Source organism: Actinoplanes sp. NPDC048967 (assembly GCF_040649415.1).
Classification (GTDB): domain Bacteria; phylum Actinomycetota; class Actinomycetes; order Mycobacteriales; family Micromonosporaceae; genus Actinoplanes.
The window spans coordinates 207,894-263,266 of sequence record NZ_JBEZFL010000007.1 but is presented as its reverse complement, the minus strand read 5'-3'; the positions used below and the strand labels follow the sequence as shown (position 1 = coordinate 263,266).

The window sequence follows — 55,373 nt, the reverse complement described above, 5'->3', positions numbered from 1 at the left end:
ATGCCGCTCTGCGGCTGGGCCAGGAGGTCCAAGCGCGAGGCCACTCCGCGACTGACCCCAGACCCAGGTGCCATACCGCTCGGCGGCTGGCCGCAGGTGCAGACGAGGCGCCGCTCTGCGGCTGCCCGTAGGCAAGGGCCCGATCCGGCTCCGCCGGTGGGCCACCGCGCCGCGGGTGGGCCACAGGCACGGGCGCGATGCCGCGTAGCGGCTGACCTGAGCCCGACGTTCCACACCGCGCTGCCACGGACCCGCAGCCGGCCCGGGCCACGCCCCCGCTACATCGGCGCGTTTTCCGCGATCCAGCTGGCCAGCTCGCTGGGCCCGCGCCCGTCAGTCAACTGATCGCCGCCCGCAGCAGCCCAGCCCCGAACCAGCAACCCCAAGATCCGGCCGTTCGCCGGCCCGACGGGCAACGGCCGCGGAGCGGCGGGCTGAGCACAGCCCGCCGCAACCCCGGTCTCAGTGCATCAGCACCGGCGTGTCGATGTGGCCGTCGCCGTCCACGGCCGCGCCGCCCAGCCGTGCCGGTTGACGCTTGCGGGGCAGGAAGGCGATCGGGATGAACGTCAGCAGCACCAGCCCGAAGCCCACCCAGAACGTCGTGGCGAACGAGTCGGCCACGAACTCCAGGCCGCGCTGGATGACCGACGGTTCCACCGGCATCGGCTGGCCGTGCTGGCTGGCGATCGCCGCCCCCGCCTCGGTGATCGGCTCGCCGGTGCGCGGGTTGTTCAGGCCGGGGATCGGCTCCGAGCCGTTGAGCCGGCTGGTCAGGATCACCGACATGATCGCGGAGCCGATCGAGCCGCCGATCTGCTGGAGGATGTTCACCAGGGTGGAGCCGCGCGCCACTTCCTGGCTGGTCAGCGTGCGCAACGCCGACGTCATGATCGGCATCATCGTGCCGCCCATGCCGAGGCCCATCACGAACAGGGAGCCGCACAGCAGCCAGTACGACGTGTCCGTGCCGACCTGGGTGAAGGTGAAGAAACCGGCGGCGATCAGGGCCATCGCGAACGGCACCGTACGGCCCACCGGGATCTTGTCGGCCAGAGTGCCGGCGATCGGCATCGTGAGCATCGCGCCGATGCCCTGCGGCGCCATCAGCAGGCCCGCGTGCAGCGTGGACTCGCCCCGCACCTGCAGGAAGTAGCTCGGGAACAGCAGGCCGGCGCCCATGAACGCGATGATGAACACGAACAGCGAGATCGACGAGACGGTCAGGTTGCGGTTGCGGAACAGCCGCAGGTCGAGCAGCGGGTGCTTCGGCTTGAACGAGTACAGCACGAAGCCGATCACCAGCAGGGCGCCGACCAGCATCGTGGTCCAGACCTTGGTGGCCGTGATCGTGCCGGTCTCCGGCAGCGACGAGACGCCGTACAGGAAAAGAGCCAGACCCGGCGACAGCATCAGCATGCCGACGAAGTCGAACGACTCCGACGACTCGGCATTGTCCTTGGGCAGCGCGAAGAAGGCGTAGACGAGCGCGATCGCGCCGATCGGCAGGTTGATCAGGAAGACCCAGTGCCAGCTCGCCGCCTCGATCAGCCAGCCGCCCAGGATCGGGCCGCCGATCGGGCCGAGCAGCATCGGGATGCCGAGGACGGCCATCAGCCGGCCGATACGCTCCGGGCCGGCGGCCCGGGTCATGATCGTCATGCCGAGCGGCATGAGCATGCCGCCGCCGAGGCCCTGGAGCACCCGGTACGCGACGAGCTGCTCGATCGAGTCGGCGGTGGCACAGAGCACCGAGCCGAGCGTGAACAGCAGCAGCGCGAGCATGTACAGCCGTTTGGTGCCGAACCGGTCGGCCGCCCAGCCACTGAGCGGGATCACCGTGGCCAGCGCCAGGGTGTAGCCGGTCATGGTCCAGGCGACCTGGGCGTACGTGGCGTCGAACTCGGTCTGGAAGGTCGGCAGCGCCACACTGACGACGGTGATGTCGAGGATCGACATGATGGCACCGAGGACCACCACGCCGGCGATCTTCAGCACGGCAGCGTCCAGCCTGTTGGGCGGCGCGGCGGCTTGACCAGTCACGGAGAGCTCCAGGTTGTGTCGGGCAGTGCGGCCGGCGTCAACGTGCGGCACGTCGGGGCGCGGGCCGTGCGCAAAGCGACGATGGTGCCACTGTCCCCGGCGGCCGGCATCCGCTTTTCCGGAGCCGGGGCCGAGCTACGGGGGTTATTCTGCCCTGTGGCGCCCCGGCGGGCGGGTAAGTCGTGCTACTTGAATACGTGAAGCCCGCCACGTCTTCACGTTTGCCGGCCGGGTCTACCGTCGGGCTGGTGAGCGGCTACATCGCGGGCGGAATCGCCATCGGTACGGCTCTGCTGCTCGCGGCGTTCGTGATCCGGCGCCGCCGGGCCCGTCGCGGGCGCGATCAGCTCCTGCGCCGCGCGGCCCGCGCCACCGGGCAGATCCACCGCGACGCCCGGCGCGCGCGGCGGGAGACCATCCGTGGCACGGGCACCGGGGTGAACAGCCGGCCGAACAGCGCAGCCATGCTGGGGAACGACGGACCTGCCGGTCTCCCCTGAGCCCGGGCACCACTACGGTCAGCGTGGCGTCGGCGGCCATCGGGGCCGGCGACCGACATCGGGGTGGCGTGCAATGGCGACCGAGTTCGCACTCGACAACGAGATCATGGTCCTGGACGGCCGGGTGCTGGAGATCTTCCACAGCGGCACGGAGGAGAGCCTGCGGCTGCACGTGGCGCACCTGCGGATCAGCGCCACCCCGAACGGTGACGGCTTCAAGGTGCGCCTGGGGCGGGCGTACGGCGAGGACGACATCATGGGCGGGCGCCGGTGGAAGATGACCGCTGAGCAGTTCGCCGGTTTCCGCGCTTTCATCGCGGACGCCATCGCGGCCCGCGACCGCGGGCCCGGGTTCTAACCCGACCGCGACCGACCGGTACGGCGGGAGCGAACCATCGCGAGCCCACCGAGGACAACGGCGATCAGCCCCACCGCCACTGCCACGATGGCCCCGCCGAGTCCATTGCCGGTGCCGACACCCCCGTCTGATGTGGCCATGACGAGCCCGCCGAGCGCGGCACCGAGCAGTCCGGACACCATGGCGACAACAGCTCTGGTGCGACCGGCGGAACGGCTGAGAGCCAGCCAGCCGATGACCACTCCCACCAGTCCGAGCACGACGCCCGCACTCGCCCCGAGGCGCCCTGAGCTCATGGTGGTGACGTCAGCGGCGATCGGGTGCGCCGCGGCCGGGGCGGCCGGGACGAGAGCCACCACCAGGAACAGCCCGGCCCCGGCGATCGATTTCAGCAGCTTCACGACAGTGTCCTTCCGATGTGTCCCGCCCCGGATACCGGGTCACGCCCGATCATGTCGCCGGGAACACCGCCGGTCATCCCGCGGAAAGACGCACTTCAGGCTGCTGTCACCGGCGTACCCGGCTGCTGCGGGCGCCGCAGATGGCAGCGATCTACTGCCGGCGTGGTAGCCGCCGGCCCATGACGATGTGGACACAGCTCGAAGGCCTGGCGGCGACCCGCGCGTCGATAGGGGGTCCCGGATCGACGCGCTCGAGTCCGGCATCTCCGGCCGGACCAGCCGGCGGGCTCAGGTATCAGCCGGCGTCAGGCGCTGTCTCGTCGACCGCTGTCTCGGGCGGCGTGCCGTCGTCCGCGGCCGCCAGCTCGATCCGCTCGGTGTGGCCGGCCCCGATGACTTCGATGCCTCGCGTTCCGATGGAGCCGGCCAGGTTGAGCTCGACGACGTACGGGACGATCGCCGGCTGACCGATCGGGGGCATGCAACCGACGACCTCGATGCCCCAGTACTCGGGCTTCTGCACATAGCGCAGCGGATTGAGCGAGACCACCATGTTCGCGAACGGCTTCTGCCCGGAGACGACGAGCCTGGGCGGCGGCGGTGGATAGATCATGAGGGAGACGGTGTCCGCCCGCTCGAAGTCGATGACGCGGCACGACTGGGCCGGAGGCAGGCTCTCTGATCCGGGCATGCTAATCACCCACCACGTACTGAAGGCCCACCACGAATTCGAGCGCCAGCGGCACGGCCGTCCAGGTCCGCCGGCCGACGACGCCGTCCGCCGAGATGCTCGCCCAGCCCTGGCGCAGCGCCGGCATCGCGTTGCCGTCCGGAAGCGCCTTCCACGTCGCCGCGTCGACGACTGTGTCACCGGTAGCGCCCGGCCCCTCGTTGGTCATGATGCTCCTCGCCTGGCGGAGATGTGGTCCCTGCAGGTCGATGCCCAATGGAGAATCGGCGACGCGGAGCGCGAGAAGAGTGGCCTCGAGTGCCGACGAAGGCCGTCCCATCATCGACGTCCATGGATACCTGGTCAATCACCCGACGCACAAACAGCGCCCACCGCACGGCGCAGCGAAGCGAACGCAAACCCCGGCAACCACCCCGCCGCACCCGAGGCACAAAGGGCGCCCACCGCACCGCGGGGGGGGGCGTCCGGGGGCTCGGCCCCCGGAGCAGAAATGACGAGTGCCCCCGGTCCGCGCTTTCCGCGGACAGGAGGCACCTGGAACTCGTGGGCGATACTGGGATCGAACCAGTGACCTCTCCGGTGTGAACGGAGCGCTCTCCCGCTGAGCTAATCGCCCTCAACGGAGTCAGACTGTACCGGAACCCGGGCCGCGTGCGCGAACCAGGGTCCCGGCGCGTCAGCCTCCGGTGACGAACTTCCAGATCACCGCGGCCAGGTCGATGCCCATGGTGAGCTTGACCGACAGCCAGACCACGGCCGAGATGAAGATGAAGCCGGCCAGGCCGATCAGGGCGCGCATCGGCAGGGACTGTCTCAGCACCCAGTGGGTCCAGGCCTGGACGTGCTTCTTGGTGAAGTGCAGGAGTCGGCGCGCCCAGGCGAACTCGACGGCCAGGATCGCCAGGCCGAGGATCACGATGGCCCAGCCGGGTCCGGGGAACGGGATCAGCACGATGCCGACCGCCACCACGACGGTGCCCAGGACGCCGACGCCGATCTTCAGGGCCAGCCGGCCGGTGGGGTTGGCGCGGATCCGGTCCAGGACCCCCGGAGGTGAGTGTTCCTCGGGTGGGGATTCGGTCAGGGGTTCCGATTGGGACATCTCGTTCACTTTCGCGGCAAAGATCGCGGGCTCCCGGTCATTTCATCCCCCAGTGTTCCCCGCCCCCGTCACTACCCGGGAGGAATGGACGTTACCGGAGTGAGTCAACTGCTGGGCCACCCGACGCCGGGCGAAACCGAGTACATGGGCAGAACAGGTCAAGATACCGTTTAACGCTCCCTCCGGAGAGCTTATCGGAAGCGCCTTCCCACTACTGGGTGAGATCAGCGTATGGCGGAGCGTAATGACAGGGATCACCTGAGTATGGGAAACGCGGGGTTCACCAGCCTCGCAGCGGTGCCGGGGGGAGTTCGTCCATGAGTACCATTCGTCCAACGACCGTCGAGGTCGAAACCTCGCTGCGGCTCGTAGCGCCAGATGCCACGGCTCTGCCCGTGCGCGCCAGTCTGCGGTACGACCCAGCCGACCCGTATGCCGTGCACGTGTTGTTCCACGCGGAATCAGCCGGTGGGGAAGCCGTTAGCTGGTCCTTCGCGCGGGAACTGCTCGTGACCGGGCTCGATGAGCCGGCGGGTATCGGGGACGTCCGGGTGTGGCCGTGGGCCACGCCGCGGGGCGACTTCGTGGCTCTCGCGCTGTCGTCGCCAGACGGCAACGCATTGTTCGAAGTGCCGCGCAGTGTCCTGGTCCGGTTCCTGCGGCGCACCTATGTGGTGGTGCCGCGGGGCCGGGAGTCCGATCACCTGGACGTGGACGCCGCGGTCAACCGGCTGCTCGCCGGTCGATAGCGACAGGAATTACCGGGGCGACCCGCGCGGACACTGCCGGTCCGCGCGGGTCGCCTTTTTGCCGCCCGGGTCCGGGAAACGGACAGTCGGCGGATTGTCGCCGAATCCCGGGCACAAAGCGAATAGCACGACCGACCGTACTTAATGTCCGATTTGGCCCTTGATTTCTGCCCCGGGAGACCGATATCAGGCTCGGTCGGCACTCTCACGTGCATCCCTGGTCACGGCCCGATACGGTCGGCTCGATGGTCACCTCCACCGCGCGTCCGAGCAGGTCGGCACCCGCCCCGAACTGGGCGGGCGTGGGCACGTGCACGCTGCCCGAGACCGACCTGGCGACGCCGCGCCCGGCACCGCGCCGGTTGCCGTACCACCTGCTCGCGCTGACCACCGCCGGGCACGGCACCGTGGAGATCGACTTCGTCCTGCAGCGCTGCCGGCCCGGCACCCTGCTCTGGATCCGGCCCGGCCAGGCGCTGCGCTTCGGTATCGAGCCGGGACTGGACGCCTCCCTGGTCTCCTGGGACCGGGAACTGCTCTCGGCCGCCGACGTCACCGGCGTACCGGTGGATGATCTGCCCGGGCCGAACCGCTGGCAGCTGGCCGGCGAGGACGAGGACGCGGTGATCACCGAGGTCGCGCAGCTGGGCGTCGACTGCGCCCGGCACACCTCCGGGCCGGTCGCGGCCGCGCTGTTGCGTCATCAGCTCGCCGTCCTGCTGCTGCGTATCGCCCTGCTGACCAGTGGCGACGACCGGCGCGCGGGGACCACGAGCGCCGAGAGCCGTACGTTCGCGAGGTTCCGCCGCGAGCTGGAGGACGGCCATCCGCACAGCCGGCGGGTCGAGGACTACGCCGCTTCGCTCGGCTGCTCGGTGCGTACGCTGACCCGGGCCTGCCTGGCGGTCACCGGCCGCACCGCGAAGCAGGTCGTCGACGACCGGGTCGCGCTGGAGGCGCGCCGGCTGCTGGCCTGCACCGAGCTGTCGGTGGCGGAGATCGGCCGCCGGCTCGGCTTCGGCGAGCCGACCAATTTCGGGCGGTTCTTCCACCGCGAGGCGGGCCTGAGCCCGGGCGCCTTCCGGGCCGGCGCGGCAGCGGCGATGCCGACCCAGGTGGCCGACGACGTGGCCGACATCGGGGCCCGGGTCCCGGCCCAGCGACTGGCCGCTGACTGAGTGTGATGCCCGAATTCCCATTATTCCCGGGGTGCGCGAGGGTCGCGGGCTTCGACGCGGCATGATGGAGAGGTGCAGATCTCCGCGCGCGGCGACTACGCGGTACGGGCGGCGCTGAGCTTGGCCCACGCCTACCCGGCCCTGATGTCCGCCCAGGCCATTGCCCAGGACCAGAACATGCCCCGGAAGTTCCTCGAGGCAGTGCTGGCCGACCTGCGCCGCGCCGGGGTGGTCAGAGCTCAGCGCGGTGCCGAAGGTGGCTACACCCTGTCACAGAGTCCCCGGGACGTGACGATCGGTCAGATTCTGCGGGCTGTGGACGGTCCACTCGCGGGGGTCCGGGGCTTGCGCCCGGAGGAGACCCAGTATTCGGGGGCGGCGGAGAACCTGCCCAACCTCTGGGTCGCCGTACGCTCCGCGGTCCGCGAGGTGGTCGACGAGGTGAGCCTGGCCGAGCTGATCAGCGGCCGGATGCCGGCGCACGTCCGCAAGCTGACCACCAGGCCCGACGCCTGGCAGCCCCGCTGAGGGGTTTGCGAAAATCCACGATCGGGAATCTTCCGGCCACCTGGCTCTCCACGGAAGGACTCCCCCGATGGGCATTCAATACCGCAGTCGCAAGAAGTTCGGGCCGTTCATCCTGAACTTCACGCAGCGGGGATTCTCGTCCTGGTCCATCAAGATCGGCCGCTGGTCCTGGAACTCCAAGGCCAAGGCGCACCGCGTGGACCTGCCCGGCCCGCTGTCGTGGAAGCAGGACAAGTCCTAGTCCGTCACTGACAGCTCACGCCGCGGCGATCACCACGTCGCCGCCGAGCCTGCCGTGCTCCGGCCGCCGGGTCACCGACCCGGCGGTCAGCAGCGCCTGCAGCACCCGGGTCGCGTCCGCGGCCCGGTAGACGGTCTCGGTGAGCGCGAAGGTCCGCAGGTCGGTCACCGTCGCCTCGCCCTCCGCGGCGAGATGCGCCAGCAGCTCACGGCGCAGCGGCCCGGGATGCGGGCTGAGCGAGATGTCGATGAGGTGGCGCTCCGGATCGCCGGGGTCGCGGTAACGCACCCCGGCATACTCGTCGACCGCCCAGAGCGCGTCCTTGAAGCCCTCGAGGTTCTTGCCCGACTGGGTGGCGAACACCAGCACCTGCCCGGGCTCGTCCCCGGTCGCCAGCTCCACCGCCGCCACCAGCGGGAAACCGGCCGCCCGCAGCTCGGCGCGGTAGTCGTCGGCCACGAACCCCGGCGCCGGGACCACGATCACCGCCTCCGCGGGCTTGCCCGCGGTCAGGGCCGCGACGGTCGCCGGCAGCGGCGGCCCGCCCGCGGCGGTCGCATCCAGAAAAGCCAGCAGCGGTACGCGACCAGCCCCGACCGCCTTCAACGCCACCGCCAGCCGCGCGTCCGTGCCGCCGGACACAGCCTGCACGGTCAGCCCCGCACCCGCGCCGGCCTCCTGCTGGATCGCGGAGAGCCGCGCACCCACCTGGCCGACCTCCTCGCCCAGCGCGAGCATCGTCAGCTCCCGCCCCCGGACCAGGTCGGACTGGTCCACGAAGACCCGCAGCGCGGCCTGCGCCAGCTCGGGCCCGGCATCGGCGTACCCGTGCACATAGGTGGCGCGGCGGGCCCGGTGCAACGCGGCGGGCGCCCACGCCTCGAGGTGGCGGACGAGGATCTCACGCTTGACGTCGGCGACGCTGTCGGCGGTCATGACCTCGTTATACGGCGTCGCGTCCGAGCGCGGCGGGCCGGGTCACCGCAAGCCGGGTCTTGTACCGAGGGTGTCCGAGCAGACACTATGAGGCACGTGGCCCCTCCGCTCGCCGACCTCACCGCCCAGGCCCAGATCCTCACCTCCGCGGGCGACCTCGCCGGGGCCAGGGACGTGCTCGCCGACGCGCTGGACCCGGCCGACGCCGACCCGCAGCGCGCTTCCCCCGACCTGGCGCTAGCCGCGGCCCTGCAGGCCCGGATCCTGATCGCCCTCGGCGACCCGCACGCCGCCCGCACCTGGGCCGGCTTCGCCCACGCCGCCGAGGAACGCCTGCACGGCCCGCACGACGAGCGCACGATCGCGGCGGCGGCGACCCACGCGGCGGTGCTGCACCGGGTGGGCAACCACGGCCGGGCGGCCCAGCTCTACCACGACCTGGTCGCCGAACTGGCCGCTGTGGACGGCCACCTGTCCGCGCGGGTGCTCGCCGCCGAGGCCGACCTGGCCACCGCCGAGCACGCCGCCGGGCAGTGCACGGCCGCGCGGAACAGGCTCGCCGACGCCTGGGCCCGGCACAACCAGACCCACGGCGAGGACGCCCCGGCCGGCATCAAGATGCTGGCCCGGCTGGCGGCGATGGAACGCGAGTGCGGCCACGAACGCGACGCGCAACAGCACTTCAGCCGGGCCCAGGAGCTGTGCGCCCGCTACCTGCCGCCGGACCATCCGCTGGGCCGGCAGGTCGCCCGCCTGGCCGGGGCGCAGCCCTCGGGCCGGCACACCTGCGGCCAGGTGCAGCGCTCGACGGGCCCGGCGCCGGACGGCCCGGCTGCGGGCGTCACCCGCGTGCCGGCGAAAACCTCAGAGGTCCATCCGGTACGCCAGGAGCCCCCGGCACCGGGCGACCCGACCGGCCGCCACGCCCGCCCCGAGCCATCGGTCCCCCTCCCCCTGCTTTCCCCGACCCCACCACCGGAGCCGACCCCACCGCCTCAGCCCGCCCCGCCGGTCGACACCGCCCCACCGCCCCAGACCGCCACACCGCCCCAGACCGCCCCACCGCCCCAGACCGCCACACCGCCCCAGACCGCCACACCGCCCCAGACCGCCACACCGCCCCAGACCGCCACACCGCCCCAGACCGCCCCACCGGCCGAGGCCATCCCGCCGGCCGACGCTGCTCTGCCGCCCGCGAGCGTTCTGGCAGGCGAAAGCGCTTTGCGGGCCGAGAGCGCCCATCAGGCCGACAACGCCCCACCGGCCGAGACCACCCACCAGGCCGACAACGCCCCACCGGCCGAGACCACCCACCAGGCCGACAACGCCCCGCCGACCGAGACCACCCACCAGGCCGACAACGCCCCGCCGACCGAGACCACCCACCAGGCCGACAACGTCCACCCCGACGAGACCGTCGTGCTGTCCGAGAGCGTCCACCCCGATGAGCCGGCCCCCTCAGCCGCGGCCGTGCCGCCGATTGACACAGCGACGCCGGCGGAGGCGGGCGACCCGGCCCCCTGGGCGGGACGCACCCCTTGGGCTGAGACCGCGGCCGAGGCCGATCCGCCGCGGCTCGAAGTGACACCGCCGCCGCAGGCGCACGGTTTCACCCCTCGGCGCCCCGACGCCGCCCAGCCTCAGGACGAAGCGCCCGCCGCGGCCGCACCGGGCGCCTGGGTGACGCCGCCCCCGCCGATCCCGGCCCAGGCGCAGCAGTCCTGGCCCGAAGCGGCACCCCGGCCGCACATGGCCATGGCCGCACCGGCCCCGCCGACCCACCGGCCGGTCGAAAGGCCGGCCGGGACGCCGGTCGACCAGCCGATCGAGCAGCCGCCGCAGGGCTGGGCCGGGGAGCCGCCCGGACCCTGGCCACCCGACTCGTTCCCACCGTCGGCGTACCCGCCCGACACCTACCCGCCCGGCCCGCGGCTCCCGGTGGACGAGCCCTCCGCGCCGGGGACCGACCGTCGTCTGCCCGTACCGGTGGAGAAGCGGAACCGGCAGCCCCTCGTCCTCGCCGTCGTGCTCGTGGCCGGCATCGCGGCCGCGGCCGCGGTCGTCGTCGCGACCTGGCCCCGCGAGGACGCCCGGCCGGCAGCCGGCCCGACCGCCTCGGCACCGGTCTCCGCGGCCCCACCGGCCGCTTCCGCCTCGGCCCGGCCGAGCAACGCCGCCGTCGCCCCCACCCGGGTGACGTTGCAGGACAACCGGGACAGCGTCGCGCTGACCTGGCGGTATCCGAAGGGTTCCGAGGGGCCGGTGCTGATCTCCGGCGGCCGGACCGGGCAGGAGCAGCGGGCGTTCCAGCAGCTGCCCGCCGGCACCACCGACTACGTCGTGTACGGGCTCAACCGGCAGAACAACTACTGCTTCTCCGTGGCCGTCGTCTATACCGTCGACCAGGTCGCGGCCTCCGAGGCGGTGTGCACGAAGCGGTAGTGACCGACTTGCAACCCGGCAACACCTCAGCAATCACCGCGCGCGTCCGATCGCAACGGTTGCCGAGGACCCACCGGGGACTCAACGGGGAAAGCGGGAACGCGGGTGACGACGGAGGCGGCAGAGACAGCCGGCGCCGTGGCCGTGGACGAGCGGACGACGCTCGAGGCCACCCTGGCGGAGCTCGAGGACCGTCCGCCGTCCCAGTTCCGTTCGCTGGCGACGCCGGCGGCGCTGATCGAGCGCCGGGCCGACGAGCTCGGTGCCGGGGATCTCGCCATGCGGGCGCGGCTGCTGCGCGCCATGTCGCTGGTCCGGGAGGGCCGGTCCGAGCAGGGTGGCCGGCGCGCGCACCAGGTGCTGGCCTGGGCCCAGCAGCACGACCACCCCTTCCTGCTGGCCCGCGCGCACCGGGTGCTGTCGCTGTTCTACCGGCAGATCGGTGACCTGTCCGAGGGGCTCAGCCACGCGGTGCAGTGCGTCGCCAACCTCACCGACGACGAGCCGCAGAACGTCCGGGCGCTGCACCTGATGCGGCTGGCCGTGGCGCTGGACGAGAGCGGCTCGACCGAGGAGGGTGACCGCCGGTTCCGCGAGGCGCTCGCCATCGCCACGGAGATCGGCGACCTCGACCTGACGATGAACATCCTCAACAACATGGCCTACACGGCCTTCGAGAACGGCGACGAGCCCGGGGCCCGTGAGCTCATCCGGCACATGCACGAGGTCCGGGAACGCAGCGGCCGGGACTTCGGGGCGCTGGAGATCGACACGATCGCCCGGATCGAGATGATGAGCGGCAACTACGACGCGGCCGAGGAGGCTCTGCACGTCATCCTCGACGGCGCGACCTCCGCGCTGCTCAGCCATGAGGGCGACGCCCCGGCGGTCTGCATGCTCACCCTGGCCGAGGCGCGCCGGCTCAGCCGACGCTACTCGGCCGCCCAGGAGGCCCTGGACGCGGCGGTGGCGCTGGCCGAGGAGCGCGGCCTGGACCGGGTACGGGCCCAGATCCGCGAGGAGCAGGCGGCCCTGTTCGCCGCCACCGGCCGGTATCAGGAGGCCTACGACGAGCACCGCGCCTTCTACGCCGCGGCCAACGCCCTGAACTCGAGGCAGCGGGACGCGCAGGCGCGGGCTCTGCAGGCGGTCTTCGAGGCCACCGAGGCGCGCCGGGCCAGCGAGCACTTCCGGGAGATGGCCCACCGAGACGCGCTGACCGGCCTGTGGAACCGCCGGTACGTCAACGAGCGGCTGCCCGCCCTGCTCAGCGAGGCCGTCGCGCGGCGTACGCCGTTGTCGCTGGCGATCCTCGACCTGGACCACTTCAAGCGGATCAACGACACGCTGTCGCACAGCACCGGCGACACCGTGCTGCAGGAGGTGTCCCGGCTGCTGACCGACACGGTCACCGGCCCGATGATCGCGGCGCGGATCGGTGGTGAGGAGTTCCTGCTGGTGCTGCCGGGCCTGGACGCCGAGGAGGCGGCCGACTGCTGCGAGCGGCTGCGGCTGCGGATCCGGGCGCACGCCTGGGAGCCGGTCACCGGGACGATGCCGGTGACCACGAGCATCGGTGTCACGACCGCGCCGGAGGGCCGGGCGACGCCGTCGACGCTGCTGTCGCTGGCCGACCGCAACCTGTACGTGGCCAAGCGCGAGGGCCGCGACCGCGTGGTGGCGGACCTATAGCTCCAGGTCGACGGCGAGCGGGTAGTGGTCGGAGGCGTACTCGGTCTCGGCGCCGCGCAGCACCCGCGCGTTCGTGGCCCGGGCGGCGATCGGCGGAGCGGCCATCAGGTAGTCCAGCCGCATCCCGGTGGCCGAGAACTCGTGGCCGCCACCGCGGGTGGTGGGCACCGTGTGGCCGTCGCCCGTCCCGGCCCTGGGCCAGAGGTCCACGAAACCGGCGGCGGTGAAGGCCGCGATGGCCCGGGTGTCCGCCGTACCGTCCGGGGTCGTGTGCCGGCGGCGGTACGGCCCGCTGAGGGCCGCCAGCCGCTCGGTGTGGTCGGTGTCCGGGTCCAGGGAGTTGAGATCGCCGGCGAGCAGCACAGGGCCCTTGCCGGGCCGGTGCCGCGCGGCCAGGAAGCGGGCCTCGCGCAGCCGCCGGTACGGCGAGAGCGCGTTGAGGTGCGTGCTGACCACCGTGAGCTGACCGGCGGTGGTCGGCACCCGGACCGCCGCGGCGGCGTGGTGCAGCCGCCACCGGACCCCGGACCAGTCGACGATCCGCAGCGGCGGCCGGACCAGCACCGCGACGCTCTGCCCGAACACCGAGCGGGCCAGGAACGGCGTCATGCCCAGCGCCCCGGCCACCTCCCGCATCCGCCGGCCCGGGAAGCCCCGCAGCTCCTGCAACGCCAGGATGTCGGGGCTCTCCCGCCGCAGCAGGCTCACCACGGCGTCCAGCCGGCCGCCGCTGCCCCCGGTCCGGATGTTCCAGGTCAGAAAGCGGACCGTCACCGCACCGCCTCGGGCGTGCCGGCGGGCACCGTCGTCTCGGTCAGGTCGCGGTGCGCGTCGCGTTCGGTGAGCTCACCGGCGTCGGCCCGGTTGCCCTCGGCCACGTCGGTGTTGGGCCGCACCACGAAGTAGAGCAGGGTCAGCCAGGAGGCGGCCAGCACGCCGGCGCCGAGGAAGTCGGTCGGGTGGTGCATGCCGCGGTACATCCGGGACAGCGCGACGCCGGCCGGCATGATCACCGCGAGAGCCACGAAGACCCAGCGCCACCAGGCCCGGATCCGGGGCACCAGCAGGATGGCGATGGCGGCGTAGAGGCACATGGTGGCGGCGATGTGCCCGGACGGGAAGGACGAGGTGGGCATCTGCCCGTCGAGCTGCTCGACCGGCGGGCGGGGGCGGCCCACCGCGGCGGCCGTGGTCAGGAACAGGCTCAGCTCGCCGAACATGGCCAGCACCACGAACAGCACCGGACGCCAGCGCCGCCACAGGGCCAGCACCAGCGGGCAGAACACCAGCGAGACCAGCAGAATCATGTGGGTGTCGCCGGCCTTGCTCCACAGGTAGCTGAGGTCGTCCAGCGCCGGGGTGCGGAAGGTCTGCAGCCAGCGGACGAAGCCCTCGTCGGCGGACCGGATCCAGGTGCCCTCGGTGTGGTTGGTGACGGCCCAGCCCAGCAGGTAGAGCACGCCGAAGACGAAGACCCAGCCGACGACCAGCTCGGCCGCCTTGGCCCAGGGGTGCGGCAGCAGCTTCTCCTCGTCGGGCGCCGGGGTGACGTCGTGGGCCGCCTCCGGCTCGAGTCCCTCCTCCAGCGGGCGGACGGGCTGGCCGACCTCGCGGCGCCAGAGCCGGAACGCGTACGCGGTCACGCCCAGCCAGGCCGCGCCGAGCAGCCAGCCGGCCAGCACGTCGGACAGGAAGTGCACGCCGAGCGCGATGCGGGTGACGCCGACGGTCACGATGATCAGCCCGACCAGCGCGATCACGGCCTTGCGCCAGCGCGGCGCCACAGCGGGCAGGAAGACCAGGAGCAGGGCGCCGTACGCGACGAACGAGCCCAGCGCGTGCCCGCTCGGGAAGCTGTTGCCCGGCGCCCCGGACACCGGCACGTCGACGACCGGGCGCAGCCGGCCGACCAGCGTCTTGAGGGACGGATCGAGCAGCAGCGCACCGACGCCGGTGACGACCAGGTACGCCGCCAGGCGGGTCCGGCGGCGGATCAGCAGCAGCACGACGGCCACCGACACCAGCCACATCATCACCGGCCGGCCGCCGAGGTCGGTCAGCGCCTTCAGCACGGTGACCACCGGCGGGTGCGGCGCGACCAGCCCGTTCAGGCCCTCGGCCACGCTCCGGTCGAGGCTCTGCAGGGGTCCCCAGTGCAGCCGGACCAGCAGCAGGAGCAGGCCGAAGCCGAGCCCGACCGCGATCACCGCGAGCAGGCCCAGGACGCTGCGCCCGGTGAAGTGCCGCAACGGCGCCCAGCCGACCCGTTTGTGGATCCTGCCTTCGTCGGTGGACATCGTTCGGCTCCTGCTCGTTCGGGGGTCACGCGGTGGTGCGGCGGGACTTACCCTTTCGGCTCGGCGCTCACACCGGGGTCGCGCTGACGGGGCAGATCCCCGTCCGCCGGGTCCCCGTCGGCCGCGTCCGGTGCCGGCGGATCGAAGCTCTTCAGGTCGGTGTCCGGGCCCGGCTCCCACTGGTCGTGCTGCGCCGGCCGGACGACCCCGACCCGCTGTGCCTCCAGTTGCGCCGCGAAGGACAGCCCGAGGAACAGCGAGATGCCGGTGAGGTTGGCCCAGAGCAGCAGCGCCATGATCGCGGTCAGCGGGCCGTAGGTGGCGCCGAAGCCGTCGCTGACGCGCACGTAGCCGGCCAGCAGCAGGCTGGCGACCCACCACAGGATGGTGGACAGCGTGGCCCCGAACAGCAGCCAGGTCAGCGCGGGCTGGTTGCGCCGCGGCGAATACCGGAAGAGCAGCCCCACCGCGAAGACGATCAGCAGCAGGCTCAGCGGCCAGCGCACCAGATTCCAGGCCGCCATGGCGCCGTCGCCCCAGCCGTACTGCTGGGCCAGGGACTTGCCCGCCGAGTGCCCGGCGACCAGCAGCAGGAAGCCGAAGAGCGCGGGCAGGCCGGCGATCAGCGCCAGCACCGCCGCCCGGAAGTACTTGGGCAGGGCGGGACGGTCGCGTTCGACGCCGTAGATGCGGTTGGCGCCGCGTTCGATCTGGGCCATGGCGGTGGTGAGCGCGAACAGCCCGGTGATCAGACCCAGGGCCAGGGCCAGCTCACCGGCCTCCTCGGTGCGCTCGTCGTCCTCGAGCAGCTCGGTGACCAGCGGCTCGCTGGCGCCCGGGGTCAGCGCGATGACCGTGTCGGCCACCACCTGGCCACCCTCCTCGACGCCGAGGTCGGTGGCCAGACCGGACAGGGCGATGAGGAACGGCACGATGGCCAGGCAGAGCTGCAGCGCGAAGGCCCGGGAGTGGCTGAAGCCGTCGCCGTAGCGGAACCGGACGAACGCGTCGCGCAGCAGCGGCCAGCGCCCGTAGTGGCGCAGGGCGAGGAACGCGTCGTCGGCGGAGAGTTCGTCCCCCGGCATCATCTTGGTCTCGGGGACCGGCTCCGTGCTGCTCATGCTTTCTCTTCAGCCGCGGCGCGCACCCCCTCGGCGGCCCGCTTCGCCGCGCTGCTGTCGTACGCCAGGTCGGGGTCGCCGGCGGGCTGCGGCACGCAGAGCAGCAGGGCCCGGTGCCGGACGTGGACCTTGAGGGTCTTGCCCGGGTCGATCAGGTCGCCGTCGAGCTGGCGGGGCTGGGCCCGGTTGCTGAAGATCTCCACCCGCTCGGCGGAATACGTCTCCATCAGCGGCACGCTCCGGCGCCGGCGCACCACGGCCCAGCCGAGCTCGGCCCAGTGCCGCAGGCTGCGCGGGCTCAGGATGGCCACGTCGAGCTTGCCGTCGGCGGGCTCGGCCTCGCTGAGCAGTCGTACGCCGCCCTGGAGCCGGCCCACGTTGCCGACGATGACCGAGCGCGGGCGCCGGGGCATGGGCGCGCCGCCGTCGATGACGATGCGCACCCGCATCGGGCGGTCCCGCAGGTGCTTGGCGGCGCCACCGACGTACGCCAGCCAGCCGATGTGCTTCTTGGCCGTGTCCGAGGTGCCCTCGAGCATCTGGGCGTCGAAGCCCATGCCGGCCATCACGGCGAAGCACTGGTCGCCGACGGCGCCGACGTCGATGCGTTTGCGGCCGCCCTCGATCGCGACCTGCACCCCGGTGGCGGCGTCCGTGCCCAGCCCCAGGTTCGCCGCGAGCAGGTTGCCCGTGCCGGCGGGCAGCACCGCCAGGGCGACGTCCGTGCCGGCCAGCGCGGTCACCGCGGCCATCACCGTGCCGTCGCCACCGCAGACGAACACCAGCTCGGCGCCGTCCTTGACCGCCTGAGCCGTCTGGCCGCGGCCGGCGTCCTCCGGGGTCGTCTCGTGCCAGGTGGGTTCGGGCCAGCCGACACTCGCGACGCCTTCGCTGACGATGCGGCGCAGCAGGTCGAGGTCGCCGACCTTGACGGGGTTGTAGATCACGGCAGAGCGAGGTCCTGTCACGGCCGTCAGTGTGCAGGACACACATCACAACGGCGACCCGGGTGCGGGTGCGTTAGAGTGAATTCAGTTACTTGAACGCGTTCAAGAACGAGGGAGGTGAGGTCGTGCGGGTGCTCGTCAACCTGCTCGTCGCCGTCGGCATGCTGGTGGTCGTGCCGGCCGGGCTGCGGCTGATCCGTGACCCGGCGGTGGCGTTCGCCCGGCGGTGCTGGCCGTTCGGAGCGGTCGCCGGGGCGGTGAGCCTGTGGCTGCCCCGGGGCACGGTGTCCACCAGCCTGGCGACGGCGTACGCCGTCGCGGCGGCCGTGCTGTGTGCGTACGCGCTCAGCCGCCCGGTCCGCCCCCGCCGCGAGTGGCCCACCGAGGCCGCCGTGCTCACCGCCCTGATCAGCCCGGCCGTCGCGGCGAGCGCCCTGATCGCCGAGCGGGCGGGCTACCACCTGTTCGGCTTCGAGCTGGGCATCCTCACGTTGACCGTGGCGCACTTCCACTTCGCGGGCTTCGCGGCCGCGCTGATAGCCGGGCTCCAGAGCCGCCTGACGCCCGGGCGGGCCGCCGACGCCGCCGCGCTCACCGTTCCCGCCGGGACGCTGCTGGTGCTGCTCGGCTACTTCACCGCCGAGGCGGTCGAGCTGGCCGGGGCGCTCGTGCTCACCGCCGGCATGTGGACCGTCGGCTGGCTGACCTGGCGCTACGCGCGCACCGCGCCCGACCGGCTCACCGCGCTGCTGCTGGGTTGCTCGGCCGTCGTGCTGGTGGCGTCCATGGCCCTCGCGGTCAGCTGGGCGCTGGGCGAGGCCACCGGGCTGCCGCATCCGTCGCTGGCCTGGATGGCCGCGACGCACGGAGTGGCGAACGCCCTCGGATTCGCGGTCTGCGCCATGGTGGGCCGGCACCGCGCCGGGGCATATCTGGGATCCGAGGAAGGGACGTCATGAGTGAGTTCACCTACGCCGAGGTCGGCGCGACCCGGCACGAGCCGCTGCCCCCGGGCTACCGGCACCTGCACTACCGCACGGAGCTGGACCGCGACGACTTCGCCGCGGCGGCCGAGGCGATCCTGACCTTCCGCATGCACCGCGCGACCGGGGCCCGGATCCGCGCGACGGCCGACCGCGCCGCGCCCGGCGTCGGCGTCACTGTCGGGCTCGGACCGCTGGTCGTGCCGTGTCAGGTGGTGTGGGCCGCGGACGACGGCGACCGGGCCGGCTTCGGTTACGGCACGCGGCCCGGCCACCAGGCCCGCGGCGAGGAGTCCTTCACCGTCGAACGGGACGCCGACGGCCGGGTCTGGTTCGCGGTGACCGCGTTCAGCGTCCCGGCCCGGCTGCCGATGCGGCTGGGCGGTCCGATCGCGGTGCTGGCCCAGCACGGGTACGCCCGGCTGTGCGGTCGTGCCCTCAAACGGCTCTGCGCCCGGTCCCGTACGGTTGGATCGTGAGCGACACGAGCGTCACGTGGTGGGGGCACAGCACGATGTGGCTGGCCGACTCCGGCGTCTCCCTGCTCACCGACCCGTTGCTCACCGACCGGCTGATCCACCTGCGCCGGATGGCCGGGCCCACACCGCGGCTGCCCGGCCCGCCCGACGCGGTGCTGGTGTCGCACCTGCACGCGGACCACTTCCACCTGCCGTCGCTGCGCGCGGTGCCCGGCGAACCGCTGCTGATCCTGCCGCGCGGCGCCACCGGCTTCGTCGCCAAGGGCCTGGGCCGTGAATGGGCGCAACGCTGCGTCGAGCTCGAGCCGGGCGAGCAGACCACCGTCGGCGCGGTCACCGTGCGCGCGGTGCCCGCGGCCCACGACGGCAGCCGCGGCCCCTGGTCCAAGCTGCGCTCGGTCGCGATGGGCTTCGTCGTCGAGGGCGCGTCCCGCACCTGGTACGGCGGCGACACCGGCCTGTTCGACGGCATGGCCTCGCTGGGCCCGCTGGACCTGGCCCTGGTCCCGGTCGGCGGCTGGGGCCCGACCCTCGGCGCGCACGGCCACCTGGACCCGGCCGACGGCGCCGAGGCGCTGCGCCGGGTGAAGGCGGCCTGGGCGGTCCCGGTGCACTACGGCACGTTCTGGCCGGCCGGCATGGGCCGCTTCCGGGCGCACATGTTCCACGACCCGGGCACGGAATTCGCCCGGCGCGCCGCCGCCGCGTCCCCGGACACCCGCGTGCGGGTGCTCGCTCAGGGCGAGACGCTCAGTTTCGAGCCGGCCACGTGATCTCCGAGCTCGGAGCCATGGGCTGGCTGGCGCTGGTGGTCGCCTTCGGCGCCATCGTGCCGATCGTGCCCACCGGCGCGGCGGTGAGCGGAGCCGCCGCGCTGGCCTTCCACGACCACCCGCTGCTGATCGTGCTGACCATCGCGGCCGGCGCGACCGGCGCGTACGTGGGCGACCTGGTGATGTACGCGATGTGCCGGGCCGGCGGCGAGCAACTGGCCCGCCGGCTGCGCTGGCTGCGCGACGAGGAGCACCTGGCGGCGGTCAAGGACCGGCTGGAGCGGAGCCAGGTCCCGGTGCTGCTGGTCTCCCGGCTGCTGCCCGGCGGCCGGGTGCCGGTGCTGCTGGCGGCGGCGTTCGTGGGCCTGAGCTGGCGCACCTTCGTGGTGGCGAACGTACCGGCGTGCGCGTTGTGGTCGGCGGTCTACGCGGCCATCGGGGTGGTGGGCGGCTCGATCTTCCCGGAGCCGTGGGAGGGCGTGGTCGCGGCGATCCTGCTGGTCCTGATCATCAGCCAGATCGTGAGCCTGATCAGCAAGCGCCGGGCCGCCCGCCAGGCCAGTGCCGAGGCGGAGACCGCTTAGTACTTCAGGTGCTGGCGGGTCAGTTTGGCGACCTTCTCGACCAGCGCCATGCCGCCTTCCATGGACTTGTTGTTGTGCGAGAGCACCGCCACCGACACGTCCACGTCGTCGTCCGAGGTCACCCGGCCGACCGTGTTGATCGCCCACAGGCCGCCGTCGGCCGATCGGGTGTCCCAGCCGTTCTTGACCGTGGTGGTCTCGCCGGCCTTGGCCACCGCCGGCACGCCCCAGTCCTGCGCCGAGTCGACAGTGCTCATCAGCGTGAACGCCTGCTTGCGGGAGCCCGCGTCCAGCGGCCCCTTGGTGTCGACCAGCTCGGAGAGCAGCCTCACCTGGTCGTCGACCGTGGTCTTGGTCAGGCCCCAGGAGGTGTTGACCGCGGTCTGCTTCAGGCCCAGCCGCTTGTTGCACTTGCTGACCGACGACACGCCGCCGATCTTGGTGAACAGGGAGGTGGTCGCGTTGTTGTCGCTCAGCCGGATCATGGGCTTGGCCAGTGCCAGCTCAGCGGCCGACAGCTTGCGGCCCGCGTCCTGGGCGCGCAGCATCGCACAGGCGAGCACCTGCACCTTCACGATGCTGGCGGTGTCGTAGCGCTCGGATCCCCGGTACGAGTAGCGCTGGCCCGTCTTCTTGTCGAGCACGGCGACGGAGAACTCCGGGGACGTGGCGTCGAGCTTCTTCAGGGCCGCGTCGAGCGCCTTGACCCGCTTGGCGCGCTGCTGGGCGGCCAGCTCTTCCGGGCTGGGGCCGGTCGGGGTCGGCGAGGCCTTCGGTGTCGGGTCGTCACCGAAGGTGAGCGACCGGGGCAGCACGCCACCGCCGCCGGTGCCGCCGCTGTCGTCGCGCATGCCGAGGCCGATCAGGGACGCGCCGCCCACGATCACCAGTGCCGCCATCGCGAAGATCCAGAGCCGGGTTCGTCGCACCCATGCATAGTGCCGTGCCCGGCGCGGGATGCCAAAACCTACTACCGGGTGCTTGATCGCCCTCACGGTTTGTCACTGGTCCCGGCGGGCACAATGGGCGCATGGCCCTGCTCCCGTCACCTGTCGCCCTCGTCCAGCTCACCCGGTACGCGGTCGGTCAGGTGGTGGAGACGGCGGCGTCGGCGGCCACCATCCCGTTCCGCCTGCTCGGCCTCCTCGGGCAGACCGAGCTGCTGGTCAGCCGGATGACCCTGCTGGCCGAGCGGGCCGAGGACCTGATCGGCCGGGTCGACGGCGTGGTCGGCGACATCGAGCAGACCCTGCGGGACACCAAGGTGATCATGGCCGCGGCCGCGCTGGCCGTCGACGAGGCCACCGCCGTGGCGGCCCGGGCGGCGCTGGTCGTCGACGGCGCCGGCGCGGCCGTGACCGGCGCGTCCGCGCTCGTGAGCGACGCCGGGCGGATCACCGACGCGGCGTCCGGGGTGGTCCAGCAGGCGTCGGCGACCTCGGTGGAGGCCCGCACGCTGCTCGACGGGTACGCACCCGCGCTGCGCCAGGCAGCCCCGCTGGCGGTGCGGTTCATCGAGGAGCTGACGCCGGAGGAGGTCACCGCGGCGATCCGGATGATCGATGAGCTGCCGCGGCTGCGCCGGCACCTCACCGAGGACGTGATGCCGCTGCTCGGCAAGCTCGACCAGGTCGGTCCCGATCTGCACTCGCTGCTGGAGGTCACCAACGACCTGCACCTGGCCATCATCGGACTGCCGGGTCTCAAGATGCTGCGCCGCCGGGGCGAGGAGCGCGTGGCCGAGGACGACGCGAGCAACGGCCGCTAGACCCGGTCCGGCTCCGCGCCGGCCCGCCACGCGCGCAAATGCCGGCAAATCCGCGCTGACCAGGACCTATTCACGGTTGTAAACATTGACGAAACACAGGGTGACGGCTAATCTCGCGGCACTGTGAGAGCGCTCTCACACTCGCCGTGGTCCACCGCCACGGCTCCGGCGACCCCCGTCCCCATCGGAGGCACCTGGCTATGACATCCCCGCTCCCCCCTTCCCCCGTCTCCCACCGGCGGCGCCGGTCCGGCCGGCTCGCCGGTCTCGCCACCGCTGTCGTGGTCGCCCTCGGCTCGGGCGCCCTCGCGGTCGCCGTCACCGGCTCCGCCGAGGCCGGAACCGTCGGTGCCGGCAGCTACACCGAGACCCTCCCGGCCGGCGCCAAGCTGCCGACCGGCTGCGGCGACATCGCGACCAACCCGCGGCAGTTCCTGACCGCGAACGCGCCGGCCGGTGCGGTGCCCACCAACGACTGGTGGTCCTCGCTGGTGTTCAAGAAGGGCGACGAGTGCAACTTCTCCCAGCCCCTGTTCGCCCACCCGGCCGCGTACAAGCCGGTGGCGAGCGGGCTCGGGATCTCGTACCAGACGGACGCCGCGATCAGCGGCAGCCCCACCGGCCTGGGTGAGTACCACTTCCCGTACGCGCAGCACGTGGTGGTCGGGGTCGCCGGGCTGAACGCGCCGCGGGCACTGGTGGACGGCTGGAGCGACTGGACCGTCACGCCGTCCTGGAGCGACGGCACCCGCACCATGAAGGCGACCATCGGGCACGGCCTGCCGATGTCCTACTACCAGGTGACCGGGGGCGACGCGCTGATCTCCGTGGTCGGGCCGCCGACCGTGTGGCAGAACAGCGGCAACCGGATCGGCTGGTCGATCGGCGGGCACGACTACGTCGCGTACGGGCCGGCCGGCTCGACCTGGTCGCTGAGCGGGAACACCTTCCGGTCCAGCCTGGCCGGTCGCGGCTACTTCTCGGTCGCGGTGCTGCCCACCACGTCGGGCACCAGCACGGCTGACAAGACGTCGCTGGCCGACCGGTACGGCGCGGTCGCGCACAACCACGTCACCGGCACCCGGGTCTCGTACACCTACAACCAGGCCGGCGGCACGGTGAACACCACGTACGCCTTCACCACCACCGCCCGCGAGGGCAGCGGCTCGGGCACGGTCATCTCGCTCTACCCGCACCAGTGGCGTTACCTGTCCGGCGGCTCCCCGCTCGCCCAGACCTACGTCTCGCCGCGCGGCGCCATGAAGACCGTCATCGGTACGTCGTTCCAGACGTCCATGAAGTACACCGGCGTGCTGCCCGAGGTGCCCGCCGTGGGCGACTCCTCCGGCGCGGACCTGTCGCAGGTCACCACGTTCCTGAACAACGAGCTCAACAACCCGGCCGACTTCCGCGGCGACGACACGTACTGGACCGGCAAGGGCCTGGGCCGGGCGGCCCGGATCGCGGAGATCGCCGACCAGCTCAACCTCACCGCGGTACGCGACTCGGCGCTGAACGTCATCCGGACCCGGATCACCGACTGGTTCACGGCGTCACCGGGCAAGACCTCGCGGGTCTTCTACTACGACAACAAGTGGGGCACGCTGATCGGCTACCCCGCCTCGTACGCCTCCGACGAGGACCTCAACGACCACCACTTCCACTACGGCTACTTCATCGCCGCGGCCGCCACCCTGGCCAAGTTCGACCCGCAGTGGGCCTCGGCCGGCCGGTACGGCGGCATGGTCGACCTGCTCATCCGCGACGCCAACAACTACGACCGCACCGACACCCGGTTCCCGTACCTGCGCGACTTCGACATCTACGCGGGCCACGACTGGGCCTCCGGGCACGGCGCGTTCGGCGCGGGCAACAACCAGGAGTCCTCGTCGGAGGGCCAGAACTTCGCCAACGCGCTGATCCAGTGGGGCCAGGCCACCGGCAACACCGCGGTCCGCGACGCCGGCATCTGGATCCACACCACCCAGGCCGCCGCCATCAACGAGTACTGGTTCGACGTGCGCAACGAGAACTTCCCGGCGAGCTGGGGGCACAACTACTCGGCCATCGTGTGGGGCTCCGGCGGCGCGTACGCGACCTGGTTCTCCGGTGAGCACGCCCTGGTGGTCGGCATCAACATGCTGCCGATGACCGGTGGCCAGCTCTACCTGGGTGACTACCCCGAGTCGGTGAAGAGCACGTACGCCGAGCTGGTGCGCAACAACGGCGGCGAACCGACACTGTGGCGCGACATGTTGTGGCAATACCTCGCGCTCGGTGATCCGGACGCGGCCCTGGCCAAGTTCCGGGCGAACAGCTCGTACACCTCCGAGGAGGGCGAGAGCAAGGCGCACACGTTCCACTGGCTGCGCAACCTCGCGGCGCTCGGCCAGGTCGACACCGGCGTGACGGCCAACCACCCGCTGGCCAAGGTGTTCAGCAAGGGCGGCGCCAAGACGTACGTCGCCTCGAACATCACCAACACCGCGCTGACGGTGACCTACTCGGACGGCAAGTCGCTCAGTGTCCCCGCCGGCAAGACCGTGGCCAGCGGCGCGACCAACTGGAGCGGCGGCAACGCCAACGGCGGCGGAACGGTGACCACGCCGCCGACCACCCCGCCGACCACGACCCCGCCCGCCTGCACCACCGGGCCGCTGCTCTCACAGGGCCGGACCGCCACCTCGTCGTCGGTCGAGGCCGGCTACCCGGCGAACCTCGCGGTCGACGGTGACGCGGCCACCCGCTGGTCCAGCGCGTTCGCGGACCCGCAGTGGCTGCAGGTCGACCTGGGCACGGCGCAGCCGCTGGGCCGCGTCGAGCTGAGCTGGGAGGCCGCGTACGGCAAGGCGTACCAGATCCAGACCTCGGCGAACGGCACGAGCTGGACCACCGCCGCGACGGTGACCGCCGGGACCGGCGGCACCGTCACCCACGCGATCTCCGGCACCGCCCGCTACGTGCGCATGTCCGGCACCGAGCGCGGCACGCCGTACGGCTACTCGCTGTTCGAGTTCAAGGTGTTCGGCACCTGTGGGTCCACGACCCCGCCCACCACGACCCCGCCGACCACCACCCCGCCCACCACGACGCCGCCGACGACCCCGCCCACCACTCAGCCGGCCGGCACCGCGTGGGCGGCGAACACCGCCTACCCGGTGGGCGCGACCGTCACCTACAACGGCGTGCGCTACCGCTGCCTGCAGGCGCACACCTCGCTGGTGGGCTGGGAGCCGTCGAACGTGCCGGCGCTCTGGGCGACCGTCTGACGGTGTGACCCACCCTGCCGTTTCACGTCGCTTTCACGGACAAAACGGCAGGGTGGGTCGCATGAGTGATCACCTGACTCGACGTACCTTGCTCACCGGCGGCGCTGCGACCGCGGCACTGCTGTTCCTGCCCGGCACCCCGGCGCAGGCCGCCACCGGCCTGCGCCGGCTCGAACGGGACTACGACGGCCGGATCGGTGCCGTCGGGATCGACACGGGCACCGGCCGGACCGTCGGGCACCGCGCCAACGAGCGTTTCCCGCTGCTGTCCACCTTCAAGGTCCTCGCCGCGGCGGCGGTCCTGGACCGCGCCCGCGGCCGTGAACCGGGCCTGCTGGACCGGGTCATCCACTGGACCGCGGACGACCTGCTGCCGAATTCGCCGATCACCGCCGAGCACGTCGCCGACGGGCTCACCGTCGCGGAGCTGTGCGCGGCCGCCATCGACTACAGCGACAACCTCGCCGGGAACCTGCTGCTGGAGCGGATCGGCGGACCGGCCGGGCTGACCCGCTACGCCCGCTGCCTCGGCGATCCGGTCACCCGGCTGGACCGCTGGGAGACCGAGCTGAACGACTGGTCGCCGGCGTCCCCGCGGGACACGACCACCCCGGCGGCCATGGCCACCAACCTGCGCAACCTCACCGTCGGCCACGAGCTGCACCCCGAGGACCGCGACCGGCTGGTCGGCTGGCTGCGCGCCAACACCACGGGCGGCGCCCGGATCCGGGCCGGCCTGCCGGATTCCTGGACGGTCGGCGACAAGACCGGCTCCGCCGACGCGTACGGCGCGGCGAACGACATCGCGATCGTCCACCCGCCGACGGGTGCCCCGCTGATCCTGGCCGTCTACACCAACCGCACGGCGCCGGACGCCGCCTACGACAACGCGGTCATCGCCTCGGCGGCGACACTGCTGGCGTCCGCTCTCGGCCGGCTGTGAGCAACTCCCGCGCGGGGTAGGGCGTGGTCTTTGGTCCGGCCACCAGGCGATCGTAGAAGTCGTTGAGCAGCAGGGCGGTGGGTGCGTACCGGGTGATGACGGCCCGGGCGTACGCCGGCAGCCCGGACCCACCGGCGCGGATGACGGACGTGCGGCCGGCATGCGGGGCGAGCCGGCCGCACAGCCAGTTGACCAGGTAGCGCCGGGTGTCCCAGCGGTCCCAGTCACAGTGCAGATCGAGGAACGCGGCCTCGGCCGGTGAGAGATCGAAGGCCCGGTCGAGGGCGAGTCCGAAGTCGGCCAGGTAGACACGATGGCCGTCGGTGAGCACGTTGCCGGGGTGGGCGTCGAAGTGGACCAGGCCGTGCGCCCGGGTGACCTCGGTGGCCGCCCGCAGCTCCCGGTCCGCGAAGGCGGTGGCCCGTTCGCCGTCACCGGCGTCGAATCGTTCGGTCAGCCAGGCGTGCAGCGTCCACGGCAGGAACTCCAGGAAGAGCACGACGCCGGCGGTCGCGGCCTCGATCGCGGCGAGCCGGCGCGCGACGGCCGGGTCGCTGTCCCAGTCACCGAAGTCGGGCAGTGCGGCGGGCTGGGACGGCAGGACGCGCCAGTGGTGCAACAGCGGGAACCGGGCCGACACCCCGCTGCGTACCCACTGCGTGGTGGTGTGGTGGGTGGCCAGTTCCCGCCAGGCGCCGAAGCCGGTGGAGCCGACCCCGTACTGGTAAAAGGTCGGCAGGCCGAAGACGTTGGCGGTGGAGCCGAGGTGCCCGGGACGGCGTTCCGGGTCGGTCAGCGGGATCCGCTTCACGAACACGGGCACCCCGGCCACGTCGAGCCGGGCGGTCCGCCCGCCGATCCCCACGCCCAGCGGCGTCGCGGCGTCGACCCGGGCGGCCAGCTCGTCGTCGTCCAGCCCGGCCAGTGCGTCGGCGACGGCCCGGTGCCGGTCGAGGCGGGACGTGCGGGAACCGGCGTTGCCCTGGTCTGCTGCCACGCCGCGATCCTGGCCGGACGTGGGGAACTGGTCAACTCGGTCAGCGCGCGTACCCGGATAGGGTGTTGCCCTTGATCGCGTAGAGCCATCCGCCGGTCACGATCACATTGCCCCCGGCGACCGCGCCGATCCGGGTGCCGGCGGAGGCCCGGGCGCCGCTCGCCGCGTGCAGGATGCCGAGCGGCTTGCCACCGTCCACCGTGGCGTAGAGCAGCCCGCCCGCCCGGACCGGCTGGCCGGCGTTGCCCGGCAGGGACACGGTCCACCGGCGCGCACCGGTGCCGGCGTCCAGGGCCTCGATGCCCTTGGCCATGGCCCGGTAGACGCGCCGGCCGTCGGTGGCGATGAGCGGGCTCCCCTTGCGGGCGGCGGTCCACCGGACCGCGCCGGTGGCGGCGTCCACGCTGACCATCTCGTTGCGGCTGCCCGAGGCGAAGAAGCTGTCCCCGGCCGGGCTCGCCGCCTGTCCGGCCCACGCGACCTTCCGGGTCCACAGCGCCGCGCCGGTCGTCACCGACAGCGCCGAGGTGCCCACCCCGCCCACCCGGCTGACCAGCACCCGGCCACCGGCCGACACACCGGCGGAGGAGTGGTCGGCGAGCTGCCAGCGCTGCGTGCCGTCGCTGACCGCCAGGCCGATCACGGTCGGGGTGTCGGACATCGACTCCCCGGAGACCACGGCGATCCCCCGGTCGACCACCAGCGATTCCACCGGCGCCGACACCTGCTTGGTCCACACGAGGCGGCCGGAAGCGGTGTCGAGCGCGCGGACCGTGCCGTCCGGGTCGCTCTGCGACTGGCAACCCTGGTTGGCCACGATGAGCAGGCCGCCGGAGACCGCCAGGTACGGGGTGCTCTCGTCCTCGGCCGACGACCAGGTGAAACGCCACGACGGCCGCCCGGTCCCGGCCTGGTACGCCGAGACGCCGGTCTCCTGGGCGACGAAGACCCGCCCACCGGCGACCACAGGCGCAGCCGCCCGCGCACACCGTTCCCGGGCCTCCGGCAGTGCGACGGTCCACCGGCGCCGCACCGCGTTGATGCTGTCCGCATTGAGCACCGACTCACCGGGGTTGTAGTACGTGTCCCCGGCGCCGTAGCCGGGCTGGGTCCATTCCGCCGCGAGGGCAGCCGGCGCGGGGACGGGGACGGCGAGGACCCCGGCGGCCACCAGGGCGACGCCGAGAGCAGGCAGAACGGGCAACGGTCCTCCAGAGATCGAGCGGCACGAACGCTGTGAACGTAAACGGCGGGAAGGCCGCTGGAGGCGTCTTTCCCTCAATGATCACCCACGTCGAGTTTCATCTGTTTCATCGACGTACACCCATGCCGAACGGGACCTGCTCGCGCCGAAGCTGCGCGCCGCCGGGCTGAGCACCCGCACCCTCGGGTGGGACCACAACTGGGACAACACGTCGTACCCGCAGACCGTGAACAACGCCGGCGGCAGCAACGTGGCCGGCTCGGCCTGGCACTGCTACACCGGTGACCCCGGCGCCCAGTCGGTCGTGCACAACGCCCAGCCCGCCAAGGACGTCTTCTTCACCGAGTGCTCCGGCACCGAGTCGGCCAGCACCTTCGCCGACTCGCTGCGGTGGCAGGACCGCAACCTGGCCGTGGGCGCCCTGGCCACCTTCACCTGGCCGGGCACGGGCGGCGGCACCACCCCGCCCCCGGCGACCACCCCGCCGGCCGGCCGGACCGGGGCCGTCACCAGTGCCAACGGCAACCTGCGCGGGTGTGCGCACCTGTTTCCGGTACGCACACCCGCCGGATCAGCCGCCGGCGGTGATCATCAGTCCGGTCAGCTCGTACGAGGCGATCTCCTTGCGGATGCCCACCTTCGGGGGCCGCACCATGCGCAGGCCCGGCAGCGCGAACAGCTTGGTCAGGAAGATGTCCGTCTCCTGGATGGCGATGTACGCCCCCGGGCAGCGGTGCGGCCCGTCGCCGAACGAGAGCCCGGCGTCGCCCACCCCGTCGCCCAGCGACCGGCCGGGGCAGACCGCACCCGGGTCGGCACCCACCGCCGCCGGATCCATATTCGCCGCCGCCACGCCGATGTCGACCCGCGCCCCGGCCGGGATGGTCGCGTCGCCCGTCCGCAGCTCCGCCGTGGTCCACCGGGCCAGATTGGCCACCACAGGCTCCAGGCGCAGGATCTCGTGCAGGATCGCCACCCGCTGCTTCTCGTCGCCCTGGGTGTACGCCGCGCGCAGCTCGTCGTCGGTGAACAGGTGCCAGGCCACCAGGGTGATGAACTCGCGGGTGGTGATCATGCCGGCCGCCGCGAACGTGACGCATTCGCCGAGGATCTCGCCGCTGTTGCACCCCTCGCTCAGCAGGTGGCTGATCAGGTCGTCGCGGCTGTGCTCCTGCCGGGACCTGATCGCCGGGCGGACGTCCCGCCAGAAGAACAGCGCCATGTTGGCGTTGGAGCGGATCTCCTTCCAGGACCTGATCAGGCGGTTCGGACTCTCCTTCTCCTCGAAGAAGCGGTCCAGCCGGCGCGCCATACCCGGGCCGCTCTCGGTCAGCCCGATCACCTCGGCGGCCACCGCCACCGCCAGCCGGAAGGACAACTGCGAAAGATCCACAGTGCCGCGCCGGCGCAGCGTCTCGCACTGCTCCTCGGCCAGGCGGTCCATCAGGGACGCGTACGCCGTCTCGACGCGTCGCGGGGTGAAGTACTTCGCGGTCTGGCGACGGTGCTCGCGGTGCTCGGGGCCGTCCCGGTAGAGCACGGGCATACGCATCCGGCCCTCCAGCTTGACGGCGTTCTCCACGCCGAAACCGGCCTGCCGGGTCTCGGTGCTGCGCAGCACCGACCGGGCGCCGGCGAAGTCCTGGACGTGCCAGACCTCGTCGGCGCCGGCGTGGACGGGGCAGCCGGGGGCCAGTTCCCCTCGTGCGATCTTGCGTGCGGACTCGACCGGGGTCTCAGCTGACATGCATCGATTCTCGTCGTTGCCGGGCGTACGGGAAAGGCCCCACCCTGCTCGGGTGAGGCCTTTCTCGGTGTGGAACCGGCGATCAGAAGACCGAGACGCCGTACACGCTCAGCGGCTCCGTCACCGGCTGGAAGTACGTGGTGCCGCCGGAGGAGCAGTTGCCACTGCCACCCGAGGTCAGGCCCAGCGCGGTGGTGCCGGAGTAGAGCGAGCCGCCGCTGTCACCCGGCTGGGCGCAGACGGTGGTCCGGATCAGGCCGGAGACCGAACCCTCGGCGTAGTTGACCGTGCTGTTCAGCGCGGTGACCCGGCCCGAGTGGATGCCGGTCGTGCTGCCGCGGCGGTAGACCGTCGCGCCGACGGCCGGGGTGCCGGCCGACGTGATGTCCTGCGAGCCGACCGCGCCCGACTTGGTGATCGTGGTGTTGGTGTAGCGCACGATGCCGTAGTCGTTGCCCGGGAAGCTGGTGCCGGCCCGGGTGCCGAGCGTCGTCGAGCCGTTCGTCCAGGTCGACGAGATGTTGGTGCAGTGCCCGGCGGTCAGGAAGTAGTAGGTGCTGCCGCTGCGGACGTTGAAGCCCAGCGAGCACCGGCTGCCACCGGCGTAGATCGCGTCGCCGCCGGAGATGGTCGGCTGGAGCTTGCCGGGCACCGACTCCAGGGTGGCCTTGTCGCCGAGCTTGGCCACGATGGCCTTGACGGCGGCGAGCTTGGCCCCGGTGACCGTCTCGTCGGCGGTCACCACGATCTTGTTGCTGACCGGGTCCAGGCCGAACGAGGTGCCGGGCGTCTTGAGCTCGGCCTTCAGGGCGGAGTCGGCGGCGGCCATCGCGGCGCCGCTGTGGGCGACGTAGCGGGGGGTCGCGCCGGCGGCGGACACCGACTTGGCGGTGGCGGCGTCGGTCACGTTGACCACGAGCTTGCCGGCCGAGTCGACGTAGGAGCCGGCGGCGGCCGTGCCGAACTGGCTGTCCAGCTTGGTGGCGAGCGCGGAGGGGGCGAAGGACGGGTCGGCGGCGGGGCCGGTCGGGGCGGCGGACGCGGGTGACGCGAACGCACTACCCACCAGCAGCACGGCGGCCAGGCCGACGATCGGTCGGCCGAGCTTCGAGCCGGGGTTACGCACAGGTTCCTCCCAGGGGGACGGGGGGTACGCCGGGTCTCCGGTGTACCGGTGCCTCCCTGAGTATTGAGCTGTTTCGATGTGGACTCAAGGTCGGTCATTGTTTCCACAATGTGAAGCAGGCACCCACCAAACCAGCTCTGGGCTGCGAAAACAGCCTCGTCATATCATCGGGCTATGCCCGTTTCGGGATGCCGCCGGGGCCGGTCCACGAGCTACGCGGCGACCGGGAACGCGGCCGCGATGCGCATTCCGGCGCGCAGATCGGTGACCAGCCGCCGGGCCTGGGCCCGGATCTCCGGGACCGCGGTGGTCTCCCAGCGCGCGCCCCGGCGCAGCGGCCCGATGACCCAGAGCCGGTCGTGCGCCCGGCCGTCGACCCCGACCAACCGCCCCGCCTCGTCGATGTCGAGACCGAGGCCGTGCGGGCCGACCCGGGCCAGCCCGGCGGCCAGCAGACCGCCGACCAGCCGGCCGGCCGAACCCGGGAGCCGCCCGGGACCGGCACAGTTGACCACCGCGGCGAAGTCCGCCAGACCCGGCCACGCCGCAACCCCACCGGACCGGATCTCCAGCAGACCGGCCTCGCGCAGCTCCACCACCCGGGCCGCCACCACCGGGGCCATCCGGTGCCGGTGACACTCCCACGGGCGCGCCAGATGCCGCAGGAAGGCGTCCTGCTCGCCCGGCGTCAACGCGGTCCACAGCTGATCAAGCAGGGGACGCAACCCGTCCACGACCGGCCGCCAGTCCCCCGCCTCACCGGCGGCGGCGCGCACGGCGCGGACCACGTCACGCAGCGTGGCGCAGTCATCGAGCGACGGCACGGCCGGCGGGATCGCATCCGCGGTGTGCGTCAACGGCAGCAACCCGCGCCGGCTCACCGCGACCACGGGAGCAGTCCGGCGCCCGCCGGCGGTGAGAGTCAGCGCCACGTCGACGGCGGTGAGCCCGGTACCGATCAACAGCACCGGGCGGTCGGCGGGCAGCGCGTCGAGCACGCCGGGGCGCCACGGGTCGGTCACATACCGGGGGTGGTCGATTTGCTGGCGGGCGGCGGCCGGCCCGCCGGTGGCCAGCACCACGTGGTCGGCACGCACGGCGCCTCCGTCGTCCAGCACAACGGTGCCGTCCGGGGCCAGCGCGGCCATCCGGGCCCGGTGCACCCGCAGCCGGCCGGGGTGGGCGCGGTCCGCCTCGTCGAGCACCGAACGCAGGTAGCGCCCGTACTCGGCCCGGGGACGAAAGGCGGCGGCGGTGGTGCCGGCCCAGCGGACGAAGTGCTCCGGGTCGTCCGGGTCGGCGCTCATCGCCCCGGCCCGCGAGTTCAGCAGATGCCACGGTCGGGCTTCGCCGTAGGCGACCCCGCCGCCGGGCTCACCGGGCTCGATCAGCACCACGTCGTCATCGCCGCCGCGCAGGAGCTCGCGGGTCACCAGGACCCCCGAACACCCTCCCCCGACCACTGCCACCACACGCCCCATGCGGCCCCCTATCTCCTATCAACACGATAGGCAAAACAGGTTTTAAGCGCCAGTGGCGCGCCGGGGCGGAACCGCCTTGACGAGGACATCCGGGACAGAGAGGTCGCCGATACGCCCGATCCCAGCCGGCAGGACCGAGAGGAACGCCGGCGCGGCGTTCCATTGGGGTGCGCCGCGCCGGCGGAAACGGAGGACCGGGCCGGGTCAGGCGTCGGCGATCATGATGCGCGCGCTGCACTGGCGAGCTCCGAGATCGGACCGGGCCAGACGTCGGCGTCGGTGATGCGCGCGGCCTGGGCCGTCACCGCTGCACCGGCCTGGCCCCGGCCTCGGGCCCGCAATCCCAACCAGCCCGCCCGGCCCACGATCTCAACCAGCCGCCCGGCCCGCGCCGACGCCGCTGCCCCGACCTGGCCCCGGGCCTCGGGTCCGCAATCCCCACCGGCCCGCCCGGCCCACGATCCCAACCAGCCGCCCGGCCCGCGCCGACACCGCTGCCCCGACCTGGCCCCGAGTCTCAGGCCCGCAATCCCAACCAGCCCGCCCGGCCCACGATCCCAACCAGCCGCCCGGCCCGCGCCGACACCGCTGCCCCGACCTGGCCCCGAGCCTCAGGCCCGCAATCCCCACCGGCCCGCCCGGCCCACGATCCCAACCAGCCGCCCGGCCCGCGCCGACACCGCCGCACCGATCTGGCCCCAGGCCTCAGGCCCGCCGGACCCGCGATCCCAACCGGCCCGCCCGGCCCGCGCCGTCACCGCCGCACCAACCTGGCCCCGGACCTCGGGCCCGCCGCGCCCGCGATCCCAACCAGCCCGCCCGGCCTACGATCTCGACCAGCCGCCCGGCTGGCGGCTTAGACCGGACCGACCTGCTCCGGCCGGCGGCAGCCCGGGCGGCGGTGTTGGCGGCCACGTCCAGCTTGAGGAGCGAGCGTGTCGTCCGCGTGCGGGACGTCGTCGACCGGACCGGGCCATACGTCCACGATCACGCAGCGCATGCCCGCGACCGAACGGAAGCCAACGACAGACCAGGCCAGACGTCACCGACCAGGCAGATCGAACCGGACCACACACCCACGATCACGCGACGCACGCCCGCTACCAAACGGAAGCCAACGACAGACCAGGCCAGACGTCACCGACCGGGCGGGCCGGACCGGACCACACGTCCGCGATCGCGACGCACCTCCCCGACCCAGCGGAGGCCGACAGCGGACCAGGCCGAACGTCGCCGACCAAAGCGAAACCGGACCATGCGGAATCGGACCGGGCGACACGTCCGCGAAAGCGCGGCGACCCGGCGGAACCCCGGGCCAGACGCCGCCGACCAGACGGAAGAGGAACCCGAACGCCGGACCGGGTCAGGCGTCGGCGATCGCGATGCGGGCTTCGTCGGCCAGGCGATACCCGACCCCGTAGACCGTGGTCACGATCTCCGGGTCGCCGAGCTTGGTCCGCAGCCGGCTCACGTGCACGTCCACCGTGCGGACCGTGGTGTGCGTGTGCCCCCAGACGTGCCCCAGGAGCTGGTTGCGGCTGAACACCTGGCGGGGGTGCCGGGACAGGAAGAGCAGCAGTTCGTACTCGAGCCGGCTCAGGTCGAGCCGGCGGCCGTCCTGGGTGACCGTGCGGGCGCGGGTGTCGAGCTGCAGGCCCGGCACCGCCTCGGCCGGGGGCGGCGGCGTTCCGGCCGGGCCGAGGTCGATGTCCGCGCCGGGCCCGGCGGCGGCGACCAGGTCGCGCAGTGCCGACAGGACCCGTTCGCTCTCCTCCGAGCCGGGCCGGCCCAGAGTGATCGTGACGGTGACCGACGAGTCGGGGGTGGCGATCGAGCGCAGCCGGGCGGCGCGCGGGCGGCCGGTCCGGCGGGCCGGGGCGGGGCGGGCGAGCGGCAGATCGGCGACGGCGAGTACGGACATGATTTTGCCCCTTTGCGGAGGGTGCGGCGGCCGGCCGGGTCTCGGCCGGCGCCTGAACAATACTTTTCCCATGTGTGGGATAGGTTTATAGACGCGGAACGGCGTCGAGGGATCATTCCTTCGGGCTACCGCGGCTCTCGCACCGCGCGGTCGCGGCGGGGCACAGGGATCGCCGGTCGATCAGTGAAGGCGACAGCGTGCGCTCGCGCATCGGAGGAGATCGATGGCGAGGCGGGACGTGAGCCTTACGTCGCGCAGCTGCATGGTGACCATCCTTCACACTCGGCGGCGGCGGGTCAAAACAAATCCAGGATGCGGGAGTGTTCCATTCGTGACGGTCAGCACATTGTCATTCAGGCGGCGACCGGTAATGCGGCGGAGTCCCGTCGTGCTATTTCCGCGCGAACGGTGGGAATGAGCTCACGGCCGTAGTCGATGGCGTCGTCCAGCGGGTCGTAGCCGCGGATCAGGAAGGTCGTCACGCCGAGCTCGTGGTAGTCCAGCAGGGCCCGGGCGACCGTGTCCGGCGTGCCGACCAGGGCGGTGGAGTTGCCCGCCGCACCGCTGGTCCGTGCGGTCGCCGTCCACAGTGCCCGGTCGTGCCGGTCCTGGGTCGCCGCCGCCGCGAGCAGCCGCTGCGAGCCCACGTTGGCCGGCCCTTGGCCGGCGTCGCCGAAGAAGCGGGACGGGCTGATCCGGTCCAGGATCGCGTGGGCCCGCTGCCAGGCGCGTTCCTCGGTGGCGCCGAGGATGGGCCGGAACGAGACCGAGAAGCGCGGCGCGGGCTGTCCCGCCACCACGGCCGCGGCCCGTACGGCGGCGATCTGCTCGGCGATCCGGGCCAGCGGCTCACCCCAGAACATGGACGTCCCCGCGTGCTTGACCCCGGTCGTGTACGCGGCCGGCGACGAGCCCGAGAAGTACAGCGGAATGGTGCCGTGGACCGGCCGGACCTGCGAGACGAAGTCCTCGAAGCGGTAGAACCGGCCCTCGTGCGAAAACGGCGTCTCGGCCGTCCAGGCCCGGCGCAGGATCGACAGGTACTCGTCGGTGCGGGCGTACCGGTCGTCCTTGGTCAGGTAGTCGCCGTCGCGGCGCTGTTCCACGTCGTGGCCGCCGGTGATGATGTTGAGCGTCACCCGGCCGCCGGTGAAATGGTCCAGCGTGGCGAAGGTGCGCGCGGCCAGCGTCGGGGCGACGAAGCCGGGCCGGTGCGCGACCATGAACCGCAGCGTCCCGGTGTGCGCCGCCGCGTACGCCGCCAGCTGCGCCCCGTCCGGGTACGCCGAGCTGTAGCCGATCAGCACCTGGTCGAAGCCGGAGTCCTCGTGCGCGCGGGCGATCCGGCCCGCGTAGCCGGGGTCGATGAAGGGCACCGTGGCCGGGCTGCTCTCGGAGCCGTCCTGGGTGGCGATGAGACCGATGAATTCGACGGGCATGACGTCTCTCCCTCTCAGGAGCCGGGCTTGAGCGAGGGCAAGTTGACGACGATGGCCTCCTGCGTGGTCCGCGCGATCACCACGACCGCCTCGTTGTCGGGGTCCGGGTTCTCCTCGCGGTGCGGCACCCACGGCGGGACGAAGATGTAGTCGCCCGGCTTGGTCTCGATCCGCGTCTCGGCGCCCTCCTCGGCGGAGTAGAAAACGAAGACCGGATTGCCGCGCACCACGTAGATCGCCGTCTCGGACTCGCCGTGGTGGTGGTTGTCGCTGGCCGTCGCCGCCGAGACGTGGGTCTCGCCCATCCACAGGTCCTTGCTGCCCACGGTCTTGCCGCTGATCGCCTCGACCCGGGTCATCCCCTGGGTCTGGGCGGTGTCACCGGACAGCCCGACCGGCGCGACGTGGTGCAGTCTCTGGTGGAAATCGTCGGTCACTGATGCTCCAGGGGTGGCTCGTAGGCACGGACCGGCGGTGCCGGTCCGTCGTGGCGGGAGATCTCGACGCGGGCCTGCTGGCCGGTGCAGCCCTGCGCCAGCCGGGAGGTGCCCACGTCGCGGGTCAGCACGTTGGGGTTGCCGTGCACGCAGGTCGCCACCTCGGGCGCCGAGGGGTCGAACCAGGCGCCGGTGGAGAGCTGGGCGACGCCGGGCGCGCACGCGTCGGACAGCCGCGCGCCGGCCAGCAGGCTGCCCAGCTCGTTGTGGACCCGCACGACGTCACCGTCGGCGATGCCCCGCGCGGCCGCGTCGGCGGGATGCAACCGCAGCGGCTCACGGCCGGCGATCTTGGCCTGCCGGGAGACCCCGCCCATGTCCAGCTGCGAGTGCAGGCGCGAGGCGGGCTGATTGCAGATCAACACCAGCGGGTACGGCGAGAGCTCCGGCTCGTGGAACACGGGACGGCCGGGGCACTCGTCGTAGCCGAAACCGGCCACGGTCGCCGACCAGAGCTCGATCCTGCCGCTCGGGGTGTCCAGCGGCCGCCCGTCCCGGAAGCCGGCGAACAGTACGGTGTCCGCGCGCCTTCCCGGCAGCTCCACCTCGCCGGCCGCCCAGAAGTCGTCGAAGCCCGGCAGGTCCAGGTCGGCGCCCCAGTCCTCGTACAGGTGGCGCAGCCACTCGCCGCTGGTGCGCCCCTCGGTGAACGCCGCGCGGTAGCCCAGCCGCCGGGCCAGATCGGCGAAGATGTCGTACTCGTCGCGGGCCTCGGCGTACGGCTCGTCGGCGCGCTGCATGGCGATCAGGTGGGTGTCGCCCCGACCGGCACCGATGTCGTCGCGCTCCAGGGTGGTGGGGACCGGCAGCACCACGTCGGCGTGGCGCGCGGTCGCCGTCCAGTACGGCTCGTGCACGATCACCGTCTCCGGCCGGGCGAAGGCGCGACGCAGCCGGCTCAGGTCCTGATGGTGGTGGAACGGATTGCCGCCGGCCCAGTAGACGAGCTTCGTGTCCAGGTAGGCGTACCGGCCGCCGTCGTAGTCGAACTCCTCGCCGGGGTGCAACAGCAGGTCGGCGATCCGGGCGCACGGGATGAAGTCCGGCACCGGGTTGCGGCCCCTCGGCAACGTCGGGAGCCCGTACGGCAGCTTGCCCCCGCCCATCTCGCCGACCGAGCCGTACCCGTGGCCGAAACCACCGCCGGACAGCCCGATCTGTCCCAGCACCGCGGCCAGGGCGAGCCCGGCCCAGAGCGCCTGCTCGCCGTGCCGGGTGCGCTGCAGCGACCAGCTGACCGTGATCAGCGTGCGGCCGGCCGCCATCCGCCGGGCCAGCGCGACGATCACCGCCTCGTACAGCCCGGAGACCTCCGCGGCCCAGGCCGGGGTCTGGTCCGCCACGTCGGCCAGGAACCGGCGTCCGCCGACCGTGTACCGGTCGAGGAAGTCCAGGTCGGCGTGCCCGTCGGCGACGAGCTGGTGGGCCAGGGCGAACATCACCGCCACGTCCGTCCCGGGGCGGACGGCCAGCCAGTCACCGGCCAGGTCGGCGGCGAGGTCGTCGCGCAGCGGTGACACCGAGGCGACCCGCAAGCCGCGGGCCGTGGCGGTGCGCAGGTGCTCGCGGAGATCATGCGTGGCGCGGCCGCCGGGCGTGACGTAGCTGGTCGCGGCGTGGATGCCGCCGGAGGCGACCACCAGGTCGGTGTGCGCGACGATGACCGGCCAGTCGGTGCCGCCCCGGATGATCGCGTGCGTGCCGCGGTGGCCGACCAGGTGCGGCAGGGCCACGTTGGACGCGGCGAAGCTGTAGTTGTCGCGCGCGTCGGTGTAGCCGCCGCCGAGGGCGAGGAAGCGGTGCAGCTGGGACTGCGCGTGGTGGAAGCGGCCGGCGCTGGCCCAGCCGTACGAGCCGCCGAAGATGGCGTTGTCGCCGTGCTCCCGGGCCCGGGTCAGCGCCTCGGCCACCCGGTCGAGGGCCGTGTCCCAGGCGACCTCCTCGAAGGAGTCGTAGCCACGACCGGCCCGGTTCCGGCGCAGCGCCGGGCGCGCGACTCGGGAGCCGTGCCGGTGCGCGCCCGCGATGTTGCCCAGCAGCGGCGTGGGGTCCGGACCCCCGGGACGCGGCGTGACCTCGAGGGTCGCGCCGGCCCCGGAGACCCGGAAGGCTCCCCGGTGCGAGCTGCCGGTGCTGCTCACTGCTCGACGACGCCCAGTTCGGCGAGCAGGTCGGCGCGCAGCGCGACGAAATCCGCGTGGCCGCGGGAGCGGGCCTGCGCCGACACCTGGTGGTCCGCGGCGATCCGGCCGTCGCGCATGGTCAGCACCCGGTCGGCCAGCAGCACCGCCTCGTCGACGTCGTGCGTGACCAGCAGCACCGCCGGCCGGTGCCGGGCGATCAGATCCCGGACCAGCCCGTGCATCCGGATCCGGGTCAGCGCGTCCAGGGCCGCGAACGGCTCGTCCAGCAGCAGCAGCTCGGGCTCGCGGACCAGAGCCCGGGCCAGGGCGACCCGCTGGGCCTCACCGCCGGACAGGGTCAGCGGCCAGGCGTCGGCGTGGTCGCCCAGGCCGACCTCCTCCAGCGCGGACTGGGCGCGGGACCGGGCCGTGGCGCGCGGCAGGTTCAGGGCCACGTTGCGCCAGACCTTCTCCCAGGGCAGGAGCCGGTGCTCCTGGAAGACCACGGTGGACGAGGACGGCACGACGAGGTCGCCGCCGTCGAGCCGGTCCAGGCCCGCGAGGGTACGCAGCAGCGTCGTCTTGCCGCACCCGCTCTTGCCGAGCAGGGCCACGAACTCGCCCCGGCGGATCTCGAGGTCGAGCTCGTGCAGGACGGTGCGGTCGCCGTACCGCCGGGTGACCGCAGCGGCCCGCACCGCGGGCGCGTCCACCGCCGTGGTCACAGCTTCACCGCGTGGTCCGCGATATTGATCTTGCCGCTGAGCACCTTCCGCTCGCTCAGCCAGTCGGCGCCGGCCTGCAGCTGGGCGATGCCGTCGTCGTTGATCAGGCTCCAGGTGGTCTGCACGTTGCCGGCCACGATCTTCCGCACCACGGCGTCGGGGTACTTGGACACGGCGTTGCCGATCTTCTGCGCCTCGGCCTGGTTGGCGTTGACCCAGTCGGCCTCGGCCTGGTACGCGGCGATGACCTTGCGGATGGTGTCCGCCTCCTTCTTCGCGTAGTCCTCGCGGACCAGGTACGTCGAGAAGTCGATCTGCTGGTCCAGCTCGTCACCGTCGGTGAAGATGCGCTTGGCGCCGTACTGCACCTCGGCCAGCTCCATCGGGCCGGACCAGATGCCCCACGCGTCCACCTTGCCACTGCCGAAGGCGGGCGCGGCGTCCGGCGGGTTCAGATAGGTGAACGTCACCGAGTCCCGCGGCACGTTGTACTTCTCCAGCGCGGCGACGAGCAGGAACTCGCCCAGCCCGGCCTTGTTGACGGCGACGTTCTTGCCGGCCAGGTCCGCGACCTTGGTGATGCCCGAGTTCGGCAGGGCCAGGATCGACGACAGCCGCGGCTTGGCGGTGGCCCAGGCGACGTACTTGAGCTTGTTGCCCGACAGCAGCGCCTGGTCGGCCGGGGTGGAGCTGCCGCCGAAGCTGAAGTCGGCGGTGCCGGTGGCGACGGCCTGCAGGGTGGGGGCGTGGTTCGGGAACGGGCCGACCCACTCGACATCGATGCCCTGGTCCTTGAGCGTCCGCTCGAACACGCCCCGGGTCTTGGGCACCGAGATCGCGCCGTAGGTCAGCCGGACCTTCCTGCGACCGTTGGCCTCCGCCGCGTTGTCGCCGCAGGCCGCGAGCACGGGTAGAGCTAGCGCGGCTCCCAGCAGTGAGCGGCGGGACAGTGTCACTTCTTACCTCCGGAGTAGTTCGGGTGCCAGGCCAGGAGACGGCGCTCCAGGGCCCGGGCGATGAGATCGGTGCTCAGACCGATGAGCGCGTACAGGACGATGACCAGGACGATCACGTCGGTCTGGAGGAACTCGCGGGCGTTGGTGGCCATGAAGCCGATGCCGGCGGGCGCGCCGACGGTCTCGGCGATGACCAGGGCCAGCCACGCGTTGGTCAGCGCCAGCCGTACGCCCAGCAGGACGGACGGCAGCGCGCCGGGCAGGATCACCGTGCGGACCAGCCGGAGCCGGGGCAGGCCGATGACCCGGCCCATCTCCAGCAGCTTCGGGTCGACCTGGCGGATGCCGAGCACGGTGTTGAGGTAGATCGGGAACAGGGTGCCGAGCGCCACCAGGAAGTAGCGCCCGCTCTCGCCGACGCCGAACCACACCATGACCAGCGGCAGGATCGCCAGGAAGGGGACGGCCCGGACGATCTGGATGTTGCGGTCCACGATGGCCTCGGCGAGCCGGGAGAAGCCGGTCAGGACGCCGAGCATCAGGCCGATGCTGCTGCCGATGGCCAGGCCGATGGCGGCGCGCTTGAGGCTCTCCCACAGGTGGGTGGGCAGCTCGCCGGTCTCGGTCAACCGCCAGGCGGTGACCCCGACCGAGCTCGGGGCCGGCAGGACGTTGGCGGCGATGATCCCGGCCCGGGCCAGCAGCTCCCACGTGAGCAGCAGCAACAGCGGAACAACCCAGGAGATCACCCGGTACGGCAGCCCTCTCCGGCGCGCCCCGCCGGGGGCCGGTGTGCTCGTGGTCGCCGCCGGCGGGCTGACCGGGACGGCGATGGTGGGAGTGGACATGGCCGGAACTCTGACTCATCCAAGTTCTGCATGTCAACTGAACCCCATAGGTTTACTAGGATATGGGATCACCGTTGACACCCGCGCTGCAAGGAGGGCACGGTTGGGGCCATGCCCACCCCCGCTGCGGATGCCCTGGCTCTGCCGACGCCCCGCCTTTCCCACCTGGTGGACGTGACCGCGGCCCTGGCTGCCCACGCCGAGCAGCACGACCGCACCGCGGACCTGCCGCATGCCGGCCTGGCCGTGGTGCACGAGGCCGGACTGCTCACCCTCACCGTCGGCGCCGAGCACGGCGGCCCGGGCGGTGGCCTGACCGACACCGTGCGGGTCCTCACCGCCCTCGGCCGCGGCGATCCGTCGGTCGCCCTGATCAGCGCGATGACTCTCTTCGCGCACGCCGCCTGGGCCGCCTGGCCGGCCGACTCCTACGCCGAGGTGCTGGCCGAGTCGGTGCGGCGGCCCACGCTGATCAACTCCCTGCGGGTCGAGCCCGACCTCGGCACCCCGGCCCGCGGCGGCCTGCCGGCCACCACCGCCCGGCGGACCGCCGGCGGCTGGGAGCTCACCGGCCACAAGATCTTCTCCACCGGCGCGGCCGGGTTGCGCTGGATGCAGGTCTGGGCCCGGACCGACGAGGATCCGGTACGCACCGGAGCGTTCCTGGTCCGCACCGACTCCCCCGGCATCACCGTCGAGCGCACCTGGGACCACCTGGGCCTGCGCGCCTCGCGCAGTGACGACGTGACCTTCGACCGGGTGCCCGTACCGCTCGGGGCGACGCTGGAACTGGCCGAACCGGGAGCGCCCGGCGCGGACCCCGGCGGCCTGCGCGCCTGGAACGCCCTCGGCATCGCCGCCATCTACCTCGGGGTGGCCGCCGCGGCCGTCGACTGGCTCACCGGCTACCTGCGGGAACGCGTGCCCACCAACCTCGGCAAGCCGCTGGCCGCGCTCCCCCGCTTCCAGAGTGAGGTCGGCCTGATCTCCGCCCAGCTGCTCACCGCGACAACGCTGGTCGACAGCATCGCCCAGGCCATCGACCGCGGCGAGCCGGTGGAGGCGGCCCGGCCCGGCCTGGCCAAGACCGTCGCCACCACCGCCGCCATCGAGGCCGTGCAGCGCGGTGTGGCCCTCATCGGCAACGCCGGGCTCAGCCGCCGGCACCCGCTCGAGCGCCATCTGCGCGACGTGCTCTGCGGGCGCATCCACACCCCGCAGGACGACGTCGTCCTCACCGCCGCCGGTCGCGCCCAGCTCGAGAGGAATTCCTGATGACCGTCGAGTTCGTCGGCATGATCGGCACCCGGGACGTGTCCGAGACCCGCGCACCCAGCGGGCCACCGATCGACCCCGGGTACGTACGGCGCTTCAGCCGGGCGCACGAGGACGGCGGCTTCGACCGGGTGCTGATCGGTTACGGCTCGTCCACGCCGGACGGGACGCAGGTCGCCGCGTACGCCGCCGCGCACACCGAACGCCTCGGGCTGCTCATCGCCCACCGCCCCGGTTTCGTCGCTCCGACCACCGCCGCGCGCACCTTCGCGACGCTGGACCAGCTCTCCGGCGGCCGGGTCGCCGTGCACACCATCACCGGCGGCTCGGACGCCGAGCAACGCCGCGACGGTGACTACCTGGGCAAGGACGACCGGTACGCCCGCACCAAGGAGTACCTGCGGATCCTGCGCCGCGCCTGGTCGGCGCCGGAGCCGTTCTCGCACGAGGGCCGCTTCTACCGCTTCGAGAACTTCTCGCTGCAGGCCCAGCCGGCCCACCGGATCCCGCTGTACTTCGGCGGCTCGTCGGCGGCGGCGTACCGCACCGGCGGCGCGGTCGCCGACGTCTTCGCCCTCTGGGGTGAGCCGCTGCAGGAGACCGCCGAGCAGATCGCCGCCGTGCAGGCCGCGGCGGCCGCGGCCGGGCGCGGCCCGCTGGGCATCAGCGTCTCGTTCCGGCCGATCCTGGCCGCGACCGACGAGCTGGCCTGGGAACGGGCCGAGCGCATCCTGGCCACCATCATCGAGAGCAAGGGCGGCAAGGGCTCCTTCACCGGCGACAACACCCGCGTGCTGGGCGGCCCGCACCCCGAGAACGTCGGCTCGCAGCGCCTGCTCGCGGCCGCGGCCAAGGGTGACCGGCACGACCGGGCTCTGTGGACGGCCACCGCGCCGGCCAGCGGCGCCCAGGGCAACTCGACCGCCCTGGTCGGCTCGCCCGAGACCGTGGCCCGTGCCCTGCTGGACTACGTCGACCTCGGCGTCACCACGATCCTGATCCGCGGCTACGACCCCGTCGACGACGCGGTCGACTACGGCAGGCACCTCATCCCGCTCGTCAGGCAGGAACTAGCCCACCGCTCCCTCGTCGCTGCTTAGGGGACCACCATGACCGTCACCCCTCTCCACCAGGACCGTGCCGTGGACGCCGACCTCTTCCGGGCGCTGCTGCGCCGCCACGCCGCCGCCGTGGTCGTGATCACCGCGCCCGGCGAACCCCCGGCCGGCTTCACCGCCACCTCCTTCACCTCCGTCTCGCTCGACCCGCCGCTGGTCTCGTTCTGCCTGGCCAAGACCGCCTCGGCGTGGCCGGCCGTGGCGTCGGCGAGCACCATCGCCGTGCACGTGCTGACCCGGGAGCAGGAGCACGTGGCCCGCACGTTCGCGACCCGGGGCATCGACCGCTTCGCCGCGCACGGCGCCTGGCGGCCCGGACCGGACGGGGTGCCGCTGCTCGACGGTGTGCTGGCCCGCATCGTGTGCCGGGTGACCCAGCGGGTGGAGGCCGGCGACCACACCATCGTGCTGGCCGCGCCGGAGCTGGGCGAGCACCACGAGGACACGACGGTCACCCCGCTCGTCTACCACGACGGCACGTACGCGCACCTCAAGCGGTCGGCGTAGATGGAGTTCCACTGGTTCCTGCCGACCGCCGGGGACAGCCACGGCATCACCAGCGGCGGGCAGGCGGCGGCCACCGTGACCACCGAACGCCCGCCCGAGCTGGGCTACCTGGCGCTGGTGGCCCGCGCGGCCGAGCGCCTCGGCTTCACCGGCGTACTCACCCCGACCGGCACGTTCTGCGAGGACGCGTGGCTCACCACCGCCGCGCTGCTCACCGAGACGTCCACGCTGCGGTTCCTGGTCGCGTTCCGGCCCGGGTTGGTGTCGCCGACCCTGGCCGCCCAGATGGCCTCGACCTACCAGCGGATCTCCGGCGGGCGGCTGATGCTCAACGTGGTCACCGGCGGGGAGTCCACCGAGCAGCGCCGCTTCGGCGACTGGCTGGACCACGACCAGCGGTACGCCCGGACCGCCGAGTTCGTCCAGGTGCTGCGGGGCGCCTGGTCGGGCGAGCCGTTCGACTTCGCCGGTGAGCACTACCGGATCGCGGGGGCGACGACGCGGCAGCCGCCGGACCCCGTACCCCCGATCTTCTTCGGCGGGTCGTCACCGCCGGCGTTGCGGGTGGCCGCCGAGCACGTCGACACATACCTGACCTGGGGTGAGCCACCGGACGCGGTCGCCGCCAAGCTGGCCGCGGTGCGCGCGCTGACCGACCGCCGGCTCACGTACGGGATCAGGCTGCACGTCATCACGAGGGACACCGCCGACGAGGCCTGGGCGGCGGCGCGCGCCCTGCTCGACCGGGTGCCGGTGGCCGCCGTCACCGCGGCCCGGGAGCGCTTCGCCCGTACGGAATCCGAGGGTCAGCGCCGGATGGCGCAGCTGGCCGGCGGCGACTCGCTCGAGGTCTCCCCCAACCTGTGGGCCGGCTTCGGCCTGGTCCGGCCGGGCGCGGGCACCGCGCTGGTCGGCAGCCACGCCGAGGTCGCCGAGCGGCTCACCGAGTATCACGCGCTCGGCATCGACCACTTCATCCTGTCCGGACAACCACACCTGGAGGAGGCCTACCGCTTCGGCGAGGGCGTCCTCCCCCTGCTGAAACTGGGAGCAAGCGCATGAGCGGAATCGTCGTCGTCTCGGGTAACCCGCGGCCCGGATCGCGGACCTCCGTGCTGGCCTCGGCCGTCGGGGAGTCGCTGGGTGGTGCCGCCACCGTGGTGGAGGTCGGCGCGCTCGGTGCGGGCCTGCTGACCCCGGGAGACACCGCCACGGCGGCCGCGGTGACGGCGGTCCGCCAGGCTGACCTGCTGGTGGTCGCCACGCCGACCTACAAGGGCAGCTACACCGGGGTGCTGAAGGTGCTGCTCGACCAGCTGCCCGCCGCTGCGCTCGCCGGCAAGCGGGCCGTACCGGTGGTGACCGCGGGTGTGGCCCCGCAAGCGGCGGCGGCCGCGGCCCTGCTGGCGCAGCTGCTCGCCGAGCTGGGCGCCGAGGTCGCGCCGGCGCTGCCGGTGGTCGAGGCGGACCTGAGCGAGTCGGCGGCGATCGCGGAGAAGTACGCGGCGTTGCACGGCGGGTGATTGGCGGCGGCTTGCCACGATGACGCCATGGAGATCCTCGTGACCGTCGCGCTCGTCGTGCTGCTGGTCGGTCTGATCCTGCTGGGCCTGGCCGCCTCGGCGAACTCCCGGCGGGAGCAACTGCGGACGGCCGCTCGGCTCACCGCGATCGAGCAGAAGCTCGACGCGGTGGTCGGGCACCTGGGCATCACGGTCCGCGAGCGGGAGCTGCCCGAGGTGCTCCGGCTGATCTTCGCGGACCAGCGGGTGGCGGCGATCAAGGCCTATCGCGACGAGACCGGCGCCACCCTGCTGGAAGCGAAGAACGCGGTCGACGCTATGGCTGCCCGGCACGGGCGTTGACGCGGCGCCGCTCCCGCAACCGGCCGGCCCCGGCCAGCAGTCCCGCGGCGGCCATCGAGACGGCTCCCCAGAACAGCAGCGAGCCCACGGCGTCCCCGTCGAACCAGGCCCCGTACGCCAGCACGGTTGCGACCGCCACCACGACGACGCCGGGCAGGCTCGCCAGCGCCCGGGCCCGGCGGGCCGGCCGGAGCAGCCCGAACACCGCGTCCGCCAGCACCAGCAGCGCGGCCACCGCGCTCATGCCGAAGGTGAACGACCGCACGTCGACCGGCACATCCGCGTCATCGAGGCGGTAGACGATGAGCAGCAGAGCGACGCCCAGGGCCAGGGCCAGGATGGCGGCGGCGCCGAGATCCCAGCTTCGCGGCAGCGGCCGCTCCCGGTCCTGGCGCTTGCGCGGGATGTGGTCCCAGGCCCGGTTGATGGCGAAGCGGCTCGCCATCGCCCCGAAGACGCTCAGCGCGAGGAAGGCGACGATCGGGGGGATCACGCTGCGGGTCAGGTAGGCGATGATCCCGGCGACCAGGGCGGCCACCGGCAGACCGGTGGCCGCGCCGACCAGCCAGCCGTTGCGGAAGTCGGTGCGGGCCGCGGGCAGGTCCAGCGGGTGGACCAGCGGCTGGGTCTCGGGGTCGGGCAGGTCGACGAGCTCTTCCATGACGGTCGGTGCCTCTTCCAGGGTTGTCACGGCAGCCTCCAGGGCGCGTGGTCGATGAAGGAGCTGGTGGGGTTGGGGCGGGCGATGTCGTAGACCTTCTGCCGGGAGACGCCGAGCCGGGCGGCGACCGTCACCGCGCTGAAGTCGTCGAGCAGGGCCTCGACGGCGAGCGCCCGGACCGCGGAGGCCCGGGAGGTCAGGTGGGCGGTGAGGGCGCTGACCTCGGCCGCGATCAGCGCGACGGCGAGCGGACCGCCGAACGGCCCGGCCCAGTCGGCCGCACCGCCGGCGGCCGCGGCGAACATCTCGTCGCCTCCGTCGGCCAGGGCCGAGCGCACCAGCTCCGGGGCCACCCCGGCCGACTCGAAACGCTCGCGGACCGGCGCACGGGTGTCAGGGGTACGGTGCGCCAGGACGACGTCCCAGCTGTTGTCACCCCCGGGTTGACGGCTCATGGGTAGAGCATGTGTCACCCCGGGGGTGACTGTCAACCCTCCAGACTGGACCGGGCCGCCTAGAGTGCGGCTGTGCCCCCGTTCCCCCTCGCGTACCGGTGGACGCTGGGCGTCTTCCTGATCGTGGTCGCGGCCACCTGGTGGCGCCCGGAGCATCCGGTCGAGCAGGCCATGCACCACTCCCTCACCGTGCTCGGCCTGGCGGCGCTGCTGCTCGTGCAACGGCGCCGCCCGTTGCCGTACGCGTCGTTCCTGCTGATCCTGATCTTCCTGGTGCTGCACTCGGTGGCGGCCCGGTGGATCTACTCGTTCGTGCCGTACGACGACTGGACGGAGGCGCTGTTCGGCGTACGCCTCAACGAGCTCTTCGGGTGGCAGCGCAACAACTTCGACCGGCTGGTGCACCTGTCGTACGGGCTCTGTTCCGGTCCGGTGCTCTTCGCCCGGTTCCGGGAAGCCGGGCGCGGCATCCGCTGGTCGGCGCTGGTGGCGGTGGACGTGGTGCTGTCCACGAGCGCGGTGTACGAGCTGTTCGAGTGGGGCATCGCGATGACGCTGGCGCCCGGGGCGGCCGAGGCCTACAACGGTCAGCAGGGTGACCTGTGGGACGCCCAGAAGGACATGACGCTGGCGACGGGCGGGGCCATCGTCGCGGTGGCGGTCACGGCGCTGATCGCGTACCACCGATCGGGTTTTGGCTCTCGCCGGATCCCGCAGCCGGCGGCGACGCTGGACGGATGATCAGTCTCGCGTCCCTGCTCGGCGTCACGGTCGTCGCCCTCGGCATGGTGCTCACCCCGGGCCCGAACATGATGTACCTGGTCTCCCGCAGCATCACCCAGGGCCGGCGGGCCGGCATCGTCTCGCTCGGCGGCGTGGTCATCGGCTTCCTGGTCTATCTGACCGCCGCGAACCTCGGCCTCTCGGTGATCTTCGTGCACGTCCCGGAGGCGTACACGACCGTCAAGCTGGCCGGCGCGGCCTACCTGGGCTGGCTCGCCGTCAAGACGCTGCGCCCCGGCGGCACGTCGATCTTCGCGCCGGCCTCCGCTCCGGCCTCCGCTCCGGGCGACTCGCCGCGCCGACTGTTCACCATGGGCCTGCTCACCAACCTGCTCAACCCCAAGGCCGCGATCATGTATCTGTCGCTGATCCCGCAGTTCGTCCGCCCGGAAGCCGGGCACGTGCTCGCCCAGGGCTTCGTGCTCGGCGGCGTGCAGATCCTGGTCAGCCTGACGGTCAACCTGCTGATCGTGGCGGCGGCGGGCGGCATCGCGGTCTTCCTGGCCCGGCGGCCGGGCTGGCTGCGGATGCAGCGCTACCTGATGGGTACGGTGCTCGGCGCGCTCGCCGTCCACCTGGCCACGGACCGCGCCCGCCCGGCCTGACATGTCGTTCTGCTGAGAGGTCCAGGTGTCGACGCCTGAGCTGCTGCGGGCGTTCGTCGATCACTTCGTCGCCACCGAGGCATCCGGCGACGACCAGCTGCCCTGCTTCCTGCGCACCTACGTCACGGGCGCGCCGACCGGGTCCGATGCCGCGGCGCCGGCCGAGCTCCGCTCGAGTGACGGCACTGAGGCTTTCACGCTGTACCTGCACGGCCGCAACCACCCCTGGGCGATGATCACCGTCGCTGAGGACGACGCGGCCGTGCTGGGCCTGAGCATCGACGCCCCGGCAACTCGCCGGCCGAGCTCCGCGAAGCACGGGAGCTGATCGAGCACCTGCGACAGCAATTCGCCGCCCCGCCGGGATCGCGGGCGCCGGAACGCCACCGCCCGAATCGCGCGCGCGGGAACGCCACCGCCCGAATCGCGGCACCAGTGGCGCATCGACCACACCCAGATCCGCGTCGGCACCATCCCGGACGACCCGGCCTGAGCCACCGGCTCCCCGCACCCGGCACCACCACCACTACCGCCGCCATCGCCATCGCCACGCCCTCGTCGGCGTCGGCGTCGGCGTCGGCGTCGGCGGCGGCGTCGGCGTCGGCGGCGTCGGCGGCGGCGTCGGCGTCGTCGGCGGCGGCGGCGGCGGCGGCGGCGGCGGCGGCGGACCCTGCCATTGCTCTGGATCGGCCGGTCCGCGGCCGGCCGGCAGCTGCGGCACGATCGTGGGGTCGGTGATCGTGTCGTCAGCGGCGAGCAGGATCGCCTTGGACAGGATCAAGGACAGCACCCGATCGTCGTCGAAGGGCAGGTGGACCGCCGGCTTGCGCTTGCGGTCGGGGACGATGCACAGATAGGTGTCGTCGGGCTCGATCAGGATGTTGGCCGAGCCGAGGTGGATCCGATAGGTGCCACGGTTTCCGCGGACCCGGAGGTATCTGTCGGTCAGCTCGCAGCGCGGCCCGATCGACAGCCGGGGCAGGAGCCGGGCCAGCACGTCGCGGCGTACCTCGGCCGAGGCGGTCAGAGCACCGAAGCCGGCCGATTCCCGATAGGCGCGGAAAGGCGAGGTTTCCTGGTCCGGCCAGGCCTCGTCGGCCGCGATCGACGTGACGCCGACGAACAGATCCACGTCGCGCATCGCCTCACTGAACACCCGCACCGGCACCTCGGCCAGCGGTGCATCCTGCCACGCCCCGCCGGCGCGGCGGGCGAAGCGGACCTCGCCGATCGTGCAGAACACCACCTGGTGGTCCGACGCTCCGGCCGCCTCGTGGGCCAGCAGGGCCCGCCATTCGCCGCCACCGAGGTCCTTCGCCGCTTCCGTGCGGTGGCCCTGGTCCCACGTCCCCAGGTAGCTCGCCGCCCACCCCCGGGTCCGCATCAGAGCGCTGGCCTGGCGGTAGCGCAGAATGTGCCCCGCGTAACGCCGCGACGAAGTCCGGCTCGAAGCCTCTGCCGGTGTCAGCGGATAGACCTCCCGGAACGCCTGCTTGAACGGCTGCCGCAACTCCTCCACTCCGATGTGGTCACGCCAGCGCGTCACCTCGCCGGGCCCAGCCAACGCGGGATGCCAGAGCCGCACTCGTCCGCCGACAGCCTCGAAGCGGTCACCTGCCTCATCCACCAGCGTCCAGCCGCCGTCGGCCCCGCGATGCGGAATGCCGGCCCGCCAAGATCCGCCGTCCACTGACGATTGCCAGATCAGGCGGTCGGCGACAGCTCCCGTGAGCGGATGATCCAAGTAGCGCGCCACCCAGTCAGCCCACGCCCAGCTCCGCTCCTGGGACAGCAGCGCCTCGATCCGATCGCGTTCCGCGGCCAGCGTCCTGGTGATCTCCTTGACCAGCGCCCGGGCCTCCGTGACGTCCACATCGGCGGGCACTCGCTTGAGCGGCCGGCCGTCCCGCATGACCACCAATCGCGCCTTGCCGTCCACGACCTCCACGAGGACGGAGCCGGGCACCAGCCAGCGCCGCCCCCGCGCATCCAGGCTGTGGTCGTCGATCCCGAGTTCCAGCGCCTCACCGGCCGCCCAGCCACGCGCGGTCTCGATCCGCGCGACCGCGGTGCGAACCCGCGCCAGCAACGGTTTGCTCCGCACCGTCAGCGCCAGCCGCACCAGCGCCCGCACCGGCGCGTCACCCTCGCGATCCGCCAAGATCTCCACCGCGGCCGCCGTCGTCCGCGGCGCCGGCACCTCCGCGGATGCCGTGCCCGCCCGCACCGCGACCCGGGCCAGCAGAGCCGTCGACCCTGGATCCCGGGCCGCGAACCAGATCAGCCCCCGCACCAGCACATCGGTGTCCTCACCGACCGGCCCCTGATAGGCGCAGAACCGCTCCAGCAGAGGACCGACAACGCCCGCCGCGTCGAGCAGCTCGTCCGCCCGCTTCAGCCAGCCCTTGGCCGGCACCGGCTTGGTCAGCGACCCGGCGTGCCGCAGCACCGCACGCGCCCCGGCATCGGTCAGCAACGGCCGTAGCGACTCCTGCACCGCCGCGTCGAACACGTCGTCCGCCGGCAGCACATGACCGAGGCCACCAGGATCGATCCGGTCCAGCACGGCGCCGTACGCCTGGGACAGCGAATGACGCACCCGCACAGCCAGATAGCTCGTCTTCACCGCGTCCAGCACCGCTTCGAAGGCCGGCACGAGGTCATGCAGCTCCTCCGGCGGCAGCGCGGCACCGATGACGGCGGGCAGGCGCCAGGGCGAGCCGTCAGCCCGTCCGGTCTCGCCGGCCAGCACCCGCAGGCTCCAGATCAGGTCGTCCCGGGTCCAGCGCACGTCGTCGGTCGCGAGCGCGGCGATCACCTCGGCCGGATGCACGAACGGGGCGTCGTCGCGGGCCGCCTCCCAGTGCAGGCGCAGACAGATCAGCCGGCGGTGGTCCGCGGACAGCGCCGGGTCGGCGTCTGTCGTCCGCACCTCGTGCAGGCGTGGGTCGGGGTCGACCGCCGGGGTCAGATCGAGCAGGATCGGCGCCATCAGCCACCCACCAGCGGGACCAGGCGGATGAACGCCACCGTCGGATCGCCGCGCAGGTCGATGAGCTGGTCGAGGTCGTCGACCTGGCGCCGGCCAACGATCATCACGAAGCCGTTGCGGTTGAACGCCCGGCACGCCGCGTCGGCCTGCGCGGTCCAGTCGAGGCGCTGTCCCCTCCGTACCGTGGAAGCCGTCAGGCCGCGGAAGGCCTCGCCCGCCGTGGCGTGGAAGCGGGCCACCTCCTCGCGGACCCGCAGGCGCAGCAGCTCGCGCGCGGTGATCTCGTCGGGCAGATCCGGCAGGATCCACTCGTCGATCGCCCGGCCCGTCATGGTCTCGTCGCGCACCATCACCTCGGCCACACCCACTCCTTCCCTTCGGCCCGGTCATCATGGCGGCAGCCTCCGACAGTTTCCGGAATGCCGGGGTGACCGGCGGCGTTGGCAGGACCGAGGAGGCATCATGAAGGTTCGCAACTCGCTCCGGTCGCTCAAGAGCAAGCCGGGTTCGGTTGTCACCCGCCGGCGCGGCCGGATGGTCGTCATCAATCGCAAGAACCCCCGCTGGAACGGCCGCCAGGGCTGATCCCGCGATACCGTGACAAGGCACCAAGGCCGGGAACCCGCCGCCACGGGTTCCCGGTCTTTTGCGTGTGGGAGATCACATCGCTGTCGACGACCGTCCACCCGGACACTGTCCCGATGGAACCTCGCGTGCATCCGGTGCCCTCCACCGACGGCGTCACCCTGACCGTCGAGGAGTACGGCCGGCCCGGTCACGCCGCGTCCGTGGTCTTCCTGCCCGCGCTCGGGGTGCCGGTGGCCTACTACGGCCCGCTGTTCCGCGCCTGGGCGGCCGCCGGCCGGCACGTCGTCGGCGTGGAGCTGCGCGGCATGCCGCGGAGCCCGGTCGCCGACCTGCGCCGCGACTCGTTCGGCTACGCCCATCTCGTCCGCGACGACCTGCCCGCGGTGTTCACCGACCCGGCCGTCGCCGGCGCGGCCAAGGTCGTGCTGGTGGGCCACAGCCTGGGCGGTCAGCTCGCACTGCTGTCGGGCGCCGCCGGCACGGTACGCCCGGACGCCGTCGTCACCCTGGCCACGGGTACGAGCTCCCCGTTCGCCCGCAGCGGCCGGCTCGCCCGGGCCCAGCGCGCCGCCGGGGTCCGCTTCGTCGGCGCGGTGACCTGTTCGCTGGGCTACTGGCCGGGGCACCGGCTCGGTTTCGCGGGACGCCAGCCCCGCACGCTGATGAACGACTGGGGTTACGAGGCCCGCTACGGCCGCTACCGCCTGCGCGGCGACCGCACCGACTACGAGGCCGCGCTGGCCGGCCTGCCCGTGCCCGCGCTGCTCGTCGACATCGCCGGCGACCGGATGATCCCGCGCGCCGCGGTCGACCACCTGGCGGCCCGGCTGCCCTCCGACGTCGACCGGGCCACGATCGACGCGGTCCCGGACCACTTCCTGTGGGCCCGCCGCACCCCGGAGAAGGTCATCACCCGCGTCGAGAGCTGGCTCACCACCCGCGGCCTCTGACCCGGCCGAGCAGCGGTCACCGCGAGCCGACAGCGACCGAGCCGGCCGAACGGCCATCGCCGCAGGCAATAAGCCGTCGCGGGCAATCGGTCGCCGTGGGCAATCAGCCGTCGCGGGCGAAAAGGCCGCCCCGCGCGATCAGCCGCCGCGGGCGAAGAGCGCCAACCGCACCCGGTTGGGACTGTCGGTCTTGGTCATCAGGCTGGTGATGTGGGTCTTGACCGTCGTCACGCCGATGTGCAGCCGGTCGGCGATCTCCGTGTTGGACAGCCCCTCGGCCACCAGCTCCAGCACGTCCTGCTCCCGGGCGGTCAGCCCCGCCACCGGCCGCGGCTGCTCCACCCGGGCCGCGACCGCGCGCCGCACCAGCCGCTGCAACACGTCCTGGCTGAACGGGCTGTCCCCCGCCGCGGCGCGCCGGATCCCGTCGAGCAGCTCGACCGGCGGCGCGTCCTTCAGCAGAAAGCCGCACGCCCCGGCGGTCAGCGCCGGATAGAGGTGGTCGTCGTCGCCGAAGGTGGTCAGCACGACGATCCGGGCGCCCGGGCGTTCGGCCAGGATGCGGCCGGTCGCCGTGATGCCGTCGACGCCCGGCATCCGCAGGTCCATGACGATCACGTCGGGGGCCAGCCGGGCCGCGAGCGTCACCGCGTCGCGGCCGTTCTCCGCCTCGCCCACCACCGTCAGGTCGGCTTCGGCGTCGCACAGCATCCGCAGGCCGGCCCGGATCAGCGGCTGGTCGTCGACCAGCAGGACGCGGATCACACCGGCTCCGTGGACCGGCCGGCCGGCAGGACGGTCTCGACCCGCCAGCCGCCCGCGGCCGGTCCGGCCGTCAGCCGGCCCCCCAGCACCTCGACCCGTTCGCGCATCCCGGTCAGACCGTGGCCGCCGCCGGACGGCAGTCCGGGCACCACGCCGCCGCCGTCGTCGGTCACCGACCAGTGCACGTCCCCGTCCGTCACCTCGACCCGCAGGCTCGCGTGGGCAGCCGGTCCGGCGTGCTTGGCCACGTTGGTCAGCGCCTCCTGGGTCAGCCGCAGCACGGCCAGGCCGCGGACCACGTCCAGCGTTCCGGCCTCCGGCGCGATGGTCGCGTCGATCGTCAGTCCCGCCCGCCGGGCCGTTTCGACCGCGGCTTCGAGGGCGGCCGGCAGCGCGCCGGGCTCGATCGCGGTGAGGGCCGCATCCGTACGCCGGGACGGGTCCCGCAGCACCGCGACCAGCTGCCGAAGATCGGCCAGCGCGGCCGTACCGGTGCTGTGCACGTCGTCGAACACCTCCGTCACCCGCGGGTCCACGTCCGGCAGCACGTGCCGGGCCACGCCGACCCGCAGCACCATCGACGCGACGTGGTGCGCGACCACGTCGTGCAGTTCACGGGCGATCGCCGAGCGTTCGTCCGCGCGGGCCGCCCGGCTCTCCGACTCGGCCCGGCGCCGGGCCTGCACGCCCAGTTCGCGGGTGGTCCGGATGACCAGGCCGAGCAGCACCGGGACGCCGATCACGATGAACAGCCCGAAGACCGGCCCGGAGACCTCCGACGGGTCCCGGCCCAGGGTGAAGGCCAGGTAGACCGCCGCGACCAGGCCCGCGCAGGACCACAGGATGCGCGGCCGGGGCGCCCACAGCGCCACTTCGAGCAGCAGCCAGCTGGTGCCCACCTGGTTGATCGTCGTGTCGTCGATGAGCCAGAACGCCACGACCAGCAGGGCGGTCTGGGCCAGCAGGCCGGGCAGCTGCCGGCGGTGCAGGATCAGGGCGAGGGCGAACGCGGCCACGGCGAGCAGCCATTGCGTCGGGGTGGGCGCCCGGCCGGCCTGGGTGCCGAAGAACAGGTAGCTCAGGCCGCTCAGGTCCAGCAACAGCATCCGGACGAACGTGTCCCGCGCGTCGAAGAGCCGTGCCACCCATCCCACGAGGACCACCCTAGGCGCTCTCGGCGGGGCGGTAGCGGACCCGTACCAGAAGGTAGACCAGCAGGCCCAGGGGGCCGAGCAGGATCGTGAGCAGCAGCACCGGCGACATGATCAGCGCGGGGACACCGCGGGTCCGGCTGTCGAGCCAGGACCAGCGGCCGACGAAGAGGTCGAACGCGAGCATGTGGGCCCAGGCCGCCGCCGCGCCGTCGGCCGTGCCGAGCAGTTCGCGGACGCCGCCCAGGGTGGGCGAGGCGACGGCCGGCAGCACCTCGCCGAAGGCGGGGACGACCAGCAGCGCGTAGATCACCACGACCGGCAGCACGATCAGCGGCGAGGCGATGATCCGCCGGGTCCAGGACCAGCCCGGCACCAGGATCATGAGCGCCCAGAACGGCGCGGCGACCGCAAAGGTCAACCCGAACAATGCCCCGGTCATGCTGCCCCTCCCAGGCCGTCGCCCGCCGCGACCCGGTGCCGCTCGGTGCAGGCGGTCATGCTGAGCCTGCCTGGCATGCCCTTCTGGCCCTCGCCGACCAGGCCGTCGCCCGCCGCGACCCGGTGCC

At 72.7% G+C, this 55,373-nt stretch carries 57 protein-coding genes and 1 tRNA gene; 26 read left to right on the top strand and 32 right to left on the bottom strand.

Annotated elements, in window-relative coordinates:
* Positions 1–462 precede the first annotated feature (462 nt).
* On the bottom strand, positions 463–2,043 hold the full coding sequence (locus tag AB0C12_RS29445; RefSeq protein ID WP_360553084.1) for a DHA2 family efflux MFS transporter permease subunit: 1,581 nt from the start codon (positions 2,041–2,043) through the stop codon (positions 463–465).
* Between the two features lie 248 nt (positions 2,044–2,291).
* Between AB0C12_RS29445 and AB0C12_RS29440 the strand changes: the two genes are divergently transcribed.
* Entirely contained in the window at positions 2,292–2,543 is a 252-nt protein-coding gene (locus tag AB0C12_RS29440) for a hypothetical protein (RefSeq protein ID WP_360553083.1), read from the top strand.
* Between the two features lie 73 nt (positions 2,544–2,616).
* The gene (locus AB0C12_RS29435) at positions 2,617–2,901 is read left to right on the top strand and encodes a hypothetical protein (protein ID WP_360553082.1); all 285 of its coding nucleotides are present in this window, start codon (positions 2,617–2,619) and stop codon (positions 2,899–2,901) included.
* Here AB0C12_RS29435 and AB0C12_RS29430 read toward each other — a convergent pair.
* From AB0C12_RS29430 to AB0C12_RS29410, 5 genes are all read right to left on the bottom strand, one after another.
* Entirely contained in the window at positions 2,898–3,302 is a 405-nt protein-coding gene (locus tag AB0C12_RS29430; RefSeq protein ID WP_360553081.1) for a DUF6223 family protein, read from the bottom strand. The two genes, AB0C12_RS29435 and AB0C12_RS29430, sit on opposite strands and share 4 nt — an antisense overlap.
* 295 nt (positions 3,303–3,597) lie before the next feature.
* Positions 3,598–3,993, bottom strand: a complete 396-nt coding sequence (locus AB0C12_RS29425; RefSeq protein WP_360553080.1) for a hypothetical protein — start codon at positions 3,991–3,993, stop codon at positions 3,598–3,600.
* 1 nt (position 3,994) lies between these two features.
* On the bottom strand, positions 3,995–4,201 hold the full coding sequence (locus AB0C12_RS29420) for a hypothetical protein (RefSeq protein ID WP_360553079.1): 207 nt from the start codon (positions 4,199–4,201) through the stop codon (positions 3,995–3,997).
* 336 nt (positions 4,202–4,537) lie between these two features.
* A tRNA-Val gene (locus AB0C12_RS29415) sits at positions 4,538–4,609 on the bottom strand.
* A gap of 60 nt (positions 4,610–4,669) precedes the next feature.
* A complete protein-coding gene (locus AB0C12_RS29410; RefSeq protein WP_360553078.1) occupies positions 4,670–5,095 on the bottom strand; it encodes a TIGR02611 family protein in 426 nt (141 codons plus the stop codon).
* 317 nt (positions 5,096–5,412) lie between these two features.
* On the opposite strand from AB0C12_RS29410, the gene AB0C12_RS29405 reads away from it, so the two are divergent.
* The 4 genes from AB0C12_RS29405 to AB0C12_RS29390 all read left to right on the top strand — a co-directional run bounded on the left by AB0C12_RS29405 (position 5,413) and on the right by AB0C12_RS29390 (position 7,791).
* Entirely contained in the window at positions 5,413–5,844 is a 432-nt protein-coding gene (locus AB0C12_RS29405; RefSeq protein ID WP_014446635.1) for an SsgA family sporulation/cell division regulator, read from the top strand.
* Positions 5,845–6,089: 245 nt separating this feature from the next.
* Positions 6,090–7,022 (top strand): AraC family transcriptional regulator, encoded by a 933-nt coding sequence (locus AB0C12_RS29400; RefSeq protein WP_360553077.1) that lies wholly within the window; start codon positions 6,090–6,092, stop codon positions 7,020–7,022.
* Between the two features lie 72 nt (positions 7,023–7,094).
* Positions 7,095–7,550, top strand: a complete 456-nt coding sequence (locus tag AB0C12_RS29395; protein ID WP_212988814.1) for an Rrf2 family transcriptional regulator — start codon at positions 7,095–7,097, stop codon at positions 7,548–7,550.
* A 67-nt stretch (positions 7,551–7,617) separates the two neighbouring features.
* Positions 7,618–7,791: a DUF4236 domain-containing protein gene (locus tag AB0C12_RS29390; RefSeq protein ID WP_212988815.1), complete on the top strand. Its 174-nt coding sequence runs from the start codon at positions 7,618–7,620 to the stop codon at positions 7,789–7,791.
* Between the two features lie 15 nt (positions 7,792–7,806).
* Here AB0C12_RS29390 and AB0C12_RS29385 read toward each other — a convergent pair whose 3' ends face one another.
* Entirely contained in the window at positions 7,807–8,727 is a 921-nt protein-coding gene (locus tag AB0C12_RS29385) for a hypothetical protein (protein ID WP_360553076.1), read from the bottom strand.
* 96 nt (positions 8,728–8,823) lie between these two features.
* On the opposite strand from AB0C12_RS29385, the gene AB0C12_RS29380 reads away from it, so the two are divergent.
* Together AB0C12_RS29380 and AB0C12_RS29375 are read left to right on the top strand one after the other, a co-directional pair.
* Positions 8,824–11,169: a hypothetical protein gene (locus tag AB0C12_RS29380; protein ID WP_360553075.1), complete on the top strand. Its 2,346-nt coding sequence runs from the start codon at positions 8,824–8,826 to the stop codon at positions 11,167–11,169.
* A 105-nt stretch (positions 11,170–11,274) separates the two neighbouring features.
* Positions 11,275–12,861, top strand: coding sequence for a GGDEF domain-containing protein (locus AB0C12_RS29375; RefSeq protein ID WP_360553074.1), 1,587 nt, complete (start codon positions 11,275–11,277; stop codon positions 12,859–12,861).
* Here the strand turns inward: AB0C12_RS29375 and AB0C12_RS29370 are convergent.
* The 4 genes from AB0C12_RS29370 to AB0C12_RS29355 are packed head-to-tail and all read right to left on the bottom strand — an operon-like array spanning position 12,856 to position 17,247.
* Positions 12,856–13,635: an endonuclease/exonuclease/phosphatase family protein gene (locus AB0C12_RS29370; RefSeq protein ID WP_360553073.1), complete on the bottom strand. Its 780-nt coding sequence runs from the start codon at positions 13,633–13,635 to the stop codon at positions 12,856–12,858. The genes AB0C12_RS29375 and AB0C12_RS29370 overlap by 6 nt on opposite strands.
* A complete protein-coding gene (locus tag AB0C12_RS29365) occupies positions 13,632–15,158 on the bottom strand; it encodes a phosphatase PAP2 family protein (RefSeq protein WP_360553072.1) in 1,527 nt (508 codons plus the stop codon). Before AB0C12_RS29365 ends, AB0C12_RS29370 begins: the two co-directional genes overlap by 4 nt.
* 47 nt (positions 15,159–15,205) lie before the next feature.
* Positions 15,206–16,279 carry a YihY/virulence factor BrkB family protein gene (locus AB0C12_RS29360; protein ID WP_360553071.1) on the bottom strand — a complete coding sequence of 358 codons (1,074 nt, stop codon included), beginning with the start codon at positions 16,277–16,279 and terminating at the stop codon, positions 15,206–15,208.
* Positions 16,276–17,247, bottom strand: a complete 972-nt coding sequence (locus AB0C12_RS29355) for a diacylglycerol kinase family protein (RefSeq protein WP_360553070.1) — start codon at positions 17,245–17,247, stop codon at positions 16,276–16,278. Before AB0C12_RS29355 ends, AB0C12_RS29360 begins: the two co-directional genes overlap by 4 nt.
* 104 nt (positions 17,248–17,351) lie before the next feature.
* On the opposite strand from AB0C12_RS29355, the gene AB0C12_RS29350 reads away from it, so the two are divergent.
* The 4 genes from AB0C12_RS29350 to AB0C12_RS29335 are packed head-to-tail and all read left to right on the top strand — an operon-like array spanning position 17,352 to position 20,045.
* On the top strand, positions 17,352–18,185 hold the full coding sequence (locus tag AB0C12_RS29350) for a YndJ family protein (protein ID WP_360553069.1): 834 nt from the start codon (positions 17,352–17,354) through the stop codon (positions 18,183–18,185).
* Entirely contained in the window at positions 18,182–18,688 is a 507-nt protein-coding gene (locus AB0C12_RS29345) for a DUF1990 domain-containing protein (protein ID WP_360553068.1), read from the top strand. Before AB0C12_RS29350 ends, AB0C12_RS29345 begins: the two co-directional genes overlap by 4 nt.
* Positions 18,685–19,461, top strand: a complete 777-nt coding sequence (locus AB0C12_RS29340; RefSeq protein WP_360553067.1) for an MBL fold metallo-hydrolase — start codon at positions 18,685–18,687, stop codon at positions 19,459–19,461. Before AB0C12_RS29345 ends, AB0C12_RS29340 begins: the two co-directional genes overlap by 4 nt.
* Positions 19,458–20,045, top strand: a complete 588-nt coding sequence (locus AB0C12_RS29335; RefSeq protein WP_360553066.1) for a VTT domain-containing protein — start codon at positions 19,458–19,460, stop codon at positions 20,043–20,045. The genes AB0C12_RS29340 and AB0C12_RS29335 overlap by 4 nt, the downstream gene beginning before the upstream one ends.
* Here the strand turns inward: AB0C12_RS29335 and AB0C12_RS29330 are convergent.
* A complete protein-coding gene (locus tag AB0C12_RS29330) occupies positions 20,042–20,974 on the bottom strand; it encodes a serine hydrolase (RefSeq protein WP_360553065.1) in 933 nt (310 codons plus the stop codon). The genes AB0C12_RS29335 and AB0C12_RS29330 overlap by 4 nt on opposite strands.
* 101 nt (positions 20,975–21,075) lie before the next feature.
* Between AB0C12_RS29330 and AB0C12_RS29325 the strand changes: the two genes are divergently transcribed.
* The 3 genes from AB0C12_RS29325 (at position 21,076) to bla (ending at position 26,025) form a co-directional block, all read left to right on the top strand.
* Positions 21,076–21,813, top strand: coding sequence for a hypothetical protein (locus AB0C12_RS29325; RefSeq protein ID WP_360553064.1), 738 nt, complete (start codon positions 21,076–21,078; stop codon positions 21,811–21,813).
* A gap of 200 nt (positions 21,814–22,013) precedes the next feature.
* Positions 22,014–25,082 (top strand): glycosyl hydrolase, encoded by a 3,069-nt coding sequence (locus AB0C12_RS29320; RefSeq protein ID WP_360553063.1) that lies wholly within the window; start codon positions 22,014–22,016, stop codon positions 25,080–25,082.
* A gap of 61 nt (positions 25,083–25,143) precedes the next feature.
* Complete coding sequence (bla, locus tag AB0C12_RS29315) at positions 25,144–26,025, top strand: class A beta-lactamase (RefSeq protein ID WP_360553062.1); 882 nt, start codon at positions 25,144–25,146, stop codon at positions 26,023–26,025.
* Here bla and AB0C12_RS29310 read toward each other — a convergent pair.
* The 13 genes from AB0C12_RS29310 to AB0C12_RS29250 all read right to left on the bottom strand — a co-directional run bounded on the left by AB0C12_RS29310 (position 25,976) and on the right by AB0C12_RS29250 (position 41,089).
* Positions 25,976–27,022, bottom strand: a complete 1,047-nt coding sequence (locus AB0C12_RS29310; protein WP_360553061.1) for a serine/threonine protein phosphatase — start codon at positions 27,020–27,022, stop codon at positions 25,976–25,978. The genes bla and AB0C12_RS29310 overlap by 50 nt on opposite strands.
* Before the next feature lie 40 nt (positions 27,023–27,062).
* Positions 27,063–28,226 (bottom strand): PQQ-binding-like beta-propeller repeat protein, encoded by a 1,164-nt coding sequence (locus AB0C12_RS29305; protein ID WP_360553060.1) that lies wholly within the window; start codon positions 28,224–28,226, stop codon positions 27,063–27,065.
* 273 nt (positions 28,227–28,499) lie between these two features.
* Positions 28,500–28,745: a hypothetical protein gene (locus AB0C12_RS29300; RefSeq protein WP_360553059.1), complete on the bottom strand. Its 246-nt coding sequence runs from the start codon at positions 28,743–28,745 to the stop codon at positions 28,500–28,502.
* 52 nt (positions 28,746–28,797) lie between these two features.
* Entirely contained in the window at positions 28,798–29,973 is a 1,176-nt protein-coding gene (locus tag AB0C12_RS29295; RefSeq protein ID WP_360553058.1) for a cytochrome P450, read from the bottom strand.
* Positions 29,974–30,055: 82 nt separating this feature from the next.
* On the bottom strand, positions 30,056–31,099 hold the full coding sequence (locus AB0C12_RS29290; protein WP_360553057.1) for a S1 family peptidase: 1,044 nt from the start codon (positions 31,097–31,099) through the stop codon (positions 30,056–30,058).
* 212 nt (positions 31,100–31,311) lie between these two features.
* A complete protein-coding gene (locus AB0C12_RS29285) occupies positions 31,312–32,580 on the bottom strand; it encodes an FAD/NAD(P)-binding protein (protein ID WP_360553056.1) in 1,269 nt (422 codons plus the stop codon).
* A gap of 1,363 nt (positions 32,581–33,943) precedes the next feature.
* A complete protein-coding gene (locus tag AB0C12_RS29280; protein ID WP_360553055.1) occupies positions 33,944–34,501 on the bottom strand; it encodes a winged helix-turn-helix domain-containing protein in 558 nt (185 codons plus the stop codon).
* Between the two features lie 353 nt (positions 34,502–34,854).
* On the bottom strand, positions 34,855–35,940 hold the full coding sequence (locus tag AB0C12_RS29275) for an LLM class flavin-dependent oxidoreductase (protein ID WP_360553054.1): 1,086 nt from the start codon (positions 35,938–35,940) through the stop codon (positions 34,855–34,857).
* A gap of 14 nt (positions 35,941–35,954) precedes the next feature.
* Entirely contained in the window at positions 35,955–36,377 is a 423-nt protein-coding gene (locus AB0C12_RS29270) for a cupin domain-containing protein (protein WP_360553053.1), read from the bottom strand.
* Positions 36,374–38,578, bottom strand: coding sequence for a molybdopterin-dependent oxidoreductase (locus AB0C12_RS29265; protein ID WP_360553052.1), 2,205 nt, complete (start codon positions 38,576–38,578; stop codon positions 36,374–36,376). Before AB0C12_RS29265 ends, AB0C12_RS29270 begins: the two co-directional genes overlap by 4 nt.
* Positions 38,575–39,285 (bottom strand): ABC transporter ATP-binding protein, encoded by a 711-nt coding sequence (locus AB0C12_RS29260; RefSeq protein ID WP_360553051.1) that lies wholly within the window; start codon positions 39,283–39,285, stop codon positions 38,575–38,577. Before AB0C12_RS29260 ends, AB0C12_RS29265 begins: the two co-directional genes overlap by 4 nt.
* Entirely contained in the window at positions 39,282–40,241 is a 960-nt protein-coding gene (locus AB0C12_RS29255) for an aliphatic sulfonate ABC transporter substrate-binding protein (protein WP_360553050.1), read from the bottom strand. Before AB0C12_RS29255 ends, AB0C12_RS29260 begins: the two co-directional genes overlap by 4 nt.
* Positions 40,238–41,089, bottom strand: coding sequence for an ABC transporter permease subunit (locus tag AB0C12_RS29250; RefSeq protein ID WP_360553049.1), 852 nt, complete (start codon positions 41,087–41,089; stop codon positions 40,238–40,240). Before AB0C12_RS29250 ends, AB0C12_RS29255 begins: the two co-directional genes overlap by 4 nt.
* Before the next feature lie 111 nt (positions 41,090–41,200).
* On the opposite strand from AB0C12_RS29250, the gene AB0C12_RS29245 reads away from it, so the two are divergent.
* From AB0C12_RS29245 to AB0C12_RS29220, 6 genes are read left to right on the top strand one after another with little or no spacing between them, the layout of a single operon-like run.
* Entirely contained in the window at positions 41,201–42,364 is a 1,164-nt protein-coding gene (locus AB0C12_RS29245) for an acyl-CoA dehydrogenase family protein (RefSeq protein ID WP_360553048.1), read from the top strand.
* On the top strand, positions 42,364–43,464 hold the full coding sequence (locus tag AB0C12_RS29240; RefSeq protein ID WP_360553047.1) for an LLM class flavin-dependent oxidoreductase: 1,101 nt from the start codon (positions 42,364–42,366) through the stop codon (positions 43,462–43,464). Before AB0C12_RS29245 ends, AB0C12_RS29240 begins: the two co-directional genes overlap by 1 nt.
* A gap of 9 nt (positions 43,465–43,473) precedes the next feature.
* Positions 43,474–43,989 (top strand): flavin reductase family protein, encoded by a 516-nt coding sequence (locus AB0C12_RS29235; RefSeq protein ID WP_360553046.1) that lies wholly within the window; start codon positions 43,474–43,476, stop codon positions 43,987–43,989.
* Positions 43,990–45,051 (top strand): LLM class flavin-dependent oxidoreductase, encoded by a 1,062-nt coding sequence (locus AB0C12_RS29230; RefSeq protein WP_360553045.1) that lies wholly within the window; start codon positions 43,990–43,992, stop codon positions 45,049–45,051.
* The gene (locus AB0C12_RS29225) at positions 45,048–45,512 is read left to right on the top strand and encodes an NAD(P)H-dependent oxidoreductase (protein ID WP_360553044.1); all 465 of its coding nucleotides are present in this window, start codon (positions 45,048–45,050) and stop codon (positions 45,510–45,512) included. The genes AB0C12_RS29230 and AB0C12_RS29225 overlap by 4 nt, the downstream gene beginning before the upstream one ends.
* Positions 45,513–45,539: 27 nt before the next feature.
* The gene (locus tag AB0C12_RS29220; protein ID WP_360553043.1) at positions 45,540–45,854 is read left to right on the top strand and encodes a hypothetical protein; all 315 of its coding nucleotides are present in this window, start codon (positions 45,540–45,542) and stop codon (positions 45,852–45,854) included.
* Here the strand turns inward: AB0C12_RS29220 and AB0C12_RS29215 are convergent.
* Together AB0C12_RS29215 and AB0C12_RS29210 are read right to left on the bottom strand one after the other, a co-directional pair.
* Positions 45,829–46,545, bottom strand: coding sequence for a hypothetical protein (locus AB0C12_RS29215; RefSeq protein ID WP_360553042.1), 717 nt, complete (start codon positions 46,543–46,545; stop codon positions 45,829–45,831). The genes AB0C12_RS29220 and AB0C12_RS29215 overlap by 26 nt on opposite strands.
* Positions 46,542–46,970, bottom strand: a complete 429-nt coding sequence (locus AB0C12_RS29210; RefSeq protein WP_360553041.1) for a hypothetical protein — start codon at positions 46,968–46,970, stop codon at positions 46,542–46,544. Before AB0C12_RS29210 ends, AB0C12_RS29215 begins: the two co-directional genes overlap by 4 nt.
* Positions 46,971–47,042: 72 nt before the next feature.
* Here AB0C12_RS29210 and AB0C12_RS29205 point away from each other — a divergent pair, with 72 nt between their 5' ends.
* From AB0C12_RS29205 to AB0C12_RS29195, 3 genes are read left to right on the top strand one after another with little or no spacing between them, the layout of a single operon-like run.
* Positions 47,043–47,711 (top strand): DUF2238 domain-containing protein, encoded by a 669-nt coding sequence (locus AB0C12_RS29205; RefSeq protein ID WP_360553040.1) that lies wholly within the window; start codon positions 47,043–47,045, stop codon positions 47,709–47,711.
* Positions 47,708–48,358, top strand: a complete 651-nt coding sequence (locus AB0C12_RS29200) for a LysE family translocator (RefSeq protein WP_360553039.1) — start codon at positions 47,708–47,710, stop codon at positions 48,356–48,358. Before AB0C12_RS29205 ends, AB0C12_RS29200 begins: the two co-directional genes overlap by 4 nt.
* 25 nt (positions 48,359–48,383) lie before the next feature.
* Entirely contained in the window at positions 48,384–48,686 is a 303-nt protein-coding gene (locus AB0C12_RS29195; RefSeq protein ID WP_360553038.1) for a hypothetical protein, read from the top strand.
* Positions 48,687–48,884: 198 nt separating this feature from the next.
* Here the strand turns inward: AB0C12_RS29195 and AB0C12_RS29190 are convergent, their stop codons facing one another.
* Positions 48,885–51,350 (bottom strand): DUF4132 domain-containing protein, encoded by a 2,466-nt coding sequence (locus tag AB0C12_RS29190; protein ID WP_360553037.1) that lies wholly within the window; start codon positions 51,348–51,350, stop codon positions 48,885–48,887.
* Positions 51,350–51,712 carry a hypothetical protein gene (locus tag AB0C12_RS29185; protein ID WP_360553036.1) on the bottom strand — a complete coding sequence of 121 codons (363 nt, stop codon included), beginning with the start codon at positions 51,710–51,712 and terminating at the stop codon, positions 51,350–51,352. Before AB0C12_RS29185 ends, AB0C12_RS29190 begins: the two co-directional genes overlap by 1 nt.
* Before the next feature lie 100 nt (positions 51,713–51,812).
* Between AB0C12_RS29185 and AB0C12_RS29180 the strand changes: the two genes are divergently transcribed.
* A complete protein-coding gene (locus AB0C12_RS29180) occupies positions 51,813–51,935 on the top strand; it encodes a ribosomal protein bL36 (protein ID WP_015624451.1) in 123 nt (40 codons plus the stop codon).
* Between the two features lie 116 nt (positions 51,936–52,051).
* Complete coding sequence (locus AB0C12_RS29175; RefSeq protein WP_360553035.1) at positions 52,052–52,888, top strand: alpha/beta fold hydrolase; 837 nt, start codon at positions 52,052–52,054, stop codon at positions 52,886–52,888.
* 138 nt (positions 52,889–53,026) lie between these two features.
* Here AB0C12_RS29175 and AB0C12_RS29170 read toward each other — a convergent pair whose 3' ends face one another.
* From AB0C12_RS29170 to AB0C12_RS29160, 3 genes are read right to left on the bottom strand one after another with little or no spacing between them, the layout of a single operon-like run.
* Positions 53,027–53,653 (bottom strand): response regulator transcription factor, encoded by a 627-nt coding sequence (locus AB0C12_RS29170; RefSeq protein WP_360553034.1) that lies wholly within the window; start codon positions 53,651–53,653, stop codon positions 53,027–53,029.
* Complete coding sequence (locus AB0C12_RS29165; RefSeq protein ID WP_360553033.1) at positions 53,650–54,807, bottom strand: histidine kinase; 1,158 nt, start codon at positions 54,805–54,807, stop codon at positions 53,650–53,652. The genes AB0C12_RS29170 and AB0C12_RS29165 overlap by 4 nt, the downstream gene beginning before the upstream one ends.
* Positions 54,808–54,817: 10 nt before the next feature.
* Entirely contained in the window at positions 54,818–55,246 is a 429-nt protein-coding gene (locus AB0C12_RS29160) for an ABA4-like family protein (RefSeq protein WP_360553032.1), read from the bottom strand.
* Positions 55,247–55,373 lie beyond the last annotated feature (127 nt).

Excerpts from the sequence above, each read along its gene's own strand:
- AB0C12_RS29435 (WP_360553082.1), top strand. The coding sequence starts at position 2,617 with ATGGCGACCGAGTTCGCACTCGACAACGAGATCATGGTCCTGGACGGC.
- AB0C12_RS29425 (WP_360553080.1), bottom strand. The coding sequence starts at position 3,993 with ATGCCCGGATCAGAGAGCCTGCCTCCGGCCCAGTCGTGCCGCGTCATC.
- AB0C12_RS29420 (WP_360553079.1), bottom strand. The coding sequence starts at position 4,201 with ATGACCAACGAGGGGCCGGGCGCTACCGGTGACACAGTCGTCGACGCG.
- AB0C12_RS29410 (WP_360553078.1), bottom strand. The coding sequence starts at position 5,095 with ATGTCCCAATCGGAACCCCTGACCGAATCCCCACCCGAGGAACACTCA.
- AB0C12_RS29405 (WP_014446635.1), top strand. The coding sequence starts at position 5,413 with ATGAGTACCATTCGTCCAACGACCGTCGAGGTCGAAACCTCGCTGCGG.
- AB0C12_RS29400 (WP_360553077.1), top strand. The coding sequence starts at position 6,090 with ATGGTCACCTCCACCGCGCGTCCGAGCAGGTCGGCACCCGCCCCGAAC.
- AB0C12_RS29390 (WP_212988815.1), top strand. The coding sequence starts at position 7,618 with ATGGGCATTCAATACCGCAGTCGCAAGAAGTTCGGGCCGTTCATCCTG.
- AB0C12_RS29385 (WP_360553076.1), bottom strand. The coding sequence starts at position 8,727 with ATGACCGCCGACAGCGTCGCCGACGTCAAGCGTGAGATCCTCGTCCGC.
- AB0C12_RS29365 (WP_360553072.1), bottom strand. The coding sequence starts at position 15,158 with ATGTCCACCGACGAAGGCAGGATCCACAAACGGGTCGGCTGGGCGCCG.
- AB0C12_RS29360 (WP_360553071.1), bottom strand. The coding sequence starts at position 16,279 with ATGAGCAGCACGGAGCCGGTCCCCGAGACCAAGATGATGCCGGGGGAC.
- AB0C12_RS29345 (WP_360553068.1), top strand. The coding sequence starts at position 18,182 with ATGAGTGAGTTCACCTACGCCGAGGTCGGCGCGACCCGGCACGAGCCG.
- AB0C12_RS29325 (WP_360553064.1), top strand. The coding sequence starts at position 21,076 with ATGGCCCTGCTCCCGTCACCTGTCGCCCTCGTCCAGCTCACCCGGTAC.
- AB0C12_RS29320 (WP_360553063.1), top strand. The coding sequence starts at position 22,014 with ATGACATCCCCGCTCCCCCCTTCCCCCGTCTCCCACCGGCGGCGCCGG.
- bla (WP_360553062.1), top strand. The coding sequence starts at position 25,144 with ATGAGTGATCACCTGACTCGACGTACCTTGCTCACCGGCGGCGCTGCG.
- AB0C12_RS29295 (WP_360553058.1), bottom strand. The coding sequence starts at position 29,973 with ATGTCAGCTGAGACCCCGGTCGAGTCCGCACGCAAGATCGCACGAGGG.
- AB0C12_RS29285 (WP_360553056.1), bottom strand. The coding sequence starts at position 32,580 with ATGGGGCGTGTGGTGGCAGTGGTCGGGGGAGGGTGTTCGGGGGTCCTG.
- AB0C12_RS29280 (WP_360553055.1), bottom strand. The coding sequence starts at position 34,501 with ATGTCCGTACTCGCCGTCGCCGATCTGCCGCTCGCCCGCCCCGCCCCG.
- AB0C12_RS29275 (WP_360553054.1), bottom strand. The coding sequence starts at position 35,940 with ATGCCCGTCGAATTCATCGGTCTCATCGCCACCCAGGACGGCTCCGAG.
- AB0C12_RS29250 (WP_360553049.1), bottom strand. The coding sequence starts at position 41,089 with ATGTCCACTCCCACCATCGCCGTCCCGGTCAGCCCGCCGGCGGCGACC.
- AB0C12_RS29245 (WP_360553048.1), top strand. The coding sequence starts at position 41,201 with ATGCCCACCCCCGCTGCGGATGCCCTGGCTCTGCCGACGCCCCGCCTT.
- AB0C12_RS29240 (WP_360553047.1), top strand. The coding sequence starts at position 42,364 with ATGACCGTCGAGTTCGTCGGCATGATCGGCACCCGGGACGTGTCCGAG.
- AB0C12_RS29235 (WP_360553046.1), top strand. The coding sequence starts at position 43,474 with ATGACCGTCACCCCTCTCCACCAGGACCGTGCCGTGGACGCCGACCTC.
- AB0C12_RS29230 (WP_360553045.1), top strand. The coding sequence starts at position 43,990 with ATGGAGTTCCACTGGTTCCTGCCGACCGCCGGGGACAGCCACGGCATC.
- AB0C12_RS29225 (WP_360553044.1), top strand. The coding sequence starts at position 45,048 with ATGAGCGGAATCGTCGTCGTCTCGGGTAACCCGCGGCCCGGATCGCGG.
- AB0C12_RS29220 (WP_360553043.1), top strand. The coding sequence starts at position 45,540 with ATGGAGATCCTCGTGACCGTCGCGCTCGTCGTGCTGCTGGTCGGTCTG.
- AB0C12_RS29210 (WP_360553041.1), bottom strand. The coding sequence starts at position 46,970 with ATGAGCCGTCAACCCGGGGGTGACAACAGCTGGGACGTCGTCCTGGCG.
- AB0C12_RS29200 (WP_360553039.1), top strand. The coding sequence starts at position 47,708 with ATGATCAGTCTCGCGTCCCTGCTCGGCGTCACGGTCGTCGCCCTCGGC.
- AB0C12_RS29190 (WP_360553037.1), bottom strand. The coding sequence starts at position 51,350 with ATGGCGCCGATCCTGCTCGATCTGACCCCGGCGGTCGACCCCGACCCA.
- AB0C12_RS29180 (WP_015624451.1), top strand. The coding sequence starts at position 51,813 with ATGAAGGTTCGCAACTCGCTCCGGTCGCTCAAGAGCAAGCCGGGTTCG.
- AB0C12_RS29175 (WP_360553035.1), top strand. The coding sequence starts at position 52,052 with ATGGAACCTCGCGTGCATCCGGTGCCCTCCACCGACGGCGTCACCCTG.
- AB0C12_RS29160 (WP_360553032.1), bottom strand. The coding sequence starts at position 55,246 with ATGACCGGGGCATTGTTCGGGTTGACCTTTGCGGTCGCCGCGCCGTTC.